Source organism: Burkholderia ubonensis (assembly GCF_902833085.1).
Classification (GTDB): domain Bacteria; phylum Pseudomonadota; class Gammaproteobacteria; order Burkholderiales; family Burkholderiaceae; genus Burkholderia; species Burkholderia ubonensis.
Genome location: NZ_CADFEB010000011.1, coordinates 57,672 through 112,234 on the forward strand (window position 1 = coordinate 57,672; position 54,563 = coordinate 112,234).

General features: G+C 68.2%; 61 protein-coding genes (2 of these 61 cut by a window edge). 32 read left to right on the forward strand and 29 right to left on the reverse strand.

Annotation, left to right across the window (positions count from 1 at the left end; genetic code table 11):
- From HWX31_RS28460 to HWX31_RS28495, 8 genes are all read right to left on the reverse strand, one after another.
- Positions 1–297, reverse strand: partial view of a Fic family protein gene (locus tag HWX31_RS28460; protein ID WP_174965223.1) — the start only. 546 nt of this gene lie to the left of the window's left edge; 297 of the gene's 843 nt are visible here — the first part of the coding sequence; its start codon is at positions 295–297; its stop codon lies beyond the left edge, outside the window.
- A gap of 61 nt (positions 298–358) precedes the next feature.
- The gene (locus tag HWX31_RS28465; protein ID WP_174965222.1) at positions 359–1,435 is read right to left on the reverse strand and encodes a TIGR03118 family protein; all 1,077 of its coding nucleotides are present in this window, start codon (positions 1,433–1,435) and stop codon (positions 359–361) included.
- A gap of 52 nt (positions 1,436–1,487) precedes the next feature.
- Complete coding sequence (locus HWX31_RS28470; RefSeq protein ID WP_174965221.1) at positions 1,488–2,162, reverse strand: c-type cytochrome; 675 nt, start codon at positions 2,160–2,162, stop codon at positions 1,488–1,490.
- Positions 2,163–2,363: 201 nt separating this feature from the next.
- The gene (locus HWX31_RS28475) at positions 2,364–3,404 is read right to left on the reverse strand and encodes a YncE family protein (RefSeq protein ID WP_174965220.1); all 1,041 of its coding nucleotides are present in this window, start codon (positions 3,402–3,404) and stop codon (positions 2,364–2,366) included.
- Between the two features lie 23 nt (positions 3,405–3,427).
- Positions 3,428–4,696: an MFS transporter gene (locus HWX31_RS28480; RefSeq protein ID WP_174965219.1), complete on the reverse strand. Its 1,269-nt coding sequence runs from the start codon at positions 4,694–4,696 to the stop codon at positions 3,428–3,430.
- A complete protein-coding gene (locus HWX31_RS28485) occupies positions 4,683–5,111 on the reverse strand; it encodes a chromate resistance protein ChrB domain-containing protein (protein WP_174965242.1) in 429 nt (142 codons plus the stop codon). The genes HWX31_RS28480 and HWX31_RS28485 overlap by 14 nt, the downstream gene beginning before the upstream one ends.
- 102 nt (positions 5,112–5,213) lie before the next feature.
- Positions 5,214–6,392, reverse strand: coding sequence for a chromate transporter (locus HWX31_RS28490; RefSeq protein ID WP_174965218.1), 1,179 nt, complete (start codon positions 6,390–6,392; stop codon positions 5,214–5,216).
- Positions 6,389–7,366, reverse strand: a complete 978-nt coding sequence (locus tag HWX31_RS28495) for a chromate resistance protein ChrB domain-containing protein (RefSeq protein WP_174965217.1) — start codon at positions 7,364–7,366, stop codon at positions 6,389–6,391. The genes HWX31_RS28490 and HWX31_RS28495 overlap by 4 nt, the downstream gene beginning before the upstream one ends.
- A gap of 190 nt (positions 7,367–7,556) precedes the next feature.
- Here HWX31_RS28495 and tcuC point away from each other — a divergent pair, with 190 nt between their 5' ends.
- Both tcuC and HWX31_RS28505 read left to right on the forward strand, forming a co-directional pair.
- On the forward strand, positions 7,557–8,846 hold the full coding sequence (gene tcuC / locus HWX31_RS28500) for an MFS transporter (RefSeq protein WP_174965216.1): 1,290 nt from the start codon (positions 7,557–7,559) through the stop codon (positions 8,844–8,846).
- Between the two features lie 71 nt (positions 8,847–8,917).
- Positions 8,918–9,709 (forward strand): substrate-binding domain-containing protein, encoded by a 792-nt coding sequence (locus HWX31_RS28505; RefSeq protein ID WP_174965215.1) that lies wholly within the window; start codon positions 8,918–8,920, stop codon positions 9,707–9,709.
- Positions 9,710–9,746: 37 nt separating this feature from the next.
- Here HWX31_RS28505 and arsH read toward each other — a convergent pair whose 3' ends face one another.
- The 7 genes from arsH to HWX31_RS28540 all read right to left on the reverse strand — a co-directional run bounded on the left by arsH (position 9,747) and on the right by HWX31_RS28540 (position 15,792).
- On the reverse strand, positions 9,747–10,457 hold the full coding sequence (arsH, locus tag HWX31_RS28510) for an arsenical resistance protein ArsH (protein WP_174965214.1): 711 nt from the start codon (positions 10,455–10,457) through the stop codon (positions 9,747–9,749).
- A gap of 20 nt (positions 10,458–10,477) precedes the next feature.
- Complete coding sequence (arsB, locus tag HWX31_RS28515) at positions 10,478–11,548, reverse strand: ACR3 family arsenite efflux transporter (protein ID WP_174965213.1); 1,071 nt, start codon at positions 11,546–11,548, stop codon at positions 10,478–10,480.
- Between the two features lie 27 nt (positions 11,549–11,575).
- The gene (locus tag HWX31_RS28520) at positions 11,576–12,070 is read right to left on the reverse strand and encodes an arsenate reductase ArsC (RefSeq protein WP_174965212.1); all 495 of its coding nucleotides are present in this window, start codon (positions 12,068–12,070) and stop codon (positions 11,576–11,578) included.
- A complete protein-coding gene (locus tag HWX31_RS28525) occupies positions 12,067–12,402 on the reverse strand; it encodes an ArsR/SmtB family transcription factor (RefSeq protein WP_010093897.1) in 336 nt (111 codons plus the stop codon). The genes HWX31_RS28520 and HWX31_RS28525 overlap by 4 nt, the downstream gene beginning before the upstream one ends.
- A 60-nt stretch (positions 12,403–12,462) precedes the next feature.
- Complete coding sequence (gene dctA / locus HWX31_RS28530; RefSeq protein WP_174965211.1) at positions 12,463–13,743, reverse strand: C4-dicarboxylate transporter DctA; 1,281 nt, start codon at positions 13,741–13,743, stop codon at positions 12,463–12,465.
- Positions 13,740–14,672, reverse strand: coding sequence for a LysR family transcriptional regulator (locus tag HWX31_RS28535; protein ID WP_174965210.1), 933 nt, complete (start codon positions 14,670–14,672; stop codon positions 13,740–13,742). Before HWX31_RS28535 ends, dctA begins: the two co-directional genes overlap by 4 nt.
- Before the next feature lie 172 nt (positions 14,673–14,844).
- Positions 14,845–15,792 carry an aldo/keto reductase gene (locus HWX31_RS28540; protein WP_174965209.1) on the reverse strand — a complete coding sequence of 316 codons (948 nt, stop codon included), beginning with the start codon at positions 15,790–15,792 and terminating at the stop codon, positions 14,845–14,847.
- A 188-nt stretch (positions 15,793–15,980) separates the two neighbouring features.
- Between HWX31_RS28540 and HWX31_RS28545 the strand changes: the two genes are divergently transcribed.
- Both HWX31_RS28545 and HWX31_RS28550 read left to right on the forward strand, forming a co-directional pair.
- Positions 15,981–16,604, forward strand: coding sequence for an HAD hydrolase-like protein (locus HWX31_RS28545; protein ID WP_174965208.1), 624 nt, complete (start codon positions 15,981–15,983; stop codon positions 16,602–16,604).
- Between the two features lie 222 nt (positions 16,605–16,826).
- Positions 16,827–17,423 (forward strand): DUF4142 domain-containing protein, encoded by a 597-nt coding sequence (locus tag HWX31_RS28550; RefSeq protein WP_042588338.1) that lies wholly within the window; start codon positions 16,827–16,829, stop codon positions 17,421–17,423.
- Positions 17,424–17,514: 91 nt separating this feature from the next.
- Here the strand turns inward: HWX31_RS28550 and HWX31_RS28555 are convergent, their stop codons facing one another.
- Both HWX31_RS28555 and HWX31_RS28560 read right to left on the reverse strand, forming a co-directional pair.
- A complete protein-coding gene (locus tag HWX31_RS28555; RefSeq protein WP_174965207.1) occupies positions 17,515–18,114 on the reverse strand; it encodes a GNAT family N-acetyltransferase in 600 nt (199 codons plus the stop codon).
- Between the two features lie 47 nt (positions 18,115–18,161).
- Positions 18,162–19,097 (reverse strand): LysR family transcriptional regulator, encoded by a 936-nt coding sequence (locus HWX31_RS28560; RefSeq protein WP_059657949.1) that lies wholly within the window; start codon positions 19,095–19,097, stop codon positions 18,162–18,164.
- Between the two features lie 103 nt (positions 19,098–19,200).
- Between HWX31_RS28560 and lysA the strand changes: the two genes are divergently transcribed.
- The 4 genes from lysA to HWX31_RS28580 all read left to right on the forward strand — a co-directional run bounded on the left by lysA (position 19,201) and on the right by HWX31_RS28580 (position 23,018).
- Complete coding sequence (lysA, locus tag HWX31_RS28565) at positions 19,201–20,439, forward strand: diaminopimelate decarboxylase (protein WP_174965206.1); 1,239 nt, start codon at positions 19,201–19,203, stop codon at positions 20,437–20,439.
- A gap of 327 nt (positions 20,440–20,766) precedes the next feature.
- On the forward strand, positions 20,767–21,087 hold the full coding sequence (locus tag HWX31_RS28570; protein WP_174965205.1) for a hypothetical protein: 321 nt from the start codon (positions 20,767–20,769) through the stop codon (positions 21,085–21,087).
- A gap of 1 nt (position 21,088) precedes the next feature.
- Positions 21,089–22,141, forward strand: a complete 1,053-nt coding sequence (locus HWX31_RS28575; RefSeq protein WP_174965204.1) for a hypothetical protein — start codon at positions 21,089–21,091, stop codon at positions 22,139–22,141.
- A gap of 4 nt (positions 22,142–22,145) precedes the next feature.
- The gene (locus tag HWX31_RS28580) at positions 22,146–23,018 is read left to right on the forward strand and encodes a bestrophin-like domain (protein WP_174965203.1); all 873 of its coding nucleotides are present in this window, start codon (positions 22,146–22,148) and stop codon (positions 23,016–23,018) included.
- Here HWX31_RS28580 and HWX31_RS28585 read toward each other — a convergent pair.
- Positions 22,990–23,676: a helix-turn-helix transcriptional regulator gene (locus HWX31_RS28585; protein WP_174965202.1), complete on the reverse strand. Its 687-nt coding sequence runs from the start codon at positions 23,674–23,676 to the stop codon at positions 22,990–22,992. The genes HWX31_RS28580 and HWX31_RS28585 overlap by 29 nt on opposite strands.
- 267 nt (positions 23,677–23,943) lie before the next feature.
- Here HWX31_RS28585 and HWX31_RS28590 point away from each other — a divergent pair, with 267 nt between their 5' ends.
- The 13 genes from HWX31_RS28590 to HWX31_RS28650 all read left to right on the forward strand — a co-directional run bounded on the left by HWX31_RS28590 (position 23,944) and on the right by HWX31_RS28650 (position 34,459).
- Complete coding sequence (locus HWX31_RS28590; RefSeq protein ID WP_059611300.1) at positions 23,944–24,639, forward strand: DUF2589 domain-containing protein; 696 nt, start codon at positions 23,944–23,946, stop codon at positions 24,637–24,639.
- An 18-nt stretch (positions 24,640–24,657) separates the two neighbouring features.
- Positions 24,658–25,563 (forward strand): DUF2589 domain-containing protein, encoded by a 906-nt coding sequence (locus tag HWX31_RS28595; protein WP_244143867.1) that lies wholly within the window; start codon positions 24,658–24,660, stop codon positions 25,561–25,563.
- Complete coding sequence (locus tag HWX31_RS28600; protein ID WP_174966211.1) at positions 25,547–25,993, forward strand: lysozyme; 447 nt, start codon at positions 25,547–25,549, stop codon at positions 25,991–25,993. The genes HWX31_RS28595 and HWX31_RS28600 overlap by 17 nt, the downstream gene beginning before the upstream one ends.
- A 150-nt stretch (positions 25,994–26,143) precedes the next feature.
- Positions 26,144–27,271 (forward strand): extracellular catalytic domain type 2 short-chain-length polyhydroxyalkanoate depolymerase, encoded by a 1,128-nt coding sequence (locus HWX31_RS28605; RefSeq protein WP_175933994.1) that lies wholly within the window; start codon positions 26,144–26,146, stop codon positions 27,269–27,271.
- Between the two features lie 65 nt (positions 27,272–27,336).
- On the forward strand, positions 27,337–27,879 hold the full coding sequence (locus HWX31_RS28610; RefSeq protein WP_174960891.1) for a hypothetical protein: 543 nt from the start codon (positions 27,337–27,339) through the stop codon (positions 27,877–27,879).
- Entirely contained in the window at positions 27,876–28,496 is a 621-nt protein-coding gene (locus tag HWX31_RS28615; RefSeq protein ID WP_174960894.1) for a hypothetical protein, read from the forward strand. The genes HWX31_RS28610 and HWX31_RS28615 overlap by 4 nt, the downstream gene beginning before the upstream one ends.
- 120 nt (positions 28,497–28,616) lie before the next feature.
- Positions 28,617–29,234, forward strand: a complete 618-nt coding sequence (locus tag HWX31_RS28620; RefSeq protein ID WP_174960896.1) for a hypothetical protein — start codon at positions 28,617–28,619, stop codon at positions 29,232–29,234.
- Positions 29,235–29,299: 65 nt separating this feature from the next.
- A complete protein-coding gene (locus tag HWX31_RS28625; RefSeq protein WP_059610158.1) occupies positions 29,300–29,917 on the forward strand; it encodes a hypothetical protein in 618 nt (205 codons plus the stop codon).
- Positions 29,918–30,481: 564 nt separating this feature from the next.
- Positions 30,482–31,288, forward strand: coding sequence for a transporter substrate-binding domain-containing protein (locus tag HWX31_RS28630; protein ID WP_174960898.1), 807 nt, complete (start codon positions 30,482–30,484; stop codon positions 31,286–31,288).
- A 70-nt stretch (positions 31,289–31,358) separates the two neighbouring features.
- Positions 31,359–32,018, forward strand: coding sequence for an amino acid ABC transporter permease (locus HWX31_RS28635; RefSeq protein ID WP_174960900.1), 660 nt, complete (start codon positions 31,359–31,361; stop codon positions 32,016–32,018).
- Positions 32,019–32,058: 40 nt separating this feature from the next.
- Positions 32,059–32,784, forward strand: a complete 726-nt coding sequence (locus HWX31_RS28640) for an amino acid ABC transporter ATP-binding protein (protein WP_174960902.1) — start codon at positions 32,059–32,061, stop codon at positions 32,782–32,784.
- Positions 32,785–32,845: 61 nt separating this feature from the next.
- Entirely contained in the window at positions 32,846–34,027 is a 1,182-nt protein-coding gene (gene metC / locus HWX31_RS28645; protein WP_174960904.1) for a cystathionine beta-lyase, read from the forward strand.
- Positions 34,028–34,114: 87 nt separating this feature from the next.
- Entirely contained in the window at positions 34,115–34,459 is a 345-nt protein-coding gene (locus tag HWX31_RS28650; RefSeq protein WP_174960907.1) for a DUF3088 domain-containing protein, read from the forward strand.
- A 138-nt stretch (positions 34,460–34,597) separates the two neighbouring features.
- Here HWX31_RS28650 and HWX31_RS28655 read toward each other — a convergent pair whose 3' ends face one another.
- Entirely contained in the window at positions 34,598–35,293 is a 696-nt protein-coding gene (locus HWX31_RS28655; RefSeq protein ID WP_174960909.1) for a helix-turn-helix transcriptional regulator, read from the reverse strand.
- Positions 35,294–35,370: 77 nt separating this feature from the next.
- Between HWX31_RS28655 and HWX31_RS28660 the strand changes: the two genes are divergently transcribed.
- A complete protein-coding gene (locus HWX31_RS28660) occupies positions 35,371–35,739 on the forward strand; it encodes a VOC family protein (RefSeq protein WP_174960911.1) in 369 nt (122 codons plus the stop codon).
- 12 nt (positions 35,740–35,751) lie between these two features.
- Here the strand turns inward: HWX31_RS28660 and HWX31_RS28665 are convergent, their stop codons facing one another.
- The gene (locus tag HWX31_RS28665) at positions 35,752–36,639 is read right to left on the reverse strand and encodes a DMT family transporter (RefSeq protein WP_174960913.1); all 888 of its coding nucleotides are present in this window, start codon (positions 36,637–36,639) and stop codon (positions 35,752–35,754) included.
- A 123-nt stretch (positions 36,640–36,762) separates the two neighbouring features.
- On the opposite strand from HWX31_RS28665, the gene HWX31_RS28670 reads away from it, so the two are divergent.
- A complete protein-coding gene (locus HWX31_RS28670) occupies positions 36,763–38,238 on the forward strand; it encodes an aminotransferase-like domain-containing protein (RefSeq protein WP_174960915.1) in 1,476 nt (491 codons plus the stop codon).
- A gap of 1 nt (position 38,239) precedes the next feature.
- Here HWX31_RS28670 and HWX31_RS28675 read toward each other — a convergent pair whose 3' ends face one another.
- Complete coding sequence (locus tag HWX31_RS28675) at positions 38,240–38,599, reverse strand: glyoxalase superfamily protein (protein WP_174960917.1); 360 nt, start codon at positions 38,597–38,599, stop codon at positions 38,240–38,242.
- 294 nt (positions 38,600–38,893) lie between these two features.
- On the opposite strand from HWX31_RS28675, the gene HWX31_RS28680 reads away from it, so the two are divergent.
- Both HWX31_RS28680 and HWX31_RS28685 read left to right on the forward strand, forming a co-directional pair.
- Positions 38,894–39,583, forward strand: coding sequence for a M35 family metalloendopeptidase (locus HWX31_RS28680; RefSeq protein WP_174960919.1), 690 nt, complete (start codon positions 38,894–38,896; stop codon positions 39,581–39,583).
- On the forward strand, positions 39,577–40,056 hold the full coding sequence (locus tag HWX31_RS28685) for an OmpA family protein (RefSeq protein WP_174960921.1): 480 nt from the start codon (positions 39,577–39,579) through the stop codon (positions 40,054–40,056). Before HWX31_RS28680 ends, HWX31_RS28685 begins: the two co-directional genes overlap by 7 nt.
- 84 nt (positions 40,057–40,140) lie before the next feature.
- Here the strand turns inward: HWX31_RS28685 and HWX31_RS28690 are convergent, their stop codons facing one another.
- Both HWX31_RS28690 and HWX31_RS28695 read right to left on the reverse strand, forming a co-directional pair.
- Positions 40,141–41,574, reverse strand: a complete 1,434-nt coding sequence (locus HWX31_RS28690) for a nicotinate phosphoribosyltransferase (RefSeq protein WP_174960923.1) — start codon at positions 41,572–41,574, stop codon at positions 40,141–40,143.
- 73 nt (positions 41,575–41,647) lie between these two features.
- Positions 41,648–42,688 (reverse strand): bifunctional nicotinamide-nucleotide adenylyltransferase/Nudix hydroxylase, encoded by a 1,041-nt coding sequence (locus tag HWX31_RS28695; protein ID WP_174960925.1) that lies wholly within the window; start codon positions 42,686–42,688, stop codon positions 41,648–41,650.
- Positions 42,689–42,872: 184 nt separating this feature from the next.
- Here HWX31_RS28695 and HWX31_RS28700 point away from each other — a divergent pair, with 184 nt between their 5' ends.
- Together HWX31_RS28700 and HWX31_RS28705 are read left to right on the forward strand one after the other, a co-directional pair.
- Entirely contained in the window at positions 42,873–43,325 is a 453-nt protein-coding gene (locus HWX31_RS28700) for an SRPBCC family protein (protein ID WP_174960927.1), read from the forward strand.
- Positions 43,326–43,397: 72 nt separating this feature from the next.
- Entirely contained in the window at positions 43,398–44,189 is a 792-nt protein-coding gene (locus HWX31_RS28705) for a lysozyme inhibitor LprI family protein (RefSeq protein ID WP_174960929.1), read from the forward strand.
- 25 nt (positions 44,190–44,214) lie between these two features.
- On the opposite strand, the gene speD is transcribed toward HWX31_RS28705, so the two are convergent.
- From speD to HWX31_RS28730, 5 genes are read right to left on the reverse strand one after another with little or no spacing between them, the layout of a single operon-like run.
- A complete protein-coding gene (speD, locus tag HWX31_RS28710; protein WP_174960931.1) occupies positions 44,215–44,592 on the reverse strand; it encodes an adenosylmethionine decarboxylase in 378 nt (125 codons plus the stop codon).
- Positions 44,589–44,735 carry a hypothetical protein gene (locus tag HWX31_RS28715; RefSeq protein ID WP_231716738.1) on the reverse strand — a complete coding sequence of 49 codons (147 nt, stop codon included), beginning with the start codon at positions 44,733–44,735 and terminating at the stop codon, positions 44,589–44,591. Before HWX31_RS28715 ends, speD begins: the two co-directional genes overlap by 4 nt.
- Entirely contained in the window at positions 44,732–46,240 is a 1,509-nt protein-coding gene (locus HWX31_RS28720) for a DUF4178 domain-containing protein (RefSeq protein ID WP_174960935.1), read from the reverse strand. Before HWX31_RS28720 ends, HWX31_RS28715 begins: the two co-directional genes overlap by 4 nt.
- A gap of 9 nt (positions 46,241–46,249) precedes the next feature.
- A complete protein-coding gene (locus HWX31_RS28725; RefSeq protein WP_174960937.1) occupies positions 46,250–47,254 on the reverse strand; it encodes an SPFH domain-containing protein in 1,005 nt (334 codons plus the stop codon).
- Between the two features lie 27 nt (positions 47,255–47,281).
- Positions 47,282–47,668 carry a DUF350 domain-containing protein gene (locus HWX31_RS28730; protein WP_174960939.1) on the reverse strand — a complete coding sequence of 129 codons (387 nt, stop codon included), beginning with the start codon at positions 47,666–47,668 and terminating at the stop codon, positions 47,282–47,284.
- A 136-nt stretch (positions 47,669–47,804) separates the two neighbouring features.
- Between HWX31_RS28730 and HWX31_RS28735 the strand changes: the two genes are divergently transcribed.
- The 5 genes from HWX31_RS28735 to murI all read left to right on the forward strand — a co-directional run bounded on the left by HWX31_RS28735 (position 47,805) and on the right by murI (position 53,253).
- Complete coding sequence (locus HWX31_RS28735) at positions 47,805–49,319, forward strand: polyamine aminopropyltransferase (RefSeq protein ID WP_174960942.1); 1,515 nt, start codon at positions 47,805–47,807, stop codon at positions 49,317–49,319.
- Positions 49,319–50,935: an FAD-dependent oxidoreductase gene (locus HWX31_RS28740; protein WP_174960944.1), complete on the forward strand. Its 1,617-nt coding sequence runs from the start codon at positions 49,319–49,321 to the stop codon at positions 50,933–50,935. The genes HWX31_RS28735 and HWX31_RS28740 overlap by 1 nt, the downstream gene beginning before the upstream one ends.
- Before the next feature lie 172 nt (positions 50,936–51,107).
- Positions 51,108–51,890: an N-acetylmuramoyl-L-alanine amidase family protein gene (locus HWX31_RS28745; protein WP_174960946.1), complete on the forward strand. Its 783-nt coding sequence runs from the start codon at positions 51,108–51,110 to the stop codon at positions 51,888–51,890.
- Positions 51,891–51,943: 53 nt separating this feature from the next.
- Positions 51,944–52,333, forward strand: a complete 390-nt coding sequence (locus HWX31_RS28750; protein ID WP_042588357.1) for a lysozyme inhibitor LprI family protein — start codon at positions 51,944–51,946, stop codon at positions 52,331–52,333.
- A gap of 86 nt (positions 52,334–52,419) precedes the next feature.
- Positions 52,420–53,253, forward strand: coding sequence for a glutamate racemase (gene murI, locus HWX31_RS28755; protein WP_174960948.1), 834 nt, complete (start codon positions 52,420–52,422; stop codon positions 53,251–53,253).
- An 18-nt stretch (positions 53,254–53,271) separates the two neighbouring features.
- On the opposite strand, the gene HWX31_RS28760 is transcribed toward murI, so the two are convergent.
- On the reverse strand, positions 53,272–54,563 hold the 3' portion of the coding sequence (locus tag HWX31_RS28760; RefSeq protein ID WP_174960950.1) for a glutamine synthetase family protein. The gene runs 55 nt beyond the window's last position; the window shows 1,292 of its 1,347 coding nt (coding positions 56–1,347); the start codon falls outside the window, past its right edge; its stop codon occupies positions 53,272–53,274.

Sequence of the window (54,563 nt, forward strand, 5' to 3'; positions counted from 1 at the left end):
CTCGCGCTTCGACACGATGTCTTCGACATAGCCGATTGCGTCGCGATGATGCGTCGCGTCGAGATGTGCGCGCAGGGGTGTCCCGTCGATCGTGATGCATTCGAGCACGGCGCGGGTCTCGTGCTGCGTCGGGGCGCCGCCCTCGATCGCGCGTGCATGACCGGCCCATTCCCGCACGAGCGCGTCGCGCAACGACGCAACCGCCTGCGGCGACAGCGGACGCGCGGCATCGAGCGTCGCCTTGTCGGCGTCGATCGATTTCAGGAATGTCGGGAGCGTGGCGGGCTGGCTGGACATCAGGCGTTCCGGAACCGCGTTTGATGTCGGCCAGTATATCTCCCGGCGGGCGCACCCGCGATCACGGACCGACGTCGATGCGGCCGTAGAGGCCGTCGGCTTCGCCGTTGGACCCCGCGGCGAAGAACAGCGTGTTGGTGGGCTGACTGTCGAGGCCATTGCCGAATGCCATGCCCCACAGCCCCGCCTCGACGATCGCGCTGCCATCACCGTTCTCGAGAGTCCCGAGCATGATCCCGGAAGTCGCATCGAATGCGTGGATCATGCCGTCGCCGAAGTTGCCGATCAGGACGGCATTGCTGAAGCGGCCAAAGTCCGCGGGCGCCGATGCCATGCCCCACGGCGCATTCAGCGGCCCGCCCGTGACGAAGCGCTGCAGGAATTGTCCCGACGGGCTGAATACGTCGACCACGCCGAAGCCCGCGCCGGCCACGTCGTCGTGCGCCGCCGCGTCCTGCTTCGCATAACTGACGAACAGCTTCGAGCCGATCGCCTGGATGCCGAACGGCGCGAATCCCGCGGGCAGCGCAGGATCCTGAAACGCGTTGGCCGCCGTGACCTTGGCGAAGGTCCGGTCGAACACGTCGATCCGGTTGTTGTGGAAGTCCGTCGCGTACAGGAAATTCGCGCCGTTGTTGCTGGCCATCGCGAGCCCCTTGTAGACGGCAGCGCCGCCGCTGTCGAACACCGTGACGGCCGACGTCGGGTTGACCGCCGGCGACCATGCGGTCATGGTCCCGCCCTCGCCCACGAAGATGAAGGCCGCGGGCCCCGATTTGTCGCCCTGGGCCACCACGAAGTCGGTCGTGCCGTTGAACACGATGCCGGTCGGGTCGGGGTCGCCGCTCGAGCCCGGCGGAATCGTCACGACGAGCGACTGCGGCACGCCGTTGCCATCGTAGAGCGTCGCGTGCTGCGTGCCGTTGTCCGCGACCCATGCGAAGCCCTTGGGATTGAAGGCAACGCCCCACGGATTCTTCAGGTTGGCATCCACGTGAGCAGCCGGAAGCGCGCCGTCGGAGACCAGCGCACTGACCGCGTACTGCCTGATATGGGAGGAGCCTCCGCCGCACGCGACGACGCTCGCCAGCACGACAACCGCCAATGCAGCGCCGAGTACCCAATGGACCCGTTTCATGATTGCGCTCCGAATGCGAAAGGACCGCTAGTAAACGGACGGGCGGCCGTGTTTATTCCGTCCCGGTCACTTCACTCGTTTTTCGCAGCGGGCCGGTCGCAAGCGTCTCCAGATAAGCCGCTACCGCTCGCATTTCCTGCTCGGACAAATTGTCCGAGACGGCCTTCATCGGTTCGCCGCGCGGCCGTTGTCCGCTGTGTCGAAAAACCAATAGTTGCTTCATGATGTAATCGGCGTGCTGACCGGCGAGTCGCGGCACGCCACCTGCGCCCTCGCCGTGCAAGCCATGACAGGTGATGCATGCAGCCACGCCCTGGTCGGGCAAGCCTGACGCAAATATCGCCCGGCCCAGGTCGACGCGTGGCGGATCGCCCGGTTTGCCGGGCGCAGGCGGCTGGCTGGAAAAGTACGCGGCAAGCTGCTCGATCTGCGTGTCGCTCAAGCGCGAGACACCCCACATGTATTTCTGCGCATTCGGGTCGGCGCGACGATGATTCCTGAAGTCCGTGAGTTGGGCGATCAGGTACTCGCGCGGCTGCGCGGCCAGTTTGGGAAACATGGGCGATACCGAGATGCCGTTCGCGCCGTGACAGTTCGAACACACCTGCTGCGCGATGGTTCTTCCCGCGACGGCCGGACGGTCGATTGCCCGGGACTGCTCCAGACCGTCGCACCCTGTCCCGGCCAACAGGATCGCCGGAAGGAGCCGTAGCACCATGTGTTTCATTTCACGCGCCTCCCGCCTGCAGGATGACGCCCGACGTTGCGCGTGTCCGTCGTCATTGGATCGGGCGTCAGGGTATCTGGCGAAATGCGTGTGCCCGCGGCCGGGAAGACGGGCAGCGTCACGCGTTTCACTGATGACCTAAACGAACGAGCAGGCCGCCTTATTCCAGCGAATCGTCCAGACTGCTCGATAGGCCGCGCCTTATCGCAGTTGGAAAATACGCAGCACCGGCCGCCCGTCGACCCGCATCAGCGGGAAATACGCGCGGTGCGTAGTCGCGTCGACGGCGACGACATGCGCATTGGGTCCGACGCGGCCTTTGCCGATCCCGGCCACGTCGGCGCGTCGCACGCGGAACATCGAAACCGTGCCGGCTTCACCCGCGACGTAAAGCGTGCCCGGCCCCGGATCCAGCGCCAGCACGTCCGGATCGGCTCCGACATCGAATGACCGGACAACCTGCTTCGTATGCAAATCGAACACGATCAGCTTGTCGTTACCTTCGCACGCGATGAACGCGAGACCGTCGCGCGCATCGATCAACAGGCCGTGATTGCCTTTGGCGCCCGGCAAATCGAAGCGGCCGACGACGCGATCGGTCGCCGGGTCGATTTCGACCAGCTGACGGCGGGTCTGCACGTTGACGAACACATGGCGGGAGACCGGGTCGTATTGCGAATTGCCGGCCTCGCCGTCGAGTGCAATCGTGGCGACGCGGCGATTGCTCCCAACATCGATGACGGTTTCCGTTTTCCCGTATTCATCGGAGACGTACAGCTTGCGCACGTCGGGCGCGTAGGCCATCCCGTCCGGGTAATGTCCGCCCGGCATGCGGGCGACGATTTTCAATGTCGCGGCGTCGATCGCGACGATCTCGTCGGTGCCGGTCGCAGATGCGTACACGCGCGACAGTTCCGGAACGGCGAGCACGCCGTGCACCGACGATACGCCCGCGATCCGCGCGGTCACGCGCGACGCACGCGTATCGAAAACAACGACTTCCCCGTCGCCGAGGTGCGCGATGAACAGCAGGTTGCGGCTCGGGTCCAGACTCGCATAGTCGAGCCGCGTCGGGCGGCCGGGCAGCGGGATGTCCGCGACGTGCTTCAAGGGCAGGCTGCCGAGCGAGGCTTCGTCGCCCGCCGCGAAAACGTGACGGACGAGCACGCTCGACGCCCCAAGTATCGCGGACAGTGCGACGAGCAGCAGAAATACGACGCACCGATTTCGAAGGTGTCTCACGATTTCCTCCTGCGACCACGCCGCTATCGCCGCTCCTCTTCTTGGAGCCCGATATGGCGAAAAGCAGCGAGCAACGACAGGTCATACGCGATCTTCAGCACACCGCATGCCACGAGCGGCGCGCCGAGCCATCCGAGGCCGAACAAGCCGCCGGCCAGCGTCGGTGCGACCGCCGCCGCGAGGCTGCGCGGCACGGAGGTGAAGCCGGCGGCGGCCGGGCGCTCCGCCGGCGTGACGACGGCCATCACGTAGGCGGTTCGGGTCGGCACGTCCATTTGCGACAAGGCGCTGCGCATCAGCAGCAGTGCCAACGTCACCGGCAGCGACGGCGCCAGGGCAGCGCCGATCAGGCAAACGCTCGACGGAATGTGCGTAAAGACCATCGTGTTGAGCAGGCCGATCTTGCGAGAGAGCGGCGCCGCAGCAAGTTGGGAGCCTGCCGCGAGCAGGCCGGTGCAGAAAAAGAACCGGCCCGCCGCGCTGACGGAAAACCCGAAACGCTGCATCAGCCAGAGCGACAGCAGCGAGTTGACGACGAGGCCGCCCGCGAACGCGTCGACGCTGAACAGCAGCGCGAGCCGCGTGACGATGCGCCGTGACGGCCCGAGCGGAGGCGCGGCCGTCGCCGCGTGCGATCCTGTACGCGGCAATCTGGTGTACAGCATGGAGACCGCGAGGCCTGTCGCCGCATACACGACAAACATCACGCGCATCGCGGCCAGCAGCGACATCCCGGTGTGTAAAGCAAGCCAAAGTGGCAGGCCCGCAGCGAGCGAGCCCAATGCAGCCGATATAGCACCGACCAGGCTGTAGCGGGCAAACAGCGCGGTCCGCGCGTCACCGGTTGCCGCTTCGGCAAGACGCGCCTGCTCGAGCGGCAAAAAGAGGCTGACGTCGCCGGAGCTCGGATTGAGCGTGCCGACGAAGGCGACGACGAGCAGCGGCCACAGGGTCGACAGGCTGGCGAAGCCGACGCCGGTGGCGGCCATCAGGATAGCTGCGAGCGTCAACATCCGACGATGCGGAATGCGGCTCGCCACCACGCCGACCGCGATCGTCGCGACAGCCGACCCCATCAACGTCGCGGTGCTGATCAATCCGACGCCGATTTGCGCGAAGCCGAGCGACAGCAAGTACGCGGGGAGCAGCACCGCGATGAACCCGTCACAGAACCCGCGCAGACCGCGGCTCACAAGGATGATCCACGCGGCATGGTCGACGCCGGCCGGAAGGAACCGGCGTGAAAGACGTAACGCGAACGAGACGGCCATGCGGCCGCTAGGCACGTGCATCGCGTCGACACCATGCGTAGAGCGCGTCGTACATCACCATCCCGTGCCGTAGCTGCTCGTGATCGTCGGCGAAGTTCCTGGAAAGGCCGATCGAGATTGCATACAGGCCGGTCGCTTCCGGCGCGAGATCGAGCCGCCCGGTGTCCGCGCCGCGAACGATCCCGGCAAGGTTGAGCAAGGCCGGGTCATGCAGCCGGTACTTGTCGAGAAACGCATCGAAGCTGCAACGGTCGCCGTGGTGTCCAAGTTCGACGTCCGGCACGTCGTAAGGAATCGCGCCGGTTTCCTCCGCCAACCGCATCACTTCCGGGCCCGGGACATAGAGGAACTCGGGGGCCTCGTCGATAAAGCGGGCAATCAGCCACGGGCAAGCGATGCGATCGATCTTCGGCCGTTCCCGCGTGATCCATTTCATCGTGCTTCTCCTGTCCGAATGTACGCAAGATCCAGTGCAATCGATCTTCAGTCGTTCACGCGTGATCCATTGCACGGCGCCTCTCCTGTCTGGCAATGCGCGTCAACGATGAAGCAACGGGTAAGCCACCAGCCCGAAGAGTGCCGCCGCGATCACGATCACCGGTTCCTGCAGCTTCTTGAAGCGCCACAGCAGCACGACCGTTGCAACGGCGAGGATGGCGGTGGGAATATCGACGATCGAGCGCTTCGCGATGACGAGCACGGAGCCTGTGATCGCACCGACCGCTGCCGCCGTGATGCCGTTGACGAACGCCTTGACGTCGGGCCGGTGGCCGTACTTTTTCACGTAAGGCGCGGGGATGATCGTGAACAGATAGCAAGGCAGGAACGTGCCGAGCGCGGCCACGCACGCGCCGGGCAGGCCCGCCACGAGATAGCCGATGAAGCCGACCGTGATCACGACCGGCCCCGGCGTGATCATCGCGACCGCGACGGCGTCGACGAACTGCTTGTCGTTGAGCCAGTGATGTTCGGTCACGACGCCGCCGTACAGGAACGGCACGATCGCGAGCCCCGATCCGAACACGAACGCGCCCGCTTTGGCGAAGAACGCGCCGATCTGCACGAGTTGCGGCAGATCGATGCCGCTCAGCAAGCCGGTTGCCGCCGGCAGGTTCGCGCCGGCGAGTGCATTCAGGCCGCCCTTGTGCAGCCATTTCGGCGGAGCGCGCCAGAACCAGCCGATCAGCCCGGCGACGATGAACAGCCACGCGATTTCCGATTCGGTGATGAAGGTCACGGCCGCGAGCGTCAGGAAGATCGCCCAGAGCAGCTTGTCGTTGCCGACGGTCTTGGTGGCGAGCTTGTATGCGCTCATCGCGATGATGCCCACCACCGCCGCCCCGACGCCGTAGAAGACCGCCTGCATCCATGACAGCCCTCCGAAGTGCGCATACGCGAACCCGAGCCCGAGGACCATCAGGAACGACGGCAGCACGAACGCGAGCCCGACGAGCGTCGCGCCGAGGATCCGGTAGTGGACGAAGCCGAGATAGATCGCGAGCTGGGCGGCCATCGGCCCCGGTGCGAGCTGGGCCAGCGTGAGCCCTTCCTTGTAGTCGGCCTCGGTGATCCAGCCGTGCTTCTCGACGAGATCGCGGCGCATGTAGCCGGCGAGCGCGACCGGGCCGCCGAAGCCGAACGTCCCGAGCCGCAGCATGTATCCGACCAGTTGGCCCAGCGTGTAGGTCGGCGCGTTCGTGGCGATCGTCGTGGTCATGAACGTCCTCCGGTTTCGCTCTTTCCATTCGACGCAAAGTGCGCGTACAGCGCGTCGAGCACCGCGCCCATCTGCTCCAGCAATTGATCGTCGTTTTCGGCGCGTTGACGCGTGCCGGCCATCACGGCCTCGAAGCCGACCGCTTCGGGCACGGCCGGGCCGCCGACGTCGAGCGCGTGCACGATCTCGCCGAGCCGCATCAACGCAGGCTCCTTGTCGAGCCCGAAACTCGCGAGCAGCACCTCGAACGTCACACGCTCGCCGACGTGGGTGAACGCGGCGCCGTCGAAATCGAAGCCGAGCGCGTCAGGCGGGCAATCCGCCGGCGACGCGAGCCACATGAAGCGAGCGCGCGCGTCGATGAAGCGGCGGATCAGCCACGCGCTGGCGACGCGATCGACCCACATGCGCTGCCGCGTCGCCCAGGTGCGCCCTTGGTACGCGTCGATCGCGAGCAGGCGGATCGCGCGCGCCGCGGCGTGCGGCTCGCCCGGCGACAGCACGGTGTCGACGAGCGCGACGAAATCCTGCAACGCGACTTCGGCCCGGGTTGCCGAGTCGCCCGGGAAGTAGTCGATCGCGCGGATCGTGTCGAAATCCTTGCGCAGGCGGCGCAGCAGCCGCGCCAGTTCGGTGGCGGACTGCCCGGCAAGCGTCTTGCGGGCTTCCGCGAGCGTCAGGTTGAAGGCGGCGTACTCCTCGTCGCGATCGAAGAGCGCGCGGAATTCCCCTTCCTGCGACGCGTCGAGGCTCGGCGCGCGCAACAGGTGGGCCGTGCCGCCGCTCTCGGCGATCGCACCCGCGAGGTCGCGCAGCATGCGTTCCCGCTCGTCCGTATGCGGCAACAGGTAAATGCCGTCGCGCAGCACCGCGCAGCCCTTTGCCTTGAGCGCGCGCCAGAAGCGCATGCGCGCCGTCGCGTTCTCCGTCGGCAGGGTCAGAACCAGGAGCGACCAGGTCGAGATAGTATCCATGTAGCGAATACTACTAACATGTCATGACATCTACAAGTTTACTTCGAGCGGCTTGCCCGCCGATTGATAGCCCACACGCATCAATCCTTCGAAAAAATGCACTTCACGCAGCCGCCGATCCGGACCACCATGTGTGCATCGTTCCGGCGCCGCCCGGACGTCGTCCAATGAAATATCCGGAGACAACCCGATGTCACATTCCGTGGCCACCCCCGCCCCGTCCAGGGCCGCGGCCGTATTCCGCGTCACCGCCGGCAATTTCCTCGAGCAGTTCGACTTCTTCCTGTTCGGTTTCTATGCGACGCAGATCGCGTCGGTGTTCTTCCCGTCGACGAGCGAATTCGCGTCGCTGATGATGACCTTCGCGGTGTTCGGCGCGGGCTTCCTGATGCGTCCGCTCGGCGCGATCGTGCTCGGCGCGTACATCGACGAGGTCGGCCGCCGCAAGGGGCTGATCGTCACGCTGTCGATCATGGCGAGCGGCACGATCCTGATCGCGTTCGTGCCCGGCTACGCGTCGATCGGCCTGCTCGCGCCGGCCGCCGTGCTCGCCGGCCGCCTGCTGCAGGGCTTCTCGGCCGGCGCGGAGCTGGGCGGCGTGTCCGTCTATCTCGCGGAGATGGCGACGCCCGGCCGCAAGGGCTTCTACACGAGCTGGCAGTCGGCCAGCCAGCAGGTGTCGATCGTCGTCGCGGCCGCGCTCGGCTTCGCGCTGAACCAGTGGCTGAGCGCCGCGCAGATCGCCGCGTGGGGCTGGCGCGTGCCGTTCCTCGTCGGCTGCCTGATCGTGCCGGCGATCTTCATGCTGCGCCGCAATCTGCAGGAAACCGAAGAATATGCGCAGCGCCGCCATCGCCCGTCGATGCGCGAGGTGTTCGCGACGCTCGCGCGCAACTGGGCCGTCGTGCTCGGCGGCATGCTGCTCGTCGCGATGACGACGACGAGCTTCTACCTGATCACCGTCTACGCGCCGACCTTCGGCAAGACCGTGCTGCATCTGAGCACTGCGGACAGCCTGCTCGTGACGCTGTGCGTCGCCGTGTCGAACTTCATCTGGCTGCCGATCGGCGGCGCGCTGTCCGACCGTTTCGGCCGCCGCCCGGTGCTGCTCGCGATGACCGCGCTGAACGTGCTGACCGCGTACCCCGCGCTGTCGCTGCTCGCGCATGCGCCGAGCTTCGTCAACATGCTGCTGGTGCTGCTGTGGCTGTCGTTCATGTACGGCCTCTACAACGGCGCGATGGTCGCCGCGCTGACCGAGCTGATGCCCGCCGAAGTGCGTGTCGCCGGCTTCTCGCTCGCGTACAGCCTCGCGACCGCGGTGTTCGGCGGCTTCACGCCCGCGATCTCGACCGCGCTGATCCACTCGACCGGCGACAAGGCCGCGCCCGGCTTCTGGATGAGCTTCGCCGCCGCGTGCGCGTTCGGCGCGACGGTGCTGCTGTACAGCCGCCGCCGCGACGCGCTGCGCGCCGCGTGATCGGCCCCGGCTGCTCACTCACGCGCGGCGCCGGCGCGCCGCGCTTTCTCCCGACTTCCGGAATCCGCAAGATGAACCATCAACCGCTCACCCGCCGCGCGGCAATCTGGCTCGCCGCCGCCACGCTCGCCGCCGTCGCGCTCCAGGCCCGCGCCGCCGAACTGCGCGTGATGATTTCCGGCGGCTTCACCGCCGCCTACCAGCAGCTCGGCCCGGGCTTCACCGCCGCGACCGGCGACACGCTCGACACGATCCGCGGCCCGTCGATGGGCCAGTCGAAGGAGGCGATTCCGAACCGCCTCGCGCACGGCGAGCAGGCCGACGCGGTGATCATGGTCGGCTACGCGCTCGACAAGCTGATCCGGGAAGGCAAGGTGATGCCCGCGTCGCGCGTCGAGCTCGCCGATTCGCGGATCGGCATGGTCGTGCGCGCAGGCGCGCCGAAACCGGACATCGGCACCGTCGACGGGCTGAAGGACGCGCTGCTGCGCGCGAAGTCGGTCGCGTACTCGGACAGCGCGAGCGGCGTCTACATCGAGCAGGAAATGTTCAGGAAGCTCGGCGTCGATGCGCAGGTCCGCCCGAAGGCGTCGATGGTGCCGAAGATCCCGGTCGCGTCGGTCGTCGCGAACGGCGACTATGAGATCGGCTTCCAGCAGGTCAGCGAACTGCTGCCGGTGCCGGGCGTCACGTACGTCGGCAAGGTGCCCGAAGCGGTGCAGTCGGTCACGCGCTTCGCGGGCGGCATTCCGGTCGGCGCCGCGCATCCTGAGAACGCGAAGAAGCTGCTCGACTATCTCGCGTCGCCGCAGGCGCAGCCGGTCGTGCAGGCGACCGGGCTCGATTCGGTGACGACGCGCTGAAGCGCCGGACGCGGTGCGGCCCCGGCGCCCGAGCCGTTCAAATGCCGGCCTGATTCACGCGCGTCGAAAGCGCCTCGGCGCTTTCCTTGCGTTCGCTGTACCGGTCGACGAGATAAGGGCCGATGTCGCGGGTCAGCAGCGTGAACTTGACCAGTTCCTCCATGACGTCCACGACGCGATCGAAATACGCGGACGGCTTCATCCGCCCCGCTTCGTCGAACTCCATGAACGCCTTCGCCACCGACGACTGGTTCGGGATGGTCAGCATGCGCATCCAGCGGCCCAGCACGCGCATCTGGTTCACGGCGTTGAACGACTGCGAGCCGCCGCTGACCTGCATGACGGCGAGCGTCTTTCCCTGGGTCGGCCGGATCGCGCCGACCGACAGCGGAATCCAGTCGATCTGCGACTTCATGATGCCGGTCATCGCGCCATGCCGTTCGGGCGAGCACCACACCATGCCCTCCGACCATTGCACCAGCTCGCGAAGCTCGACGACCTTGGGGTGACTCTCGGGCGCATCGTCGGGCAACGGCAAGCCGCTCGGATTGAACACGCGCGCCTCGGCGCCCATCGCCGCCAGCAGCCGCGCGGCTTCCTCGATCAGCAAGCGGCTGAACGAACGTTCCCGCAGCGACCCGTACAGGAGCAGGAACCGGGGCGGATGGGTCGACGGCGACGCCGGCCGCAACCGGCTGGCGTCCGGCACGCGAAACAGTGACGCGTCGAGTTGAGGCAGGTCAGTCATCGTTGGGTTCTCATGTGTGCTCAAGCCCGCTCGTACCAGCCCTTGGACCGGTTGACGATGCGCACCACCAGCAGCATGACCGGCACTTCGATCAGCACGCCCACGACGGTGGCCAGCGCTGCGCCGGAATGGAAGCCGAACAGGCTGATCGCGGCCGCGACCGCCAGCTCGAAGAAGTTGGATGCGCCGATCAGCGCCGACGGGCACGCGATATTGTGCTTTTCGCCGACCGTGCGATTCAGCCAGTACGCGAGCGCCGAATTGAAGAACACCTGGATCAGGATCGGCACCGCGAGCAGCGCGATCACCAGCGGTTGCTTCAGGATCGCTTCGCCCTGGAACGCGAACAGCAGCACCAGCGTGGCCAGCAGCGCGGTGATGGACCACGGGCCGATCTTCGCCATCGCGGCATCGAACGCCGCCTGCCCTTTCGCGAGCAGCAGCTTGCGCCAGATCTGCGCGAGGATCACCGGAATGACGATGTAGAGCACCACCGACGTGAGCAGCGTGGCCCACGGCACCGTGATCGCGGAAATGCCCAGCAGCAGGCCGACCAGCGGCGCGAAGGCGATCACCATGATGCTGTCGTTCAGCGCCACCTGCGACAGCGTGAACAACGGATCGCCGCCGGTCAGCCGGCTCCAGACGAACACCATCGCCGTGCAGGGCGCGGCGGCCAGCAGGATCAGGCCGGCGATGTAGCTGTCGAGCTGATCGGCCGGCAGCATCGGCGCAAAGAGCTGCCGGATGAACAGCCAGCCGAGAAACGCCATCGAGAACGGCTTGACGAGCCAGTTGACCACGAGCGTGACGCCGATTCCCTTGATGTGCTGGCGGACCTCATGCAGCGCGCCGAAGTCGACCTTGACGAGCATCGGGATGACCATCACCCAGATCAGCAGCCCCACCGGCAAGTTGACCTGCGCGTATTCCATGCGTCCGATGCGCTGGAACAGGTCGGGCAGCGCCTGGCCGAGCGCGATGCCGGCGACGATGCACAGCGCGACCCACACGGTCAGATAGCGTTCGAAGAAGTTGATGGCGGGCTTGGCGGCTGCCCTTTCCGGCGGGGCGACGTTGGACGTGTTCATGGGACGGCTCGATGCTCAGGTATCCGATCAGTTTTGCGAGATGTCGGCCAGGGCCGTCTGGAGTTCCGCATTGCCCATGCGATCGAGCGGCAGCATCAGCATCTGCAGCATGCGATAGCCGATCGCCTGGCGGGTGAGCTCGAACGCGAGCCGCTTGCCGTCGTCGCCGCCCGGCGCGTTCGACGGATCGGCGTAGCCCCAATGCACTTTGACGGGACTGCCGGGCCAGTACGGACAGGTCTCCGCCGCCGCGCTGTCGCACACCGTGATGACGATGTGCATTTCAGGCGCACCGTCGCCGACGAATTCGTCCCAGCTCTTGCTGCGGCAGCCGCCGACGTCGACGCCCGCGCGCGTCAGCGCGTCGAGCGCGAACGGGTTGAGCCGCCCGCTCGGCGCACTGCCGGCGCTGTATGCGCGCACGTCCTTGCCGAGCTTCGCGGCCCAATGATTGAGCATCCCTTCCGCGAGCACGCTGCGCGCCGAGTTGTGGGTGCAGAGGATCAGTACGTTGGTGGTCATGGGCGACGCTCGCCGGTCGTGGAACACGCGGCCGCCGGCGAGCAGGGATTGCCGCCGCAGCAGTTTTCCGTGAGGTACGCCAGCAGGCCGTTCATCGTCGCGAAGTTCGCGCAATAGATCACGAAGCGGCCCTCCTGGCGGCTGGTGACGAGCTGCGCATGCGCCAGCTCCTTCAAGTGGAACGACAGCGATGACGGCGGCGCGTCCAGCAGCGTGGCGATCTGGCCGGCCGGCAGGCCTTGCGGCCCCGCCTGCACCAGCGCGCGGAAGATGGCGAGCCGGGATTCGTGCGCGAGCGCCGCAAGCGCGGCAATGGTCTGGTTCGTTTCCATTTTTCGATAATAGTCGAAATATCGAATCGTGTGAAGCCGTACCGCGCCCTGCCCGCGCCGCTAAACGCCCTGCGCCGGCTCCCGCTTCCCCTCGTCGAGCACGTCGCGCAGCCGCGTGCGATCGCAGCTGCGCTGCCAGATCGACACGACGACGACCGCGCACGCATTGCTGATCACGCTCGTCAACGCGCGCGCCTCCGACATGAAGCGGTCGATGCCGACCAGCAGCGCGACGCCCGCGACCGGCAGGTCGGGCACCACCGTCAGCGTCGCGATCAGCGCGACGAGCCCGCTGCCCGACACGCCCGCCGCGCCCTTCGACGTGATCAGCATCACCGCGAGCAGCGTCGCGACCTGCGCGGCGGACAGCGGCACGTCGCACGCCTGCGCGATGAACAGCGCGGCGAGCGTCAGGTAGATCGCGGTGCCGTCGAGATTGAACGAATACCCGGCGGGCAGCACGAGCCCGACCACGCCCTTGTCGCAGCCGAGCGCCTCGAGCTTGACGAGCAGGCGCGGCAGCACCGGCTCCGTCGACGACGTCGCGAGCACGATCAGCAGCTCCTCGCGCAGATAGCGCAGCAGCCGCCACAGCGAGAAGCCGTGCAGGCGCGCGAGCGGCGCGAGCACGAGCATCACGAACAGCGCGCACGCGAGATACATCGCGACGATCAGCTTGCCGAGCGAGCCGAGCGAATCGATGCCGAAGCGCCCTACCGCGAACGCGATCGCGCCGAACGCGCCGAGCGGCGCGAGCCGCATCACGAGCGCGAGGATGCGGAACAGCACGCGCGCGATGCCCTCGACGAACGCATGCACGATGCCGTCGCGCCCTTCGGTCGCGGCGAGCGCGAAGCCGAACAGCAGGCCGACCAGCAGCACCGGCAGTACCTCGCCGGCGGCGAACGCGCCGACGAGCGTATCGGGGATGATCTGCAGCAGGAACGACGCGACGCCCGCAGCCGGCGCGCGTGCCGTGAACGAGGCGAGCGCCGACGCATCGAGATGGCGTACCGCGACATGCAGGCCGTCGCCCGGCCGCGCGGCGTAGGCGATCGCGAGCCCCACGGCGAGCGCGGCCGCGGTGAGCGCGTAGAACAGCGCGAGCGCCTTGACGATCGTGCGGCCGATGCGCGCGCCGTCGCCGAGCGCATTGATGCCGGTTACGATCGTGCAGAACACGATCGGCGCGACCATCATCCGCACGAGCGCGACGAACGCATCGCCGAGCGGCTTGAGTGCGACGCCCGCATGCGGAAACAGGTGCCCGACCGCGACGCCGAGCGCCATCCCGACCAGCACCTGCACGTACAGCAGCCTGAGCGGCCGCAGCAGCGTCACGCGTGATCCCCCGCCGCGCGCTTGCGCCGCGCGGCCGGCTTGCGGTCCTCGAGCACGTGCTGGAGGAATTCCTGCGCGGCCGGCGTCAGCGTGCGGCCGCGCCGCCGCACGATGCCGACGCGCCGCGTGACGACCGGCTCGACGAGCGGCACGCTCGTCAGGATCGGATGCGTCGGCAGCGGCATCGCCATCGACGGCACCGCCGCGACGCCGAGGCCCGCCTCGACGAGCCCGAGCATCGTCGTCACGTGCCGCGTCTCGCAGACGCTCGGCGCGCGCGGCGCGATGCCCGCCAGCGCCTGGTCGAGCAGCAGCCGGTTGCCGGAGGTCTTGTCGACCGACACGTAGTCGTATTCGTACAGCTCGCGCCACGTCACGCGCTTCTTCGCGGCGAGCGGATGGTCGCGCCGGCACGCGGCGACGAAGCGCTCCTCGAGCAGCGTCGTGAACTCGACGTCCGCCTCCTGGCTGCCCATGAAGCCGACGCCGAAATCGGCCTCGCCGCTCACCACCGCGTCGAGCACCTCGTTCGCGCTCGCGTCGATCAGCTTGATGCGGATCTTCGGATAGCGGGTGCGGAAACGCGCGATCGTGTTCGGCAGGAAGTAATACGCGACCGACGGCACGCACGCGATCGTCACGTGCCCGAGCCGGCTCGACGACACGTCGCGGATGCCGAGCAGCGCGGCGTCGAGATCGTCGAGCACCTGCTCGGCGCTCGGCGCGAACACGCGCCCGACCGTCGTCAGCGAGACGCTGCGCGTCGTGCGCTCGAACAGCCGCGCGCCGAGCGCCTCCTCGAGCTTCTCGATGCGCCGGCTCAATGCCGGCTGCGAAATGTTGATGGCGTCCGCCGCCTTGCGGAAGCTGCCGAGCTGAACCACCGCCCGGAAAGCCTGCAAGTCGGCAAGATCGAAGTTGATGCCCACGCGCTGCCCGTATGCTGGTCTGAATGCCGCTTGGTGCGGCCAGGTGCGGCTATTCTGGGGCCTGTGCGCGGGCGCTGCAAATGCGCGCGCCGGATCGCGCGGGCTCATCCGCGATCCGGCGCGATGCAAGCTGACGAAACGATTACAGAAAAAACGCGACGACGCGTGTCGGTCAGTACGCGCTGGCCTCGTCGAGCCGCTTCACGTCGTCCGCGTCGAGCGCGAGCCGGATCGCCGCGCCGAGATCGTGCAGCTGCTCGAGCGACGTCGCGCTCGCGATCGGCGCGGTGATGCTCGGCCGCGCGATCTGCCACGCGAGCGCGACGGCCGTCGGCGTTGCGCGGTGCTTGTCCGCGACCGCATCGAGCGCGGCGAGAATCCGCAGCCCGCGCGCATCGAGATAGCGCGCGACGTGCTCGCCGCGCGTGCTCTTCGTCAGGTCGTCGGTCGACCGGTACTTGCCGGACAGGAAGCCGCTCGCGAGCGCGTAGTAATTGATGACGCCGAGCTTCAGCTCCGTTGCCGCCGGCTCGATGTCGCGTTCGTATTCGGCGCGATCGTAGAGGTTGTATTCGGGCTGCACGACCTGATACTCAGGCAGGCCGTCGCGGCGGCTGATCGCGGCGGCCTCGCGCAGGCGCGCGCCGCTGATGTTCGATGCGCCGATGATCCGGACCTTGCCTGCATCGACCAGCGTCCGGTAAGCGCCGAGCGTTTCCTCGAGCGGCGCGGAATCCGGGAGGTCCGCGTGCGAGAAATAAAGATCGATGTAATCGGTCTGCAGGCGGCGCAGCGACTCGTCGGCCGCCTTCAGGATGTTGTCGCGCGACAGGCCCGCGCGCGCTTCGAGCAGGCCGACCTTGGTCGAGATCACGACGTCGTCGCGCCGGCCGCGGCGCTTCAGCCACTTGCCGATGATCGTCTCCGATTCGCCGCCGCGGTTGCCGGGCGCCCACGCCGAATAGATGTCGGCCGTGTCGATGAAGTTGATTCCGTGATCGGCCAGCGCGTCGAGCAGCGAGAACGACGTGGCTTCGTCGGCCGTCCAGCCGAACACGTTGCCGCCGAACACGAGCGGCGAGACCTGGATCGAAGACGTGCCGAGCGAACGCAATGCCATGATGAGCCCCCTTGAATACGTGTCGAGAAACCTCGCGGCGCGCTCCGCCGCGATCGGAGCGGTCATGCTAGTGGACGCGCGGCACAGGCTCCAAGCGAATTCGCGCAATAAGGTATGCATGTTTCGCGCAAAGCGCATCGCGGCATGACGAACCGATTACAATCGCGGCCACTGTTGCACCAACTGCCATGAGCTACCAACTGATCGCGTTCGACTTCGACGGCACGCTCGCCGACTCGTTCGACTGCTTCCTCGCGGCGCTGTCGCAAGCGTCGCGCCTGCACGGCTTTCGCGACGTCGACGACACGCTCGTCGCCACGCTGCGCGGCCTGTCCGCGCGCGACATCATCCGCGCGCTCGAGGTGCCGCCGTGGAAAGTGCCGCGCGTGACGCTCGACATGCGCCGGCTGATGCAGCAACGCATCGCCGACGTGACGCTGTTTCCGGGCGTCGCCGAAACCTTCGACGCGCTCGCGGCGCGCGGCGTGCGGATCGCGATCGCGACATCGAACAGCGAGGCGGTCGTGCGCGACCGGCTCGGCGCGCAGGCGTGCCGTCACGTCGGGCACTTCGCGTGCGGCATTCCGCTGTTCGGCAAGTCGCGCCGGCTGCGCGCGCTCGCGCGCGACGCGGGGCTGCGTACCAACGACGTGCTGTACGTCGGCGACGAGATCCGCGACGCGGACGCGGCGCGCCGCGCGAACGTCGCGTTCCAGGGCGTCGCATGGGGCTACACCGCGCCCGACACGTTGCAGAAGCATTGCGCGACGCCGCTGCTGACCCGCTTCGACGCGCTGCTCGACGTCGTGTAACCGGCGCGCGTCCATTCGTCTTACCAACCGTTACACAAGCGACAGCACGGTTTCACCTACGGGCAAACCCCTCTCCTAGAATCATTCGGGCCGGGACTCGCTTCGACCGGCGCCGCGGCAGAGCGGCGGTCCAACCCGGCCCGGGCACGCGCCCGGTCTCTCGCACAGCTACGGATCACACTATCCGTCCCTCAACTCGAGCCCCGATTGAAAGGAGGTCCCATGAACCGTTTTCCGAACGCTTCGCGCCTTGCGCTGTCTGCCGCCGGTCTGCTTCTCGTCGCCGTGACGGCGACCGCGCAAACCGCCCAACCGGCTCAACCCGGCCAGCCGGCCGAACCGGCACAAACCGCGCCGTCGGCCGGCGCGCCGCGGCTCCACGAAGCCGACCAGTCGTTCATCAACGACGGCACGAAAACCGTCTCGACGCAACGCGGCGCGGCGCGAATCGCCGACTCCCGCTCGTCGGACAGCCAGGTCAAGGCATTCGCGCAGCGCGTGAGCGCCGACGATGAAAAGATCATCCAGGCCATGCGCGCCGCGAGCCCGCGCGGCGTCGACGTGCCGCACAACGATCCGGACACGGCCGTGCTCGACAGCATCAAGACCCTGCGCGGCGCGGAGTTCGACAAGGCCTATATCGAGCAGGTTGCGCTCGCCGGCCAGCAGAAGGCGATCTCGGCGTTCCAGGCTGAAATCGCGGCGGGCCGCGACACGAAGCTGAAGGAAGTCGCGCGCCAGGCGCTGCCGATCCTGCAGGCGCATTACGCCGACGCACAGAAGCTCGCGCAGCGTCATCACCTCGCATCGGCGCAGTAACGCGCCCGGCATGCCGCGCGCGGCGCGGCTGCCTGCTTCCCGCTGTCTTGCCGCCGCCGGCCCCCTCTCCCGGCGGCGGCCCCGCCGCCCGCTACCGCGCGAGCCGCTCCCGCAGCCGCGCCTTCACGTCGGGCCATTCGTCGTCGATGATGCTGAAGCGCACCGAGTTGCGTTTGCGGCCGTCCGGCATGATCCGCTCGTGACGCACGATCCCCTCCTGTTTCGCGCCGAGCCGCAGGATCGCCGCGCGCGATTTCTCGTTGAGCTCGTCCGTCGTGAACTGCACGCGCACGCACCGCAGCGTCTCGAACGCATACGTGAGCAGCAGCCATTTCGCCTCGGTGTTCACGCGCGAGCGCTGCACCGATTCGCCGAGCCACGTGTGGCCGATTTCGAGCTTGCGGTTCTTGCGGTCGATCTTCCAGAAGCGCGTGCTGCCGACGACCCGGCCGGTCGCGCGCTCGACGATCGCGAACGGCATCACGGTGCCCTCCGCGCGCCCCTGCAACGCAGCCGCGAGATACGCGTCGATCGTGTCGGGCCCCGGCACGACGGTGACCCGCAGGTTCCATAGCTGCCCGTCGGCGGCGGCCGCCAGCAGCGCCTGCGCATGCGATGCGTTGAGCGGCTGCAATTCGACGTGTTCGCCGGTGAGGGTCGGCTGTGCGGGCAGGACGGGCGAAGCGGTCATGAGACTTCCCGGGTCGGGTTACAGAGGGAAACGGCGCGAAACGTCGATCATACGGCCGCGCGCCGGCCGAGATGCGCGGCGAGCCGGCCGCGGATCGCATCCGCCTCGTCGCGCAGCGCGCCGGTGAACGCATCGACGAGCAGGCTTTTCGGCCGGTGCTCGGGCACGATCACGCTGACCCGGTAGGGGAACGAGCGCGCGAGCGGCCGGATCTGCAGGTCGCGCCCCGCGAAATCGAGCGCGGTCAGCGGATTGACGATCGCCGCGCCGAGCCCCTGCCGCACGAACGCGCACACCGACACGGCCGACGGCGTCTCGACGACCGAGCGCGGCGCGACGCCGAGCTGCGCGAACGCTTCGTCGATCATGATCCGGTACGGGTCGTTCAGCGACAGGCTGACGAACGGGCGATCCGCGAGATCCGCGAGCTCGATCGTCCCCTTCGCGAGCAGCGGATGGCCGTCCGGCAGCACGCACACCTCGTCGGCCTCGAACAGCGGCGTGAGCACGGTGCCGGCCGGCGCGACGTCGTGCTCGGTGAGGCCGAGGTCGTAGCGCTGCGCGGTGAGCCACTCCTCGAGCACCGGCGACTCCTGCGTCGCGACCGACACGCTGACGCCCGCATGCGCCGCATGAAAGCGCCGGCACGCGCCCGGCAGGATCGCGTGCGAGAACGCAGGCAGCGCGATCACCGACAGCTGGCCGTCGCGAAACTCGCGGAGCCGCGCGGCCGTCGCCGCGACGCGCTCCAGCCCCACATACGCGAGCCGCACGTCGTCGAACAGCGTGAGCGCGGCCATCGTCGGCCGCAGTCGCCCGTGCGCGCGCTCGAACAGCGCGAAGCCGACGATCTGCTCCATCCGCGCGAGCTCGCGGCTGATCGTCGGCTGCGACGTGTAGAGCATCTCGGCCGCGCGGGTCGCGCTGCCGGTGACCATCAGCGCGCGGAACACCTCGATGTGGCGATGCGTGAGCGTAGCCATATATATCCAGAATGAATCGAATTTCGGCAAAACGGCATTTTACTGGATGACCGTTCAGGTGCATCATGCCCTCTATCCGTTCATTCGACCCGCTTCATTCGTCATGTCCCTCGATTCCCGCCAGCTCGCGACACTCGCGCAACAATACGGCACCCCGCTGTGGGTCTACGACGCCGACGTCATCCGCGACCGCATCGCGCAGCTGCGCCGGTTCGACGTGATCCGCTACGCGCAGAAAGCCTGCTCGAACGTCCACATCCTGAAGCTGATGCGCGACGAAGGCGTGCTCGTCGACGCCGTGTCGCTCGGCGAGATCGAGCGCAGCCTCGCGGCGGGGTTCCAGCCTGACGGCGACCCCGAAGGCGTCGTGTTCACGGCCGACCTGATCGACCGCCCGACGCTCGCGGCGGTGCTCAAGCACGGCGTGACCGTCAACGCGGGCTCGCTCGACATGCTCGCGCGCATCGGCGAGCATGCGCCCGGCCACCGCGTGTGGCTGCGCATCAACCCGGGCTTCGGCCACGGCCACAGCAACAAGACCAACACCGGCGGCCCGCAGAGCAAGCACGGCATCTGGATCGGCGACGTGCCGCGCGCGATCGAGATCGTGCGCCAGTACGGGCTGAAGCTCGTCGGCATCCACATGCACATCGGCTCGGGCGTCGACTACGGCCACCTGTCGCAGGTGTGCGACGCGATGGTCGACCTCGTCACGTCGCTCGGCCACGACATCGACGCGATCTCGGCGGGCGGCGGCCTGTCGATCCCGTACCGCGACGGCGAGCCGCGCGTCGACGTCGATCACTACTTCAGCCAGTGGGACGCCGCGCGCAAGCGGATCGAGCAGCATCTCGGCCACCCGGTGCGCATCGAGATCGAGCCGGGCCGCTTCCTCGTCGCCGAATCCGGCACGCTCGTCGCCGAAGTGCAGTCGGTCAACCGCCGGCCGAAGCACGACTTCGTGCTGATCGACGCGGGCTTCAACGACCTGATGCGCCCGGCGATGTACGGCAGCTATCACTGCATCACCGTGCACGCGCCCGACGGCGCGACGCCGGAAGGCCGGCCGCAAGCGCACGTCGCGATCGCGGGGCCGCTGTGCGAATCCGGCGACGTGTTCACGCAGGACGCGGGCGGCGTGGTCACGCACCGTCATCTGCCGCAGCCGCAGATCGGCGACCTGCTGTTCCTGCACGACGCGGGCGCATACGGCTCGTCGATGTCGTCGAACTACAACAGCCGGCCGCTCGCGCCGGAAGTGCTCGTCGATCGCGGCGCGCCGCGCCTGATCCGGCGCCGGCAGACGATCGCCGAACTGCTCGCGCTGGAGCTGGACGCGTAAGCGGGTCGCTCCATCTCGTTTCAAGATCGCATCGCAATGGCCGCCGCACGCATGCGGCGGCCGGTTTCTCCTCCCTTTATCGCGTTCGACCGCGCGGTAACCGATCAGCGCAATTGATCGCACTCCTCTTCATTTCATTTCGGGATTTCCGCTGCGCACGTGCATCGCGGCCCATCCACGCCAACCGCGCATCCGGCACGACGCCATAGGCCGTTCGTCACGCCGCGGTCCATGACGACTGCCGCATTGTCCGCGCGACGCGCGCCACGCACAGTGCGACCACGGGTCCGCGCACGACGCGCGACACCCGGTCAACGGAATCCCGTCATGAAACAGTTCGTCCGCGTCATCTCCGTGCGCCGCGACCGCGCGGCCAAGCGCGCGCATCCCGACGCGCCGCGCTGCGTGATCGACTTCGTGCCGTCCACCGACGTCGCGTTCCCCGTGCCGCGGCCGCTGCAATACAGCGCGCACCACGACGGCCACGCCGCCACGCAGGTCGCGGTGTTCGAGGTCGACCGCACGCGGCTGCGCCGGACGCGCGTCGCGCCGGCCGCCTGCCTGCGCCATCCGGGCGCGGATGCCGGCGAGCGGGTCGCGATCCACGCATTCACGGTCGACGTGCCGGCCCCGGGCGGAGCGCAATGAAATGGACACGTTCCGCTTCGCGCGCTGGCTCGACGGCCGGCGCCGCCCGCCCGTGCCGCCGCCCGCGCCGCGCGCGGCGGACGGGCTCGCCGCGCAGCTTTGCGACGAATGCGAGGCGATGGCGCGCTTCGCGCTGCATCACGGGCTGCCCGTCGAGCCGGACACCGTCGCGCAGCTCGCGACACTGATCGGGGACGGCCGCGCGCCGGCCGACGCGCCGCTCGCCCCCGCGCAGCAGCGCCTGCTCGCGACGCTCCACCGCAAGCTCGCCGCGCTCGTCGCGCCCGCCACGCCGCAGGCCGTCACGCTGCTCGACCTGCATCGCCGCAACGCGCACCCGCTCGCATGGCTCGGCCCGGTGCCGCTGATCCGGCTGCTGACCTTCTCCGCGCTCGGCTTCCTGTTCGCGGTGATCGCGACGAGCCTGTCGCCGCACGTGTCGAGCGAGAACATCGACCGCGGCTTCCTGCAGTCGGACGGCACGCTGCTGCTGTGGAACACGCTGTTCCTGCTGTGCTGCGCGGGGCTCGGCGCGTCGTTCGCGACGCTGTTTCAGGCGCACCGCTACGTCGCCGCGTCGACCTACGACCCGAAGTACGACGCGTCGTACGGCGCGCGGCTGATCCTCGGCGTGATCGCCGGGCTGATCCTCGTCGAGATGCTGCCGGCCCAGCTGTTCGCGCAGGGCAGCATGCACAGCTTCGGCCGGCCCGCGCTCGCGATGCTCGGCGGCTTCTCCGCGACGGCCGTGCACCGCGTGCTGCAGCGGCTCGTCGACACGCTCGATACCCTCGTGCAGGGCGACCGCTCGGCCGACGTCGACGCGACGCTCGCCGCCACCCGCGCCCGCGCCGCCGGCGAGCGCGCGCACTGGCAAGGCGAGCTCGCGGCGAGCCTGCTCGACCTGCAGCAGTCGCTCGACACGTCCGCGTCCGCCGACGCGATCCGCGCGCGCCTTGCCGCGTTCACGCGCGCGATGCTCGCCGCCGATCCGTCGCTCGCGCAGCGCGGCGCACCGCTTTCCCCCACGCAGCCCAACGACCGTCAGGAGTAGCGCCATGCTGTTTCTCTACAACATTCCCGCCGCCGCGATGGGCGCCCTGATCGTGGCCACGGTGCTCGCGGCCGCGCTGCTCGGCTATGCCGCGTCGCGGCGCGTCCTGCCCGTGCGGATCGACGCCGAACAGCGCGGCATGATCGTCGCGATGCTGTCGGCGGTCACGACGATCAACTCGCTGCTCGTCGCGTTCTCGGCCGTGTCGGTGTGGAGTTCGTATCAGGCCGCGACCGATACCGTCGCGGCCGAAGCCGCCTGCGCGACCGAGCTGTCGCGCGACCTCGCCGCGTTCCGCGTCGCCGGCACCGGTGCCGATGCCGCGCGCCGCTCGCTCGCCGACTACCTCGCGCGGGTCGTCGACGACGAGTGGCCGCAGATGCAGCAGCACGGCCGTGCCGACCCGCGCGCCGAAGCCGCGTTCGACCGGATGTTCGCGGCGATCAATCGCGTCACGCCGACCGACGAGCGCGAACGCGTGCTGCTCGGTCAGGCGATGGCGCGCGCGAACGAGATGGTCAAGTACCGGCAGGCCCGCCTGCAGAATCTCGAGTCCGCGATGCCGGGCACGCTCTGGGCCGTGATGCTGGTGTCGAGCAGCCTGTCGCTGCTGTTGCTGTATGCGCTGCCCGGCACGCGCTTCAATGTCGGTCTCGTGTCGATCTGGGCGGTCACGCTCGGGCTCGCGTTCTTTTTCGTGCTGGCGGTGGACCGGCCGTTCGCCGGCGAGGTGAGCGTGCGCGCCACGCCGATCCGGCACGCGCTCGACGGCCTGCGCGCCGCGCTGGCCGCCCCGGGGCGCGCGGCGCTCGACGCCGCGCCGGCCGGTCCGGGGCCGGCGGAGCAGGTCAGCCTGGCGGGATGCAGGCGGGCGTGAACATATAGCCGGGGGACGGATCGGCCGGCACGTGACGCGACAGCCACAAGGCCGCCTCCGTCCGGTTGCTCACGCCGATCTGCCGGAACAGCGCATACAGGTGGTTCTTGATCGTGCCCTCCGCGACGTTCAGCACGCGGCAGATCTGCTTGTTCGACTTGCCTTCGGCCAGCAGCCGCAGCACCTCGCGCTGCCTCGGCGTCAGCCGCTCGAACGCGCGCTCGTCGCCGGCCGGCGCGCCGGTCGCGCGCGCGTGCCCCGCCCCGCCTTCGCCCGCCGGCACGTAGATCGCGCCGGCCGCGACCCGGGCGAGCGCGTCCGCGAACTCGTCCGCGCTCGCGCGCCGGTCGATGATGCCGGCGGCGCCGGCCAGCAGCGCGTCGGCGATCGTCCGGCGGCACACGCCGCTGACGACGCACAGCCACGGCGTCGCGCCGAACGTCTCGTGCAGCACGTTCGGCCAGATCGTGGGCGGTGCGTGGTCGTCGCATTCGATCGTGACTGCGCCGACCGTGTCGGGCAGCAGCGCGTCGCGCAAGCGACGAACGTCCTCGGGGCGCTGGGCGGACCACACATGCCAGCTCATGTCGCGTTTACACATTACGTCTGCCACACCCGCCACGAACAACGGCGGACTGTCGATCATCAGGACGTTCATTTGCGCGGTTTCCTCGAAAGCGGGATTTAGGTTTTTTTTACTTCCCTTCCGCCGGATTTTTACCGCTGTTTGTTTCGCCGTGCACTAGGCTCGTCGCTCCGGGAAGAATGTCCTAATTCGGCCCGGCTCCGACATTTCATTCTGTTACAACAGCCTTCCCCGGGCATCGAGCGTGACGACCGTCACCTTCTCCGAACGATTCCCATTGACTAACTTGATTAACGACAGCGAATGTCCGTTGTCTTCAACAGGCAGAGGAGTTTATTCATGGACGCTAATTTCATTGGTTCGGTGATTAACGCTTTACCGATGGACCAAATGATCGCCGGACCATTAAAGGCGATGATCAGCGCGCAGACGCAAGCGGCGAAGAGTTATGCGGATTTCCTGATGCAGGTCTGCATCCAGGGCGGCAAGGCGGTGGCCGTGCAGTTCGACTACGACGAAACGCTCGTCGACGAAAGCGGCGTATCGAAGGGCGTCGTGCAGAAGACCATGCGCATCCCGCTGCTCGCCGCGATCGTCCACCCGATCATCGCGATCGAGGAAGGCACGATCGACTTCGAGATGGAGATCACGCAGTCGGAGAAGGCGTCGTCGTCGACCGAGGCCGGCGGCGAGTTCAAGGCCAAGATCGGCTGGGGCCCCGTCAGCGTCAACCTGTCCGGCCGCGTTTCGCACAAGTCGGAGCAGACGCGCAGCACCGACACGCGCGCGAAATACTCGATCCACACGCAGATCAAGCGCCAGCAGCCGCCCGAAGCGCTGATGCGCGTGATCGACTTCCTGACCGACGCGGCGACCAAGCCGGTCGTCGCCGCGGACAAGGCGAAGGACGTGAAGCCGCTGCCCGCGACGCCGACCGACGGCAAGCTGATCGGCGAGACGTCAGGCGCGGGCGCGTCGGGCGACGGCGCAGCGGCGGCGGGCACGCCGCCCGCGCAGGCCGGCGAGCACGCGTAAGCGCGCCCGGGTCCGGCCATGTTCAGGCTCTTCAAACGGCGGCGCGACGCGGCCGCGCGCGATGACAGGCCGGCCGCCGACGCGGCGGCGGGCGGGCCGTCCGACGCCGGCGAGCCGCCGGCGCCACCGGCGAGCGGCGCCCTGGGCGGGCAGCCGGGCGCGATGGGCGCGCCGTTCGCGGCGCCGGAGGCCGCGCCCGCCGTCGGCGCGTCGTCGTCCGGCGCGGCCTCCGGTACGTTGCCCGACGCGGCACCGGGGACGTCCGCCGGTCCGGCATCCGGCGCGTCGGACGGCCACGCGTCCGCCCCGCCGCCCGACGCGCCGCCGCCCGCGCCGCCCGCGCCGCCCGCGCCCCCTGCCGGCTCGCCGCCCGGCGCACCGGCCGACGCCGACCGCCCGCCGCCGCGCGGCCTCGCGCTCGACGAGATCGCGCGCGGCATGCAGCACGCCGCGGCAGCCGCGAATCAGCTGCTCGCGCATCAGTACACGGCCGTGCTCGACCAGTTCTTCGACCTGCGCGACGACGGCCTGCTCGCGCCGCGCGAAGTCCAGGTCGCGCTCGACGCCGAGCACACGATGCCGGTGCCGCTCGTCGCGCTCGCGACGCCGCGCGGCCTCGCGCTCGAGCGGATGGTCGTGCACCTGACGGTGCGCGGCGATTTCACCGAGGCGCATCCGGCCGGCGCGTTCGCCGGCGACGACCAGCGCGGGCGCTTCTACGTGACGCTCGCGCCGCGCTCGGCGAACAAGGATGCGCAAGGCAACGCGGGGCACCGCGACACCGAGCACATCGACATCGAAATGCAGTTCGCGGCGCTCGCGCCGCCCGAAGCGATCATGCGCGTGATCGACGAATACACGCATCGCCTGGTGCCGCGCGCACGGCACGGCAACGAGGAGCACCACGATGGCGAACCAGCCTGAACGCACCGGCACGCAAGGCATCGAGCTGATCAAGCATTTCGAGGGCCTGCGGCTCGCGCGGTATCTCGATGCGGTCGGCAAGCCGACCATCGGCTACGGCCACCTGATCCTGCCGCACGAGCGCTTCACCCGCCCGCTCACGCCGGCCGAGGCCGACGCGCTGCTGCGGCAGGACCTGCGCAGCGCCGAGCTGGGCCTGCGCAAGCTGCTGCGCGTGCCGGTCACGCAGCAGCAGTTCGATGCGCTGATGTCGTTCGTCTTCAACCTCGGCTCGGGCCGCCTGCGCTCGTCGACGCTGCTGCGCTACCTGAACGCCGGCGCGCCGGCCCGCGCGGCCGACCAGTTCCTGGTCTGGAACAAGGCGGGCGGGCGGCCGCTCGCGGGCCTCACGCTGCGCCGCCGGGCCGAACGCGCGCTGTTCCTGTCGTGAACGGCACAGGCGGCGCGCAACGATCGTCACGGGTCGCCGACCGTGCCGTTCGCGCCATTCACCGCGCCGCGCGCCGCACCTAAGCTGAAGCCGTCGCCTTACGAAACCGCATCCCCGCACATCAACGATTCGTCACCACAGGAGCCCAGCATGAACGTCACTCCCCGGCCCGGCCGCCCGGCGCCGCCCCGCTTCGCCCTCCCGCGCCTGCCCCGCGCCGCGCGCGCCGCCGTTGCCGCGGCCGCGCTCGTCGCCGGGGCGGTCGCGGCAGTCGCGCCGCAAGCCGCCTGCGCGGCCGGCGCGGCGCCGCTGCCCGCTTACGCCGCCGACCTGACGCGCACGTCGGTGTCCGGCCTGTCGTCCGGCGGCTTCATGGCGGCGCAGTTCGACGTCGCGTATTCGAGCCGGCTGATCGGCGCGGGCATCGTCGCCGGCGGGCCGTTCTACTGCGCGGGCGTGAACGAGCTGATCGAGCCGGCGATCGCCGCGATGACGCTGTGCATGCAGCCGGTCGGCCCGGCGCCGTCCGCGAACGACGCGTGGCGCAACGCGCGGACGTTCGCGCAGCGCGGCGAGATCGACGATCCGGCGAACCTGCGCCGCCAGCGCATCTACGTGTTCAGCGGCGCGAAGGACACGGTCGTGCGGACACCCGTCGTCGACCAGACCGTGCGCTTCTACGAGCTCGCGCAGGTGAGCGCCGCGAACCTCCAGTACCGGCGCCATCCGGACGCCGGCCACGCGTTCGTCACGAGCCGCCCCGGCGATGCCGCGTGCAGCGCGAACGCGAGCCCGTACATCGACAATTGCGGCTTCGAGCAGGCGCACGACATCGTCCGCTGGATCTACGCGACGCCCGACAAGCCGCTCAACCCGCCCGCCGCGCAGGCCGGCGGCAGGCTGCTCGCGTTCGACCAGCGCGCGTTCGACCCGCAGCGGCGCGCGTCGCTCGACGACACCGGCTACGCGTATGTCCCGGCAGCGTGCGAGCGCGAGACGTGCGCGGTGCACGTCGTGTTCCACGGCTGCGTGCAGAACGTCGCGACGGTCGGCGAGCGGATGATCCGCGGCACCGGCTACAACGAGATCGCCGACACGAACCGGCTGATCGTGCTCTATCCGCAGGTCGCGAAGTCGGCGGCGAACCCGCTCGGCTGCTGGGACTTCTGGGGCTATACGAGCGCCGAGCCGACCCGGCCCGGCTTCTATCGCCGCGACGCGCCGCAGATGGCCGCCGTGATGCAGATGGTGCAGCGCCTCGGCGCCGCGCGCCCGTGAGCCGCATGCCGTCACGGCCCGCCGCTTCCACCAACCTCGCACGATTCACACGACAAGGACCCGTCATGTTTTCTTCGCTGATTGCCCAATGGGAAAGCGCGAACCTCGGCGCGCTCGAGCTGTTCGGCAAGGTCGTCGCGCAGACGACCGGCGCCGGCAGCGCACCCCGCGGCCCCGCGTGGCGCGCGTTCGCGCACACCGCGCTGCTGACCGGACATCACTATCTCGACGCCTGCCAGGCCGCCACCAACACGCTGTGGCGCGACCACATCGAGCGCGTCGGGCTAAAGCAATCCGCCGCCGCGGTCAAGGAGCTGGCCGCGCTGAACGCCGACCTCGCGACGCGTTTCATGCAGAGCCACCTGCAGCACGCGGGCGCGCTCGCCGACGCCGCCGCGCAATGCGTCGACGATCTCGGCCGCACGCGCGGCCCCGGCGACGCCGCGATGGCGCTCGGGCGCTTCGCCGGCGACCTGCACGCGCAGACCCGCGCGCACGCGCTGCACGTGTCGTCGCTGACCGCGGGCATCGCGCCGGCCCTCGCGCAATGGGCCGACCGCAACCTGCGCGACGACCCCGACGCGGGCGCGACGGAGCAAACGTCATGAACATCCGGCTCCGGTTCGTCAACCGCTCGAACGATTGCGGCAACAGCGAGGTGGTGCTGTTCCAGCGCGACGTGATGCCCGACTTCAACGAACTCGCGATCGCGTGGAAGGTGATCCGCTATTGCGGGCGCGACTGCGTCCATCCGTTCGAATACGCGACCGACATCGAGGTCGCGCTCGGCGACGAGCACGGCAACTTCTCGCCGCGCGTCGCCGCGCCGGCGGGCGCGCGCTTCGCGATCGACCCGCTGCCGAGCGGCCGCGGACGGCTCGCGCCGGACACGGCGGACGCCGCGGGCGGCGACGTCGAAGTCGTGAACCGCCTGACGCGCGGCGCGGTGAACGTCAACGCGTTCTGCGCGGGCCGGCTGATCGCCGCGAAGCACGCGGTCGCGCCGGGCCAGAAGGCCGTGTTCCGCTTCACGCCCGCGCTGTGGATCGCCGTCGCGTCGCAGGTGCAGGAAAGCCACGCGCTGAACGCCGCGGTGCTGTCGAGCGCCAACACGCTGCTGCCGCTCGCGGGCGTCGCCGCCGCGGACATCGTGATGACGGGCGGCGGCACCGGCGCCGATGCCCAGCCGTTCGGCTTTGCGCTCGAGCAGGTCGAGCAGCGGTAGCGTCCGGCGCGTTTTTTCTTCGATCTTTTTTTCCTGGTTTGACGATCTGGCTTCATGGCCAGGCCGGTGGGAAGGTGCGCGGCAAACCGATTGCCGTCTTTCAACTCAAGGAGCAACGACGTGGATATTCAACTGAACCTGATCAACCGCTCGAACGATGCGAACAATTCGAGCATCGTGATTTTCCAGAAGAACGTCGCGACCGATTTCGACGAGCTCGCGATCGCGTGGAAGGTGATCCGCAACTGCGGACAGGGCGACAACCATCCGTTCAAGTTCCCGATGACGATGAGCGTGAGCGCGAGCGACGCCTACGGCAACCACATGCCGCAGCAGAGCGCGACCAACGGCCAGGTGTTCCAGGTCGTGCGCTCCACCTCGGGCGACGTGCTGCAGCTCGGCGGCGACCCGGGCGCGAGCAGCGAGGTGCAGGTCCGCAACGACCTGCCGGCGGGCGCGGTGAACGCGACGATCTACAAGGACGGCAGCGCGCTCGCGCGCAAGACGTCGATCGCGCCGGGCCAGAAGGCGGTGTTCCAGTTCAAGCCGACGCTGTGGATCGGCGTCGCGTCGCAGATCGAGCAAGGCGCGCTGATGAACTCGGCGGTGATCTCCGACATCAACACGGAACTGTCGCTGCTCGGCATCGCGAGCGCCGACATCGTGATGACCGGCGGCGGCCCGGGCCCGCGCTCGCAGCCGTTCACGTTCATCCTCGAAAACGTCGTGATGGCGTAACACCCGACGCGCGCCGGCGGGCTCCGCCGGCCGCTTTCATTCAGGCATCCGAATCAAGGTGACTCATGGACATCAAGCTCAATTTCGTCAATCTGTCGAACGACGTCAACAATAGCCAGGTGGTGATCTTCCAGAAGAACGTGTCGACCGACTTCGACGAGCTCGCGATCGCGTGGAAGGTGATCACGAACTGCGGGCGCGGCGACAATCATCCGTTCGTCTTTCCGCTGCTGACGACCGTTTCCGCGAGCGACGCGGACGGCAACTACATGCCGCAGAAGCGCGCGGACAACGGTCAGCTGTTCAGCGTGTCGCGCGCGACGTCGGGCAACGTGCTGGCGCTCGCGGGCCCGGCGCCGACGTCGCGCGAGATCCAGTTGCGCAATGACCTTCGCCAGGGCGCGATCACCGCGTCGGTCTTCAAGGACAGCCGCCTGCTCGCGCGCAAGACCGGCATCGTGCCGGGGCAGAAGGCGGTGTTCGAGTTCAAGCCGACGCTGTGGATCGGCACCGCGTCGCAGATCGAGCAGGGCGCGGTGATGAACTCGGCGGTGATCTCCGACATCAACACCGAGCTGTCGCTGCTCGGCATCAAGAGCGCCGACATCGTGATGACGGGCGGCGGCGGCGGTACGACCGCGACGTCGTACCAGTTCAAGCTCGCGAACGTCGTGATGGGCTGAGCCCGGCGACGCCGGCTGGCGCGCGCCATGCGCGCCGGTCGATCGATTTCGACGAGGCAAGGGGTCGGGTGAACCCTCACCTCGCGTCGTAGCACCCGATGCTGCGCAATGCGTGCAACCCCAGCAGATCGCGTGTGTCACCGTTGCCAAAGAGAGAAAAACATTCCACGCAACGAAGAAAGTCCGTGCGTTTTTGGAAGCACTTTCCTTTTTGACGAAACTAAGATTGCCCTCAGTCGTTCAGCAGTCGTGGTCGCCGGATACGCAGCACCGACGCATCCGGTCTACAACACTCACAAGCCGCACGGGCAATCATGAACACCATGCTTGAACTCTTCGCCGCCCTCCTTCGCTCCGGCACCTCGCGCCGGCGCCCGAGCCGTGCCGCGCCCGCGCGCGATCGCACGCCGGAACGCACACCGTAACTCACGCACGCGGCCGGTCCGCCGGCCCCCGCGTTTTCCGCGCCGTGTGACACACGGCCCCCTGCCCGCCCACGGCGACGCCGCCCGTCGCCGCGGACGCGCTCACCCTGATTTTTCAACGACGACCCAGGAGACAACCATGAAGCGCCTCGCCCCGATATTCAAGTTCAAGCAAGGTTTCGCCGCCGCGCTGCTGTGCGTCGCCGCCGCGACGTCGCACGCGGCCGACCTGCTCGACACCGTCAAGCAGGCCGGCGTGCTGAAGATCGCGCTGGAAGGCACCTACCCGCCATTCGACTACCGCAACGCCGACGGCCAGCTCGAAGGTTTCGACGTCGACGTGGCGAAGGCGGTCGCCGCGCGCCTCGGCGTGAAGCCGCAGTTCGTCACGACCGAATGGAGCGGCATCCTCGCCGGGCTGCAGGCCGGCAAGTTCGACGTGATCGTCAACCAGGTCGCGATCACGCCGGCGCGCAGGCAGGCGCTCGATTTCAGCCAGCCGTACGTGTATTCGTCCGCGCAGCTGCTGCAGCGGCAGAACGACACGCGCGCGTTCAAATCGCTCGACGAACTGAAGGGCAGGAAGGTCGGCGTGACGATGGGCAGCAACTACGTCGACCTCGTGAAAACCGTGCCCGCGATCGACCTGCAGGTGTATCCCGGCACGCCGGAGAACCTGCGCGACCTCGCGGCCGGCCGCATCGACGCGGCGGTCAACGACCGGCTGATGCTCGGCTACCTGATCAAGAACTCGCACCTGCCGCTGCGCCCCGGCTCCGTGCTCGCGGGCGGCGAGGACCAGATGGGCATCCCGTTCCGCAAGGGCAACCCGAAGTTCGCGAAGGCAATCGACGATGCGCTCGCGTCGCTGCAGCAGGACGGCACGCTGAAGAAGCTGTCGCTGCAGTGGTTCGGCGCCGATACGACCAAACCCGTCACGCAGTGACGCAGCCCCACCGGCACGCGCCGCGCGCACGGTCGTGCGACGCGTGCGGCCAACCCTCAGGAGACACGCGATGGAAGCACTCGACCTGGTCGTCCGCACCCTGCCCGCGATGGCAATGGGCGCGGCCCTCACTCTGAAGTTCGCGGTGGCGTCGATGGCGCTCGGCCTGCTCGCGGGGCTCGCGATCGCGGTGATGCGCATCGGCAGCAACCGGCTCGCGGCCGGCCTCGCGCAGGGCTACGTGAGCGTGATGCGCGGCACGCCGCTGCTCGTGCAGATGTTCGTCGTCTACTACGGGCTGCCCGACCTCGGCATCACGCTCGACCCGACGTCGGCCGGCATCTTCACGCTGACGCTCAACGCGGCCGCATACCTGTCGGAGAGCATGCGCGGCGCGATCCTCGGCATCGGCCGCGGGCAATGGGCGGCTGCGCACAGCCTCGGTCTCACGCACGTGCAGACGCTGCGCCACGTGATCTGCCCGCAGGCGCTGCGCCTTGCGGTGCCGAGCCTCGGCAACACGCTGATCAGCCTGATCAAGGACACGTCGCTCGTCTCCGTGATCACCGTGACCGAACTGCTGCGCTCGACGCAGGAAGTGATCGCCGCGACGTTCCAGCCGCTGCCGCTCTATCTCACGGCCGCCGCGATCTACTGGGTGCTGAGCACGCTGCTCACGCGGCTGCAGGCGCGCGTCGAAACCCGTCTCGCGCTGCCGACCGCGCATTGAGCGCGCGGCCCCTTCCCTCGATCACAACGACGGACAGAACATGATTACGCTCGACAACGTTTCAAAGTGGTACGGCAAGCATCAGGTGCTCGCGGATTGCAGCGCGGCGGTATCGAAAGGCGAAGTGGTCGTCGTGTGCGGGCCGTCGGGCTCCGGCAAGTCGACGCTGATCAAGACGATCAACGGCCTCGAACCGTTCCAGCAAGGCAGCATCACCGTCGACGGCACGCGGCTCGGCGATCCGGCGGTGAAGCTCGCGCAGCTGCGCGCGCGGGTCGGCATGGTGTTCCAGCATTTCGAGCTGTTTCCGCACCTGTCGATCATCGACAACCTGACGCTCGCGCAGGTCAAGGTGCTCGGCCGCCGCAAGGACGAAGCGACCGACAACGGCGTGAAGCTGCTCGACCGCGTCGGTCTGAAGGCGCACGCGCACAAGTATCCGGGGCAGCTTTCCGGCGGACAGCAGCAGCGCGTGGCGATCGCCCGGGCGCTGTCGATGAACCCGGTCGCGATGCTGTTCGACGAGCCGACCTCCGCGCTCGACCCCGAGATGATCAACGAAGTGCTCGACGTAATGGTCGAGCTCGCGCGCGACGGCATGACGATGGTGTGCGTCACGCACGAGATGGGCTTCGCGAGAAAGGTCGCGCATCGCGTGATCTTCATGGACCAGGGCGCGGTCGTCGAGGACGCGGCCAGCGACGCATTCTTCCATGCGCCGCGCTCGGAACGCGCACGCGACTTCCTCGACAAGATCCTGCACTGACCGCGCGGCGCACGCGCCGCCGCTGCGAACCGATCGACCCCATCACGAAAAGGACGACGCCTTGACGACCCTGCATTCGACCGACACCGTACTCGCCCATGAAGGCCGCTCGCACGGCCAGCCCGGTGCGCCCGTAAACCCGCCCGTGTACCGGCAGTCGACGCTGCTGTTCCATGACACCGATGCGCTCGACGCCGTGCGCGGCACGCCGCTTGCGTACGGCCGCCACGGCAGCCCGACCACGCGCGCGCTCGAGAAGGCGCTCGCGCGTCTCGAAGGCGCGCATGCGGCCTTGCTCACGCCGAGCGGGCTCAGCGCGATCACCACCGCGCTGCTCGCCGTGCTGAACCCGGGCGACCATCTGCTGATGACGGACTCCGTCTACGACCCGACCCGTTCGTTCTGCGACGAAACGCTCGCGCGCCTCGGCATCGAGACGACCTTCTACGACCCGCGTCTCGGCGCGGACATCGCGTCGCTGATGCGGCCGAACACGCGCGCGGTCTTCACCGAATCGCCCGGCTCGCTGACCTTCGAGGTGCAGGACATTCCGGCGATCTGCCGCGTCGCGCACCGGCACGGCGCGGTGGTGCTGCTCGACAACACCTGGGGCACGCCGCTGAATTTCCGCTCGTTCGCGCACGGCGTCGACGTGTCGATCCATGCGGCGACGAAATACATCGCCGGGCATTCGGACGTGCTGATGGGCGCGATCCTCGCGACCGAGGCGCTGGCGCCGAAGATCACGCGCTGCTACCGGCAGCTCGGCATGACCGTCAGCGGCGACGACGCGTATCTCGCGCTGCGCGGCCTGCGCACGCTGTCGGTGCGGCTCGAGCGGCATCAACGCACTGCGCACGCACTGACCGCGTGGCTCGCGACGCAGCCCGAAGTCTCGACGATCCTCTATCCGGCGCGGCCGGGCGATCCGGGCCATGCGCTCTGGCAGCGCGATTTCACGGGCGCGTGCGGGCTGTTCGGCGTGGTGTTGCATCCGCAGGCCGCCGACGCGATGCGCGCGATGCTCGACGGGATGACCTGCTTCGGCATGGGCTACAGCTGGGGCGGCTTCGAGAGCCTGATCATCCCGGCCAGCCCGGCTCGCCACCGCACGGCGACGCACTGGCCGTGGGACGGCCCGCTGCTGCGGATTCACGCGGGCCTCGAGCATCCCGACGACCTGATCGCGGATCTCGACGCGGCCTTCGCGCGCCTGCGCGCGGCCGCGCTCGCGGAAGCCTGACGTATCCGCGCTGCGGCGCGCGCGTCGCGCGGGCCGCAGCGCACCGGAGTTTCTTCAACGTTCGACCCCAACCTTAGCGAGGCAAGCATGAAAGACACGCTGTTCATCCTGCGTCCCGGTTTCTTCAAGGACGCCGACGGCCCGTTCTACTGCGGCGATTCCGTTGCCGTCGAGGGACTGCTGAGTTTCTTCCCGCAATTGCGCGACGCGGTCGACGTCGAGTACGTCGACGCGCCGCGGCCGCGCCAGCCGATCGCCGCGTTGATCGGCGAGGACAACCAGTCGGCGCCCGTGCTCGTGCTCGGGCAAGCCCGGGCGCCGAAGGATGAAGCGATCGTGGTGAAGGAAAGCAACGGCCGGCGCTTCATCGATGCGCCGGCGGATATCCGGCGGTATCTGTCGTCGCAGTATGGAGTCGCGCATGTCGCGTGACACGGCGCGCGTCGCGTCATGACGCGCTGACCGGTGTACACGGTCTCGGGCTTCGCGTGCCGCAAGGCTCGCGGAGTCCGATCGGGCCGCCATGCAATCGGCGCCCCGGACGTCGTGCCGCACCGCAAGCCGGCCGCCCTAATCCGGAACGCGCACGTCGAGGCCGGCCTGCCGCCATGCCTTCAGCAACGCCGCGCGCCGTCGCGGATAGCGTTCATCGAGCCGCGCCAGCGCGACGATGCGATCGGTCCGGAAATGCCGGAAATCGTTCCTGAGTTCGCACCATGCGACCAGTATCCGCGCGTCCTCGAAATAGCCCAGCGCGAACGGCCATACGGTGCGTTCGGAACGCTTGCCCCGGCCGTCGGCATAGGCGACCCGAAGCTTGCGCTCGGTGCGGATCGCGACACGCATGTCGTCCATGTCGACGGCTTCCCGATCGGCGATCGTGCGCGGACCGACCAGCAAGGTGGTGCTGTCCAGGTCGCGGCGCAACTCGGCGGGCAGCACGGCGGAGATTTTCGCGAGCGCGTCGGACGCGGCCGACGTCAGTTGCGCGTCGGCGAACTTCGCGACCCAGCGGAAGCCGAGCGTCAACGCCTCCAGTTCGGATTGCGAAAACATCAGCGGCGGCAGCATGAAGCCGGGGCGCAGCACATAGCCGACCCCCGGCTCTCCCTGGATGTCCGCGCCCTGGGCCTGCAAGGACGCGATGTCGCGATAGAGGGTGCGGATGCTGACGCCGAGTTCCTGCGCGAGCACGCGGCCGCTGACCGGCCGGCGGTGGCGTCGCAGCGCTTGCAGCAGCGACAGAAGGCGTTCGGAGCGTGTCATCGCACGATACTGCCATTTTCTGGCAGCGTCGTCCAATAGAATGGTTCGCACCTCAGGCCGATCAGGATCGATCCATTATGACTTCGCCCAACCTTGTTCTTCTCTATGTCGACGACCCGGCGCGCAGCGTCGTGTTCTATGAAAAGCTGTTCTCGCGCGCGCCTGTCGCCGCGTTTCCCACCTATGCGGCCTTTGCGTTCGACAACGGGCTTCATGTCGGGCTGTGGTCGACGAGCGCCCGCGATTTCGTGTCGCACGGCGCCGGCCATCGCGCCGAGCTTGCGTTCATGGTCGACGGCGATGCGGAGGTCGACCGCCTGTACGAAGCGTGGAAGGCGCTCGACGTGCGGATCGAACAGGCGCCGATGACGGCCGTGTTCGGGCGGACCTTCGTCGCGCTCGATCCCGACGGGCATCGCTTGCGCGTCTGCACGCCGGACAACTGAGCGCCGCTTGCGTCACCCCGCCCGGCGCACCGGCATCCCCCGCGAGAAATACTTCGCCCCGGCCACGCACCCGACGACGATCGCGGTCACCGCGATCATCGACGCCGGCACCGGCTCGTGCAGCAGCCCGGCCGCGAGCACGAGCCCGAAGAACGGCTGCAGCAGCTGCAACTGGCCGACGCCCGCGATGCCGCCGAGCGCGAGCCCGCGATACCAGAACACGAAGCCGATCAGCATGCTGAACAGCGACACGTACGCGAGGCCCCACAGCGCACCGGCGTCGACGCCGTCGAACGACGCGGGCCGCGTGATCCACGCGAGCGGCAGCATCACCGGCAGCGACAGCACGAGCGCCCACGAGATCACCTGCCAGCCGCCGAGATGCCGCGACAGGCGCGCCCCTTCCGCATAGCCGAGGCCGCACGCGACGATCGACGCGAACATCAGCGCGTCGCCGACCGGCGATGCCTCGCCGCCGTTGCGCAGCGCGAATGCGGCAACCGCGCCGCTGCCGATGAGCGAGCAGACCCAGAACGGCAGCCGCGGCCGCTCGCCGCCGCGCCACACGCCGAACAGCGCGGTCGCGAGCGGCAGCAGCCCGACGAACACGATCGCGTGGGCCGATGTCACGTGCCGCAGCGCGAGCGCCGTCAGCAGCGGGAAGCCGACCACGACACCAAGCGCGACGATCAGCAGCGACACCGCCTCGTCCCGCGTCGGCCGCCGCTCTTTCGTCGCGGCAAGCAGGATCAGCGCGAGCACCCCGGCGATCGTCGCGCGCGCGAACGTCAGGAACATCGGATCGAGCCCCTGCACCGCGACCCGCGTCGCGGGCAGCGAGCCGCTGAAGATGATGACGCCCAGCAGGCCGCTGAGCCATCCGTCGGTGGACTTTTGCACGGGAATTCCTGATCGAAGGTGAATGCCGATGATCCGCCCGCCGCCAAAAGCGCGTAAGCTACAGCACAATACAATTCGACAAAACTGTACTGGACAAACGTCCGTACAGTTTATGCTTTCACCATGAACCTCATCGATCGGAACCTGGCCCCGCCCGCGCCGTCACGCACGCGCGTGGAAACCGTGATGGACACGCTGCACGCGCGGATCGCGAGCCGCGCGCTGATGCCCGGCGCGCGGGTGCCGTCGATCCGGATGATGGCCGACGCGCTGCAGGTGTCGAAGTCGACTGTCGTCGACGCATACGAGCGGCTCGCCGGCGAAGGCGTGCTGGTCGCGCGGCGCGGGTCGGGCTTCTACGTGTCGGGCCACGCGCCGCCGCTTGCGCTCGCGGATCTCGGGCCGCGCCTCGATCGCGAACTCGATCCGCTGTGGCTGTCGCGCCAGTCGCTCGAAGCGGCCTCGACGACCGTGAAGCCCGGCTGCGGCTGGCTGCCGTCGTCGTGGCTGCCGGACGAGAGCCTGCGCCGCGCGCTGCGCGCCGTCTCGCGCGACGAGCCCGACGCGCTCACCGACTACGCGACGCCGCTCGGCCTGCCCGCGCTGCGCCAGCAGCTCGCGTGGCGGCTCGCGCAGCATGGCGTCCACGCGGAACCCGCGCAGATCATGCTGACCGACGGCGGCACGCACGCGCTCGATCTCGTATGCCGCCTGCTGCTGGAGCCCGGCGACACGGTCGTGCTCGACGATCCGTGCTACTTCAATTTCCAGGCGCTGCTGCGCGCGCACCGCGCGCGGATCGTCAGCGTCCCGTATACGCCGAACGGCCCCGATCTCGCGCGTTTCGAGCAGACGCTCGTCGAGCACCGGCCGCGCCTTTACATCACGAACGCGGCGCTGCACAACCCGACCGGCGCGACGCTCGCGCCGAGCGTCGCGCACCGGCTGCTGACGCTCGCGGCCGAGCACGGCCTGCTGATCGTCGAGGACGACATCTTCGCGGACTTCGAGAGCACGCCCGCGCCGCGGCTCGCGGCCTTCGACGGGCTGTCGCGCGTCGTGTCGATCGGCAGTTTCTCGAAGACGCTGTCGGCCGCGATCCGCTGCGGCTACGTCGCCGCGCGCCCCGAATGGATCGACGCGCTCGTCGACCTGAAGCTCGCGACATCGTTCGGCAATGCGCAGATCGGCGCGAACGTCGTGCACCGGCTGCTCGTCGACGGCACGTACCGGCGCCATCTGGACGGCCTGCGCGCGCGCCTCGCGGACGCGATGGGCGAAACGATCCGGCGCCTCGCGCGCGCCGGGCTCGAGATCTGGACGGAGCCGCGCGGCGGCCTGTTCGTGTGGGCGCAGTTGCCGGACGGGCTCGACGCCGCGCGCGTCGCGCGCCACGCGCTCGACCGCGACGTCGTGCTCGCGCCCGGCAACGTGTTCAGCGCGTCGCGCAGCGCGACGTCGTTCCTGCGCTTCAACGTGTCGCGCTGCAAGGGGCCGGCAGTGTTCGATGCGCTGGCGCGCGCGATGGAGGCGGCGCGGCGCGATGGAGGCGCGGCGGAGCCGGAAGCGAAAGATCGCGCATTGGCGCGCGACCTGTGACCTACGACAGCTCGCAGAAACGGAGCCGGTTGCCGAAAGGATCGGTGATCTGCATCTGCCGGCCCCAGTCGAGCGTCTCGACGCCGGGCCGCGCATACGTGTAGTTTTTCTCGAGCAGTTCCCGATGCAGCGCGTCGATGTCGCTGACCGGCACGAAGGTCGTCGAGCCGGGCGTGCTGTCGCCGTGGTGCTCGCTCAGGTGCAGCACCACCGAATCGCGCTTGATCTGCGCGTACAGCGGCAGCCCCGGCTCGAAGCGATGCTCCCAGTCGAGCGTGAATCCGAGGTAGTCCAGATAGAAGCAGTACGCCTTCTCGATCGAGAAGATACGCAGGATGGGAATGGCGTGCAGCAACGGCATCGTTCGGGCCTCGTGATGGGAGAGTCGGGCCGGCGGCGGCATGGATGCACATGATAACGCGCCGAGGTGCCGGTTCAGCCGGTTTCCCCGAGCCTGATGCCACATTCAGTTTGTGACCACACCAAAAATCATACTCATCCCATAGACAGCCAGGCGGTCGTCGACGGACAGTTCTCGAAATCGATTCATTCGAAAATTGCCGAGCCGATGAATGGAAGCATCCTGATCTCCGCGTCCGAAACGGTCCGGCTTATGGCAGAAACTCTACAAGCCTAATGAAACGGGGATGACGTCATGAATTCAAGTAGCACCAGCGCACATGAGGATGAAGACTGGATCCTCGTAGGAACCGGGTACACGAACACGATCCCGGGATCGGTACACGAAATCGCACTCGACATGACGCCTATTTGCCCGAACATGTCGAATCGCGCGTTTCGGAAATTGATCGTGCGACTACGCGATGCCGCGATATCACTGATTCAGGATCGAATTCGCGGCCTTGCAGCTTGGGATCAGGATGAGCAGGAACGAGTCAAGACGTGGTTCGGCCGATCCGACGATACCGTACGACATACGCTGATGGCCGGATTGCCCAGGCTTCTTCAAGTCATGCAGGAGTTGAAGCCGGAGAACGTCATCAGGTGGGATGAACAGAAGCAAAGGAACATCACATGCACCGTCTTTCCCGACAACGGGATCACGGATGCCTCGGTATGCAAGCCGGATTCACACAGGCGAATAATCGCCATCTATCCGCATTTCTGCACGCTCCCGGATGCGCGACTGTCCACTAGTTGCAAGTTGAAAGTGTTGATCCACGAATGTACGCACTATATCGACACTTTCGACTCGAACGACGAAGTCTATGGTTTCGGCACCGGACTGAAATACTGGGCGCTCGAACATCAAGACCTGGCAATCGGCAACGCAGACAGTCTCGCCTGCTATGTTTCGTTCTTTGACGACAGGGTCCTGTGGTGAAACCTCGCTCAATCTTTGCCGGCGCGACACTTTGGCTGTGCCTTGCGTTTCCGCCGATGTCCATCGCATGTACCGTTTCGGAAGATCTGCTCGACAGCGTTCCACTCGATTCCGTCGAGATACCGAACGCAGATCGCATAAAGATCGCGGAAATGGTCATAAGAGCCCGTCAATGGCCCGACGCGGAGATTCGCGGCATCATCTCCGCAGGAGCATACATTGGCGAAAAGAATCCGCAGGCACTCGCACGAGAACGTGCGGCGCGCTTGAAGGATTACCTGATCCAACTCGGGATCAAGGAGAAAAACATCTGGTCGGATACCCGCACTATCTCCAAGTCCTACCCGAGAGACAGCGCGGGGTACGAAGGCTACCTTCAAATAGGGCTGACGCTTGTGCCCATTTGCGAAGGGGGGTGCAAACGTCTTTGCGATGATCCCCGCGTCACACCGACATCCAAGGCAATTCCGTGACTCGGCCTGCCATCCGGTCAGGCAGTCGTCCGAAACGGCATTTGGCGAGGCGGCGCAAAAAACAACGCCGCCCCGCCCCTCACCTCACACCTCCCCCGCGTGCGCCCTCGCCCGCACGTCGGCCAGCGATACATCGACCAGCAGCCGCCCCGTATCGAACACCGTCACGAGCGCATCGTCCCATTCGCTTTCGATCGCACGATCATCCCACGCGACCGGCAGCGTCACCGTCCGGTACTCGCCGGTCCGGCGGTTGCGCAGCAACGTGAGCCGCCCCTTCTTCGAGCGCTTGCCCTGATCGGTGACGGGGTCCTTGCAGACCTCGCGCCACACGCCGCCGCGCCGGATCGCCGAGCACTTCATCGCGAAGCGCTGCGTGTCGCGGTTCACCTGCTGCAGCAGCGCACCGCCCATCCCGAACACGACGTTGCCGGCCGCGTAGCCCGCGTCGTCGAGCGCGGCCAGGATCGCCTCGATCGAACTCGCGTCGACGCCGTCGCCCTGGATCACGCGCACGTGGTTCAGCACGCGCCGGCCCTTGCCGTTGAGCGTCGAGCCGAACGACGCGTCGAGCGCGCGCACGGTCTGCAGCACGATCGTCACCGGATCGCCGGAATCGGGCCGCACGACGAGCGTCGCGCCCGAGTCGATCACGGCCTGCTTCAGCTCGCCGCCCCACAGGTCGAGCGCGGCGAACAAATCGTAGGAATCCGATACGACCGACACGATCGCGCCCGGCAGACCGAAGCGGCGCAGCATGTTCCGGTACGCATCGGCCTCGCCTTCGCGACCCCACGACGTGATCGTGCTGTGCTCGGCCGCCGGCACCGAATACGCGGCCATCGGCTCGCGGTAGAAGCGGTTCGCGGCAAGCACGCCGAGCACCGTATCCGAGCCCATGAAGCTGACGAGGTGCGCGGCGCCGCCGATCGCCGCCGATTCCGCGCTGGACACGCCGCGCGCGCCGAAGTCGTGCAGCTTGAACGGCAGTTGCGCGAGGTCGTCGTCGGTCTTCTCGAGGAAGCGGCGGATCGTCTGCCGCAGGTGCCAACTCTGCGTCGCGACCGTCACCGGATACCACACGCGCAACAGCATCGTCTCCAGGTACGACGCGAGCCAGAACACCTGCGGGTCGTCGCATTCGACGGTCATCAGCACGTTGTGCGTCGGCACGACCGAGCCCTCCGGCACCGCGCGGATCTTCACCGGCAGGTAGCCGTCATAGCGCTCGACGATGTAGCGCCAGCCGGCTTCGTTGAACGGCTCGCCGTGCACCGTGAAGAAATCGCGCGCGTCGTCGATCATCGCGTGCGTGACCGGCTTGCACAGATATTCCTTCAGCAGCATCTGCAGGCCGAAGAACAGCGTGCGCTCGTAGCGGCCGCCGCGCGATTCGACGTACGAGAACATCGCGGTCGCGTCGGCCGGGTATTGCAGGAAGTGGGATGCCTTGTACGAATCCGTGTTGAGGATCGGATTGGCGAGAACCGCGGCAAAGCCGCCGAGATCGTTTTGCATGGCTAGAGCTCCTCTAGGCCGTTGAGATGCCGCCGCGTCTGTCGCGGCGGACCGGAATGCGGGGATCAGCGGATCACAGCTTTCCCAGGAAGTGATAGGCAATGTCGAAGTGATCCTCGAACATCACGCCGCGCATCTGCGCGAATTCGTTGAGCGGCACCCAGCGCGCCTTGTCGGCGTCGTCGCTGCCTTTCACGCGCGGCAGCTCGCCGGTCGGGAAGCTGAACAGGCACGCGTGCGTGATCGTGCGGCCGCGCAGCGAGCGGGTCGGATGATCGAACACCTGGCGGTCCTTCAGCGAGCCGCGCAGCACGGGCTCGGGCAGCTTCAGGCCGGTTTCCTCGCGCAGCTCGCGGATGCATGCAGTGTCGAGCCGCTCGTCCTGGTTCACGAAGCCGCCCGGCAGCGCCCACAGGCCGCGGCCGGGCTCGCTGCGCCGGCGCACGAGCAGGATGTGGCCGGAATGCACGACGACCGCGTCGACGGTCACGAATGTGACCGGGTACGGCGCCGCCGCCCACGCCTTGCGATACGCGGCGATGAACTCGGCTTCCGCCTTCAGCTGCGCGAATTCCGGCTGCGTGCGGAACCGCTCGAGCCAGCCGAACACGGGCTCGGGCACGGCCCATTGCACGAAGCTGTTGGAGCGTTCGGCGAAATACTGGTCGCGAATTTCGGTGGCGGAAATGTCTTCCGTCACGTCGGCCTCGACCAGCTCCCATTGCGGGAACATCCGCAGGTAATACGACGTGGCGTCCTTCTCGTGGCCGATCAGCCCGACCTTCCGGTGCGCGACGTCGCCGAGCGCGGACGCGACGGCATCCTGCACCCAGCGCACCCAGTCGCCGTCGTTGTACGTCGAGTCCTGCACGGGGGCGATCGTCACGCGGTCGCGCTCGGACGCGTCGAGCAGCGAGGCCAGCATCTGGCGGCGCTCGTCGAACGAGAACGGATCCTTGATGGTGCGGGGCTTGTCGGTCGACCCGATCAGCACGCAAACGCGCTCGGCCCGGCTCAGTGCGGACTTCAGCACGTTCAGGTGGCCACGATGCGGAGGCTGGAAACGACCAATGAAGACAAGCGCGTCGAAGCGCCTGGTGTGTTGCGTACTCATGAGGCTCCCTCAAGAGATTGAAACGCTTCGGGTCTGTCCCGAAGGCATGAAACGGATCGTAGGCTTTTTTTTGAGATGCGTCAATCGAACGCATGCTCGACTTGACGATGCCTGACGGAAATCGCGAGACTGGCGCGCTACACTCGTTCGACTCCATCCGAACCTGCGCGGACGCGCCCCGATCATGAGGATCTCAGTCAGCCGCACCGTCGGCGTCGATCGCAGACGCCTCTTCACGTGGTCGCAGGATTACGGGCGGCGGCTCGTGTGGGACAACTTCCTCACCGACGCATACCTGCTCGACGGCATGACGGCCGACGTCGGCATCGACGCGTTCTGCCGCAGCACCACGGGCGCGACGATGGTGTCGCGCTACATCTCGTACCAGCCGCCGCAGGTCGCGGCGGTCGAGATGGTCGACGGCCCGAAGGTGCTCGCGCGTTTCAGCGGCAGCTGGAACTTCACCGAGCGCACGCCGGGCACGACCGACGTGAAGTTCACGTACCACTTCCGCGCGCGGCCGGCCTGGCTGCGCTGGCTCGTCGAGCCGCTGATCGGCGCGTTCTACCTCGTGCACACGCGCCGGCGGCTCGATGCGTTCAAGCGCTGGGCCGAAGCGGAGGCCGCGCCGCGTTGACAGGGGCGGCAACCGGCCGGACACTTCAACGCCATCCGGTTCGCCGATTTCCCCCATGACGAGGACGAGTACGTGTTCAGCTTCCGTTACCTTTATCTCGCGGTTGCCGCGATGAGCGTCGCGCTATCCGCGCATGCCGCCGGCATCGACTGTTCCGCCGCGAAGACGCGCACCGACCGCCTGATCTGCGGCGACAAGGCGCTCGTGTCGGCTGACGGTGCACTGGCGAGCGCCTACGATGCGACCGTCGACGCCGCCGCCGACCCGCGCGCGGTGATCCAGTCGCAGCGCGCGTGGCTCAGGCAGCGCGATGCGTGCGGCGATGCCGCTTGCGTCGCCGCCGCGTATCGCGACCGCGTGGCGGCGCTAAAGCAGGTGAAGCCGGCGGGCTGGAAAACCTATCGCGATCCGGCGCTCGGCATCTCGTTCGAGTACCTCGCGAACCGGCAGGTGAAGAAGCCGTGCCCGGTGCTCGGCGGCGACCGCTGCGTCGCGATCGTCGGCCGCAACATGACGAACAGCAACTATTTCATCGCATTCGAGATCGTCGACGGCGCGCTCGAGCCGGTCGCGGAAAAGGAAGCCGGGTTCGAGCGGCAGGACGACGGCAAATGGATGTCGACGTTCGGCCGCGGCACGCCGCAGGAAGTCGAGCGTTTCTCAGGCCCGGGCTGGCGCGGCATGCACGCGACGATCACGTGCGGCATCAGCGATCCGGAAACCGGCTTCCATGCGGCGGGCGGCGAATGCTACTGGGCCGTGCTGAGCAACGGCAAGCGGGCAGCCGTCGCGAATACGCAGGGAATCGTCGGCACGGACGACGCGACGATGCACAGCGTCTCGACGTTCCGCTTCGACCGCTGACGCGAACGAAAGGGCGACGCGCCGCTCACGCCCCGCCGCGCGCCGCTTGCTGCCGGATCTCCGCCCGCGCGCCGAGCGCGGCCGCGATCGCATCGACCGCATCGGCCGCGCGCGCCGCGCCGCACATGAACGCGTCGACCGCGGCGAACCCATGCTCGGGCCACGTATGAATCGTGATGTGCGACTCGGCGAGCAGCACGACGCCGGTCACGCCATGCTCGCCGCCGAAATGATGGAAGTGCGCGCCGATCACGCGTGCGCCCGCGCGTCGCGCCGCGTCGGTCAGCACCGCCTCGAGCCGCGCGGCATCGCGCAGCAGCGCCGCATCGATGCCGCCGAGATCGGCCAGCACGTGCGAGCCGAGCGTCGCGCGCGGCGCGGCGATTGCATCGCCCGCCGTCATTTGTGCGACCCGTACGACGAGTAGCCGCTGCGGGCCGACGAGCTGCCCCACCCGCTCGTTCCACCGCCGCCGCCCGGCGGCGAGCAGCTGAACAGGGTCACGACGATCGTCGCGTAGATGCCGTACAGGATGTACTTGGTCACGACTCGCCTCCCTCCGACGCGAATCCCTTCCATACCCATTCGGGCAGCCACAGGACGAACAGGCCGACCAGCACGTACACCGTGCGGCCGTTGAACGCGAACAGATCCTCGAAGTTGACGAACACGAGCAGCGCGCTGAACAGCATCGGCAACGGCGCGAAACTATGCGGGCGCTTGCCTTTTGCTTCGGTATCCGTACGCTTCGCGGCCGCCTTCGCCGCGCCTCCGGCCGCGAGCGCCGGCACGCCGAAGCGCTCGGCAAGCTTGCCGGCCGAAATCCGCTGCGCGCGCGACCAGACGATCTCGGTCGCGCTGCGCTCCATCGTCAGCTTGTCGTTCTGCCAGCCGTAGTCGACGATCGACGTGCGATCGCCGACCTGCACGCGCCAGTTGAACGCGCCGACCACGTACACGACTTCCGACGCATACGCGTCGCGCTTGCGATAGGTCTTTCCTTCGTCGGTGACTTCGGCGTCGTCGCCGATCGTCGGCCAGTGATCGAGCACGCTGACGCGCTCCCAGCGCCCTTCGCTCTGCACGAGCCACAGAAAGCCGCGCTTCGGATGCAGCAGCAGGTATTCGTCCCACGTCTCGTTGTCGCCCGGCACCTTGCAGCGCATCATGCCGATCACCGTGTACTTCGCGCCGTCGAACGTGCCGGCCGCGCCGAGCGCCAGCGCGCCCTGCACCGCGTCGAGCTCGCGCTGCTTCGCGAACACGGTCTGCTGCTCGGCCGTGCACTGCACGCCCGCATGACACGAACCGCACACGACGTAGTCGGCCACGTTCGGCGCATACGACAGCGGCGCGCCGCAGCTCGGGCACGCGAACGCCTGCATCTGCGCGCCGCGCGGCTCCCGCGTGTCGGCTTCGACCTCGCGCAGCCCGGTGAACGCGAGCGCGTCGAACGTCATCGCTTCGCCGGCGTACAGCGCCGGACGGCCGTCGCCGCCCGCATCCGAGTAGTCGAACGTCGCGAACGCGCCGCCGGTTCGCAGGTCGGCGACGCGCGCTTCCCAGCCGGCGCCGACGCGGAACGGCAACTCGCCGTCGCCGCCCGTGCAGCGCGCGGTGCGCACGTCCGACACCAGGTAGTGCAAGCCGCCGTGATTGATCTGCATGCCCGGCTGCAACGCGCTGAAGGCGGGCCAGGAGCCGAGCGCGTCGTCGGGCTGACGGACCGTGATCGCATACTGGCCGGACGCATCCGACAGCCAGCCGAACGCGCCGTCGTCGAACACGACATACCATTCGCTCCACGCGCCGGCGTCGTAGGTCAGCTCGATCCGGCCGAGCACGGTGAACGCGCGCTTGCCGTAGCGGCCGGCGGCGCCGATCTGCACCGGCGACGCGTCGTCGACCACCGCGGCCAGCTCGCCGATCCGCTCGACGTCGGCGCCGCGCTTGAGCAGCGTGCTGCGGCAGAACGCGCAGACGGCCATCACCGCCGCCGCCGAGCGGAACGTGACCGGCGCGCCGCACTGGGGGCACGAAGTGCTGAACATGCGGAATGCTTATCGAGTGAGTTTCGCGAGGATCTCCGCCTTCGCGCGCGCGTATTCGTCGTCGGTCACGAGCCCCTTGTCGTGCAGCGCCTTGAGCTGTTCGAGACGCTGCACATAATCGACGTCACCCGCGGCACCGGCGGCCGCCGGTTGCGCACCACCGGCGATCTGCCCTGCCATCGCCTGCCCGATCGCCGCGCCGGCCGCGAGGCCCGCGCCGACGCCGGCGATGCCGCCGGGATTCTGCGCGGCAAGCGGAATCGCCTGCGCGGTCTGGTATTGCGTCGCGCGGCCGAGGTCGCCCGCCACGCTCGCGCCGATCCGCAGGTCGAGCGCCTTCTGCAGCTCGGCCGGCAGCGACACGCTCTCGACCACGAACGCGTCGAGCGCGAGACCGTAGCGCGTGAACGCCGGCACCAGCGCTTCGGCCACCCGGTGCGAGAGCTGCATCTGGTTCGCGGCCATATCGACGAACGCGACGTCCGCCGAGCCGAACGCGGTGCTCATCGCGGTCACGACGACGTTGCGCAACTGCTGCTCGAGATCGTCGACCGTGTATTGCGCGCGCGTGCCGCTGATCTCGCGGTGGAACGCGAGCGCGTCGACGATCCGGTACGAGTAGATGCCGAACGCGCGCAGCTGCACGATGCCGAATTCGCGGTCGCGGATCGTCACCGGCTGCGCGGTGCCCCAGCGGCGGCCTAGCTGCAGCCGCGTGCTGAAGAAATAGACGTCGGACTTGAAAGGCGACTGAAAGAGCTTGTCCCAGTTGCGCAGCGACGTGAGCACCGGCAGCGTCTGGGTCGTCAGCGTATGGAGGCCCGGCTGGAACACGTCGGCGACCTTCCCTTCGTTGACGAACACCGCGACCTGCGATTCGCGCACGGTCAGCTTGCCGCCGTACTGGATCTCCTGGTCTTCCATCGGATAGCGCCAGGCGAGCACGCCGTCCGTGTCTTCCGTCCATTGCAGGACGTCGATGAATTGCTTGCGGATGAACGAACCGAAACTCATCAGGGTCTCCTCGAAACGCGCGCGGCGTCAGGTCAGGCAAGCGGCATTGATGATGCCGACGACCAGCGACGCGGTGCCCATCAGGCCGCCCATCGCGGCGTTGCGGTCCTCGATCGCGTGGTTCATGCCGGGCATCATGCGGGTCAGCACCACGTAGGTCAGCAGTTGCACGAGCATCGCGCCGATCGCCCACAGCACGACCGCGCCGAGCGTCGAGTTGTGCGCGATGCTGGACGCGAGCGTGAGGCAGAAGCCGACCAGCGCGCCGCCGAACGACAGCGTCGCGGCGACGTTGCCGTCGCGGATCAGCGCCAGTTCGTCGAACGGGGTGACCTTCAGGTACACTGCCGCGAACGCCAGGAGCAGCACGAACGCCGACAGCAAATGAACCGCATAAGAAAAGGCACTATTCATTCTTTCCCTCGGATTGTGTGCTCGGTTCGCCACCCCGCAGCCGGCCGGCCCCCGGACGGCCGGCCCCCGGATGGCCGGCCCGCCAAAATCCGCGCCAGTATATCCACATTGCCGACCGCGACACAACGGACGTCCCATGCTGCATAGGCGCGCGCTCGTCCTGTCGATCCTGGTGCTCGCGTCGTGCGGGCTCGGCTACGAACTGATCAGCAGCGCGCTGTCGAGCTACCTGCTCGGCGACTCGATCCTGCAGTTCTCGTCGGTGATCGGCTGCTACCTGTTCGCGATGGGCGTCGGCTCGTGGATTGCGAAGTTCGTCGACGACGACGACGTGCTCGACCGCTTCGTCGACATCGAGCTGCTCGTCGGCCTGCTCGGCGGCGTGTCGGCCGCGCTGCTGTTCGCGGTGTTCGCATGGCTCGCGGCGCCGTTCCGCGCGGCGCTCTACGCGCTCGTGTTCGCGCTCGGCGTGCTGATCGGGATGGAGATCCCGCTCGTGATGCGCGCGTTCCAGCAGCGGCGCCAGGCGTTCCGCCATACCGTCAGCGAAGTGCTCAGCTTCGACTATCTCGGCTCGCTCGCGGTGTCGCTGATCTTCCCGCTCGTGCTCGCGCCGCGCCTCGGCCTGCTGCGCACGAGCTTCCTGTTCGGAATCCTGAACGCGCTCGTCGCGCTGTGGACGATGCATCTGTTCCGCGACGAGATTCGCCGGGTGCGCGCCAAGCAGATGCGCGCGTCGCTCGTGATCGGGCTGCTCGCCGCCGGCTTCGCGCTGTCGGGGCAAATCACGCACTGGGCCGAGCACGGCGTATACGGCGACGAGACGATCTACGCGGAAACCACGCCGTACCAGCGGATCGTGCTGACGCAATGGCACGACGACATGCGGCTCTACCTGAACGGCAACCTGCAGTTCTCGTCGCGCGACGAGCATCGCTATCACGAGGCGCTGATCCACCCGACGCTCGACGCGCTGCCGTGGGCGAAGCGCGTGCTCGTGCTCGGCGGCGGCGACGGCCTCGCGGTGCGCGAGCTGCTCAAGCACCGCAACCTCGAGCAGATCACGCTCGTCGACCTCGACCCGGCGATGACGCGCCTGTTCGAGACGTCCGCGCCGCTCGTGAAGCTGAACCAGGGTTCGCTGAAGGACCCGCGCGTGCACGTGATCAACGACGACGCGGTGCGCTGGCTCGAAGCGAACGCCGACGTGTATGACGCGATCGTCGTCGACTTCCCCGACCCGACCAACTTCGGCCTCGGCCGCCTCTATTCGGTGCCGGTGTTCCGGCTGCTCGCACGGCACCTGTCCGAGAACGGCTATGCGGTGATCCAGTCGACGTCGCCGTATTTCGCGCCGCATGCGTACTGGACGATCATCGCGACGCTGCACGAGGCGGGCCTCAATACGTGGCCGTACCACTGCTACGTGCCGTCGTTCGGCGACTGGGGCTTCGTGATCGCCGGCAAGCGCCGCGACTTCACGGTGCCGACCCACTACTCGGTGCCGACGCGCTGGCTCGACGCGCAGACGGCCGCCGAGATGTTCCACTTCCCGGCCGACATGCCGGCGCTGCCGATGTCGCCGAACGAACTCAACGACCAGCCGCTCGTGCGCCGCTTCGACGACGACTGGAAGCACGTGCTGCGCTGATGGACCGCCGCACCTTCATCGTCGCGTCGGCCGCCGCGTCGCTTGCGGCCTGCGGCCGGCTCGGCTGGATCGAGACGACGCCGCGCATCGACTATCCGGGCATGCGTGAAGGCCACGCGCTGCGCGATCAGGCGGCGCTGCCGCCGCCGTCCGGCACGCTCGAGACCGACGTCGCGATCCTCGGCGCGGGTGCGGCCGGCCTGTCGTGCGCGTGGCAGCTCGCGCGCGCCGGGCACCGCCGCTTCACGGTGCTCGCCGGCCCGGAATTCGGCGGCAACGCGGCCGGCGGCCGCTTCGGCGAGCTCGGCTATCCGAAGGGCGCGCACTACCTGCCGCTGCCGGCGCGCGAATCCACGCATCTGCGCGACATGCTCGCCGACCTCGGCGTGATCGAAGCCGCGCCGTTCGCCGCGCGGCCGGCCTACGACGAACGCGCGATCGTGCACGCACCCGACGAGCGGCTCTACATCGCGGGCCAGTGGCAGGACGGGCTCGTGCCGACCACCGGCATCGGCCGGGACGAACTCGCGCAGCAGGCGCGCTTCTTCGCATACACCGACACGCTGCGCACCGCGCGCGGCAACGACGGGCGCAAGGCGTTCTGCATTCCGCTCGCCGAATCGTCGCGCGACCCGCGCTGGCGCGCGCTCGACACGCGCTCGTTCCGGCAATGGCTGCTCGACGAAGGCTATACGGCGCCGTCGCTGCACTGGTATCTGAACTACTGCTGCCGCGACGACTACGGCGCGGGCTACGAGCACGTATCCGCGTGGGCCGGGCTGCACTACTTCTCGTCGCGCGCCGGCCATGCGAGCGATGCCGGCGATGGCGCGGTGCTGACCTGGCCCGACGGGCTGCACACGATGGTGACGAAGCTGTCCGCTTCGATCGCCGCGCGCACCGGCTCGCGCGACTGGTCGCAGGCCGGCTTCGCGGTCCGCGCGACCGAACGCGCGGGCGGCGTCGACGTGCTGTGCGCGCGCGTCGACAACGGCGCGCTGACCACTTTCACGCTGAGAGCGCGGCGCGTCGTCTGCGCGATGCCGCTGTTCGTCGCCGCGCGCGTGTTCCCGCAGTTGCGCGAATACGGCTTCGAGCCCGCGCGCGACCTGCCGCCGCGCGCGCCGTGGCTCGTATCCAACTTCCTGCTCGACGGGATGCCGGACGAGGCCGCCGGCGTGCCGCTCGCTTGGGACAACGTCGTCTACGGCGGCGCGGGGCTCGGCTATGTCGTGTCGACGCATCAACTGATCCGGTTGTCGCCGCCGACTCGCTCGGTGTTTTCCGCGTACCAGGCGCTGAGCACGCGCACGCCCGACGACACGCGCCGCTGGCTCGCCGCGGCGAAGCCGGACGAGCTGCGCGACCAGGCGGCGACCGACCTGCGCGCGGTGTACGGGCGCGCGCTGTGGAAGCACGCGAGCGCGCTCGAGATCACCGTGCGCGGCCACGCGATGGCCACGCCCGACGTCGGGTTCCTGAGCCGGCCGGGGCTGCTCGCGCTGCGCGACGCCGACGGGCCGGTCGTGTTCGCGCACGCGGACCTGTCGGGGATGTCGCTGTTCGAGGAGGCGTCGTACTGGGGCATGCGCGCCGCGCAGCGCGTGCTCGCGTAACGAACGCCGCCGCATGTTTTACAACCCGCTTTCAGCCGGCCGGACACCCGTGGTTTTGTCATTGCGGGGCGGCCGGCAGCCGCTATAATCGCGCCACATTCCGACTGCACCATGCAGGCCGACGGCCGCGCGCCGCTTCGTCGAGCGCAGCCGCATTCACGCGACAACAACAATGAACCGAACCGTCCAACGCCTTCGCCCGTTCGCAGGCGCCGCCGCGCGCGCACTCGCCTGCGCGGCCCTGCTCGGCATGCCGCTCGCGCTGCGCGCCGCAGACGCCGCGCCGGCCGCCAACGCACACGCACACGCACACGCACACGCACACGCACACGCTCCGTACATCGTGATCGACACCGGTCACACGCTGGCACGCCCCGGCTCGACGGGCGCGAGCGGCCGCGTCGAATACCTGTACAACCTCGACCTGTCGAGCGCCGTTGCCAAGCGGCTGGGCGACGACGGCGCCCGCGTGCTGCGCACGGCCGCGGACGGCCGCGAGATCAAGCTGGACCAGCGCTCGACGCAGGCGCCCGATGCCAACCTGTTCGTGTCGATCCATCACGACTCGATGCAGCAGCAATTCATCGACGCCGGCCGGCAGCGCGAATTCCGCGGCTTCTCGGTGTTCGTGTCGGAGCGCAATCCGCATTACGAACAGAGCCTGCGCTGCGCGAAGGCGATCGCCGGGAAGCTCGTCGCGGCAGGCGAAACGCCGTCGCTCTATCACGCGCAGCCGATCCGCGGCGAGAACCGTCCGCTGATCGACCCGCACCTCGGCATCCACCGCTTCGACGATCTCGTCGTGCTGCGCACCGCGCCGATTCCGGCCGTGCTCGTCGAAGCCGGCGTGATCGTCAATCCCGACGAAGAGAAGCGGCTCGCGCAGCACGACACGATCCAGCGCCTGTCCGCCGCGATCGCGGGCGGCATCGAGGCGTGCACCGCGTCCGAATGACGACGCGGCGCGCGTGCGTCGTCACCGGTTTTTACCCAGCAAGGAGCATCCATATGAAAAAGAATCTGCTCGCCGCATCCTGCGCGCTGTTCGCGCTTGCCGTTCCGTTCGCCGCGCACGCGGCCGGCTGCGCGAAGCCGCGCGGCGCATTCGACCAGGTGTACTGCAGCAGCACGCAGTTCTCGCAGCTCGACCGCGAGCTGAACGACCAGTACGGCCGCCTGCGCAAGCAACTGAGCGGCGACCAGCAGGCGTCGCTGAAGACGGGCCAGCTCGCGTGGCTCAAGCAGCGCGACGACAAGTGCAGCACCACGCGTGACGACGGGTATTACGTGAACCTCGAATGCGCGATCGACATGACGCAGTCGCGCCTGTCGTTCCTGCGTGAGCGCGATCGCGAGTGTTCGAGCACGGGGTGCGTGGCGTCGAAGATCGGGCAGTAAGGCCTTTAGCGCAATCCCCGGGACCGGGATCTGCACGCCAGCGATTCCGGTACCCCTTCCGTGCGCCAGACGCACGTCCCAAGCCCATGCACACACTCACGCACAACGGCATCGCCCCCATCGGCGTATTCGATTCGGGCCTGGGCGGATTGTCGGTCGTCGAAGCGGTCCGTCAGCGCCTTCCAGGCGAAGCCATCCTGTATATCGCGGACTCCAGGTACGCGCCCTATGGCGAAAAGTCCGATGCGTTCATCAGGGCGCGCAGCCAGGCACTTACGGAATGGCTGGTGCAACACGGCGCGAAAATGCTGGTGATTGCATGCAACACGGCAACGACGCACGCAATCTCGCATCTCCGAAGTCAGTTCGCGATCCCGATCATCGGCGTGGAGCCCGGGATCAAGCCCGCCGTGCAGGCCTCGGCATCAAAAGTCGTCGGCGTGCTCGCGACTGCCGCAACGCTGCGCAGCCAACGATTGCAGGCGCTGCTGGCGGAGAACGATCACGCGTGCCGCTTCGTGTGTCAGGCGGGGCATGGCCTCGTGGAACGCATCGAACAAGGCGAAGCGACGGGATCGGTCGTCGAATCGCTGCTCGACGCATACCTGACGCCGATGATCGGCGAAGGCGCGGATACGCTCGTGCTGGGCTCGACGCATTACGCGTTGCTCATGCCGAGCATTCGAAGGGTCTTCGGCTCCCGATTCCGCTTGATCGAGACCGCGACCGCAATCGCACGACGGGTCGACCATCAGCTTGCCGAGTTCCGGCTGCACAACGATGCGAATCCCGCCAACGCGCCGCTGCAATTGTGCTCGACCGCGACATCGGCGGAGCAACGGGCGCCCTTGGCCAAACTCGCGCAGGGGCTTGCGCTCGCCGGACATCGGGTGGCCGCCGTCGACATCGAGACGAACTGACCGATCATCCGGCCCGCGTCACAGAAACCACCGATACTCCCGCGCGCCGATCTCGTTCATGAAATCGATCTGCTCCTGCCGCTTGTTCTCGCAATAGACCATCACGAACTCGCCGCCGAGCCCTTCGCGCACCGCAGGATGCGCGTGCATCGCGGCGACCGCCGACAGCATGTCCTTCGGAAAATCGATGCCGCTGCCGCGATCGTCGTTGAGCGGCGCGATCGGCTCCTTGCCCGCGTCGAGCCCGTATTCCATCCCGGTCAGAATCGCCGCCAGCACGAGATACGGATTCGCGTCCGCGCTCGCGAGGCGATGCTCGATCCTCAGGTTGCCCGCATCCGATTCGGGAATCCGGATGCACGCGTCGCGATCCTCGAATCCCCAGCTCGCGCGGCTCGCCGCGTTCACCATCGACCCGTAGCGCCGGAACGCGTTGTGGTTCGGCGCGAACACCGGCATGCAGTGCGGCAGCAGCGCGAGGCAGCCCGCGACCGCATGGCGCAGCGGGCGCTGCCCGTGCGCCGCCAGCAGGTTGCGCCCCGCTTCGTCGTACAGGCTCACGTGCACGTGCATGCCGCTGCCCGGCGCATGCAGGTACGGCTTGCCCATGAAGCTCGCGCGATAGCCGTGCCGCAGCGCGACGCCGCGCGTGCTGCGGCAGAACAGCGCCGACCAGTCGGCCGCGCGCAGCCCGTCGTCGGTGTGGCCGAAGTTGATCTCGAACTGGCCGGGCCCGAGCTCGGCGGTGATCACCGTCGCATCGACGCCCTGCTCGCACGCGGCCTCGACCATCTCGTGCAGCACGTCGGAGAACCGCGACAGCCGCTCGATATGCATGTTCGGCTGATCGTCGCGGTCGTCGCTCAGGCGGTCGCGCGGATACTGCGGCAGGCCGTCCGCGAGCTGCGCGGCGAACAGGTAGAACTCGAGCTCGAACGCGACGACCGGGCGAATCCCCCGCTTCGCGAAGCGCCGCAGCACGCGCGCGAGCACTTCGCGCGGCTCGAACTCGATCGGCGCGTCGGTGCCGTCGGAGCTGATCAGCATCTGCGCGAGCGGCTGGCTTTCCCAGCGCACCCGCTTCAGCGTGCCGGGAACCAGCCGGCGCGGCGCGTCCGGATCGCCGTCGTTGAAGCAGTAGTCGCCGATCTTGTACAGGCCGCCCTGCGTGCCGAGCAGCACGCAGTTCTGCGGCAGCTTCAGCAGCGAGCCCGATGCGACCTTCTCGAGCGCGTCGATCGGATAGCGCTTGCCGTAGAAGTGGCCGGGCAGGTCCAGGCAGATCAGGTCGACATAGCGGATCTCGGGGT

Excerpts from the sequence above, each read along its gene's own strand:
- HWX31_RS28465 (WP_174965222.1), bottom strand. The coding sequence starts at position 1,435 with ATGAAACGGGTCCATTGGGTACTCGGCGCTGCATTGGCGGTTGTCGTG.
- HWX31_RS28470 (WP_174965221.1), bottom strand. The coding sequence starts at position 2,162 with ATGAAACACATGGTGCTACGGCTCCTTCCGGCGATCCTGTTGGCCGGG.
- HWX31_RS28480 (WP_174965219.1), bottom strand. The coding sequence starts at position 4,696 with ATGCACGTGCCTAGCGGCCGCATGGCCGTCTCGTTCGCGTTACGTCTT.
- HWX31_RS28485 (WP_174965242.1), bottom strand. The coding sequence starts at position 5,111 with ATGAAATGGATCACGCGGGAACGGCCGAAGATCGATCGCATCGCTTGC.
- HWX31_RS28490 (WP_174965218.1), bottom strand. The coding sequence starts at position 6,392 with ATGACCACGACGATCGCCACGAACGCGCCGACCTACACGCTGGGCCAA.
- HWX31_RS28495 (WP_174965217.1), bottom strand. The coding sequence starts at position 7,366 with ATGGATACTATCTCGACCTGGTCGCTCCTGGTTCTGACCCTGCCGACG.
- tcuC (WP_174965216.1), top strand. The coding sequence starts at position 7,557 with ATGTCACATTCCGTGGCCACCCCCGCCCCGTCCAGGGCCGCGGCCGTA.
- HWX31_RS28505 (WP_174965215.1), top strand. The coding sequence starts at position 8,918 with ATGAACCATCAACCGCTCACCCGCCGCGCGGCAATCTGGCTCGCCGCC.
- arsH (WP_174965214.1), bottom strand. The coding sequence starts at position 10,457 with ATGACTGACCTGCCTCAACTCGACGCGTCACTGTTTCGCGTGCCGGAC.
- arsB (WP_174965213.1), bottom strand. The coding sequence starts at position 11,548 with ATGAACACGTCCAACGTCGCCCCGCCGGAAAGGGCAGCCGCCAAGCCC.
- HWX31_RS28520 (WP_174965212.1), bottom strand. The coding sequence starts at position 12,070 with ATGACCACCAACGTACTGATCCTCTGCACCCACAACTCGGCGCGCAGC.
- HWX31_RS28525 (WP_010093897.1), bottom strand. The coding sequence starts at position 12,402 with ATGGAAACGAACCAGACCATTGCCGCGCTTGCGGCGCTCGCGCACGAA.
- HWX31_RS28540 (WP_174965209.1), bottom strand. The coding sequence starts at position 15,792 with ATGGCATTGCGTTCGCTCGGCACGTCTTCGATCCAGGTCTCGCCGCTC.
- HWX31_RS28545 (WP_174965208.1), top strand. The coding sequence starts at position 15,981 with ATGAGCTACCAACTGATCGCGTTCGACTTCGACGGCACGCTCGCCGAC.
- HWX31_RS28550 (WP_042588338.1), top strand. The coding sequence starts at position 16,827 with ATGAACCGTTTTCCGAACGCTTCGCGCCTTGCGCTGTCTGCCGCCGGT.
- HWX31_RS28555 (WP_174965207.1), bottom strand. The coding sequence starts at position 18,114 with ATGACCGCTTCGCCCGTCCTGCCCGCACAGCCGACCCTCACCGGCGAA.
- HWX31_RS28560 (WP_059657949.1), bottom strand. The coding sequence starts at position 19,097 with ATGGCTACGCTCACGCATCGCCACATCGAGGTGTTCCGCGCGCTGATG.
- lysA (WP_174965206.1), top strand. The coding sequence starts at position 19,201 with ATGTCCCTCGATTCCCGCCAGCTCGCGACACTCGCGCAACAATACGGC.
- HWX31_RS28570 (WP_174965205.1), top strand. The coding sequence starts at position 20,767 with ATGAAACAGTTCGTCCGCGTCATCTCCGTGCGCCGCGACCGCGCGGCC.
- HWX31_RS28575 (WP_174965204.1), top strand. The coding sequence starts at position 21,089 with ATGGACACGTTCCGCTTCGCGCGCTGGCTCGACGGCCGGCGCCGCCCG.
- HWX31_RS28580 (WP_174965203.1), top strand. The coding sequence starts at position 22,146 with ATGCTGTTTCTCTACAACATTCCCGCCGCCGCGATGGGCGCCCTGATC.
- HWX31_RS28585 (WP_174965202.1), bottom strand. The coding sequence starts at position 23,676 with ATGAACGTCCTGATGATCGACAGTCCGCCGTTGTTCGTGGCGGGTGTG.
- HWX31_RS28590 (WP_059611300.1), top strand. The coding sequence starts at position 23,944 with ATGGACGCTAATTTCATTGGTTCGGTGATTAACGCTTTACCGATGGAC.
- HWX31_RS28595 (WP_244143867.1), top strand. The coding sequence starts at position 24,658 with ATGTTCAGGCTCTTCAAACGGCGGCGCGACGCGGCCGCGCGCGATGAC.
- HWX31_RS28600 (WP_174966211.1), top strand. The coding sequence starts at position 25,547 with ATGGCGAACCAGCCTGAACGCACCGGCACGCAAGGCATCGAGCTGATC.
- HWX31_RS28605 (WP_175933994.1), top strand. The coding sequence starts at position 26,144 with ATGAACGTCACTCCCCGGCCCGGCCGCCCGGCGCCGCCCCGCTTCGCC.
- HWX31_RS28610 (WP_174960891.1), top strand. The coding sequence starts at position 27,337 with ATGTTTTCTTCGCTGATTGCCCAATGGGAAAGCGCGAACCTCGGCGCG.
- HWX31_RS28615 (WP_174960894.1), top strand. The coding sequence starts at position 27,876 with ATGAACATCCGGCTCCGGTTCGTCAACCGCTCGAACGATTGCGGCAAC.
- HWX31_RS28625 (WP_059610158.1), top strand. The coding sequence starts at position 29,300 with ATGGACATCAAGCTCAATTTCGTCAATCTGTCGAACGACGTCAACAAT.
- HWX31_RS28630 (WP_174960898.1), top strand. The coding sequence starts at position 30,482 with ATGAAGCGCCTCGCCCCGATATTCAAGTTCAAGCAAGGTTTCGCCGCC.
- HWX31_RS28635 (WP_174960900.1), top strand. The coding sequence starts at position 31,359 with ATGGAAGCACTCGACCTGGTCGTCCGCACCCTGCCCGCGATGGCAATG.
- HWX31_RS28640 (WP_174960902.1), top strand. The coding sequence starts at position 32,059 with ATGATTACGCTCGACAACGTTTCAAAGTGGTACGGCAAGCATCAGGTG.
- HWX31_RS28650 (WP_174960907.1), top strand. The coding sequence starts at position 34,115 with ATGAAAGACACGCTGTTCATCCTGCGTCCCGGTTTCTTCAAGGACGCC.
- HWX31_RS28655 (WP_174960909.1), bottom strand. The coding sequence starts at position 35,293 with ATGACACGCTCCGAACGCCTTCTGTCGCTGCTGCAAGCGCTGCGACGC.
- HWX31_RS28660 (WP_174960911.1), top strand. The coding sequence starts at position 35,371 with ATGACTTCGCCCAACCTTGTTCTTCTCTATGTCGACGACCCGGCGCGC.
- HWX31_RS28670 (WP_174960915.1), top strand. The coding sequence starts at position 36,763 with ATGAACCTCATCGATCGGAACCTGGCCCCGCCCGCGCCGTCACGCACG.
- HWX31_RS28675 (WP_174960917.1), bottom strand. The coding sequence starts at position 38,599 with ATGCCGTTGCTGCACGCCATTCCCATCCTGCGTATCTTCTCGATCGAG.
- HWX31_RS28680 (WP_174960919.1), top strand. The coding sequence starts at position 38,894 with ATGAATTCAAGTAGCACCAGCGCACATGAGGATGAAGACTGGATCCTC.
- HWX31_RS28690 (WP_174960923.1), bottom strand. The coding sequence starts at position 41,574 with ATGCAAAACGATCTCGGCGGCTTTGCCGCGGTTCTCGCCAATCCGATC.
- HWX31_RS28695 (WP_174960925.1), bottom strand. The coding sequence starts at position 42,688 with ATGAGTACGCAACACACCAGGCGCTTCGACGCGCTTGTCTTCATTGGT.
- HWX31_RS28700 (WP_174960927.1), top strand. The coding sequence starts at position 42,873 with ATGAGGATCTCAGTCAGCCGCACCGTCGGCGTCGATCGCAGACGCCTC.
- speD (WP_174960931.1), bottom strand. The coding sequence starts at position 44,592 with ATGACGGCGGGCGATGCAATCGCCGCGCCGCGCGCGACGCTCGGCTCG.
- HWX31_RS28720 (WP_174960935.1), bottom strand. The coding sequence starts at position 46,240 with ATGTTCAGCACTTCGTGCCCCCAGTGCGGCGCGCCGGTCACGTTCCGC.
- HWX31_RS28725 (WP_174960937.1), bottom strand. The coding sequence starts at position 47,254 with ATGAGTTTCGGTTCGTTCATCCGCAAGCAATTCATCGACGTCCTGCAA.
- HWX31_RS28730 (WP_174960939.1), bottom strand. The coding sequence starts at position 47,668 with ATGAATAGTGCCTTTTCTTATGCGGTTCATTTGCTGTCGGCGTTCGTG.
- HWX31_RS28735 (WP_174960942.1), top strand. The coding sequence starts at position 47,805 with ATGCTGCATAGGCGCGCGCTCGTCCTGTCGATCCTGGTGCTCGCGTCG.
- HWX31_RS28740 (WP_174960944.1), top strand. The coding sequence starts at position 49,319 with ATGGACCGCCGCACCTTCATCGTCGCGTCGGCCGCCGCGTCGCTTGCG.
- HWX31_RS28745 (WP_174960946.1), top strand. The coding sequence starts at position 51,108 with ATGAACCGAACCGTCCAACGCCTTCGCCCGTTCGCAGGCGCCGCCGCG.
- HWX31_RS28750 (WP_042588357.1), top strand. The coding sequence starts at position 51,944 with ATGAAAAAGAATCTGCTCGCCGCATCCTGCGCGCTGTTCGCGCTTGCC.
- murI (WP_174960948.1), top strand. The coding sequence starts at position 52,420 with ATGCACACACTCACGCACAACGGCATCGCCCCCATCGGCGTATTCGAT.